A 57671-nucleotide genomic window follows, 5' to 3' on the forward strand; every position below is an offset into this window, starting at 1 on the left:
TTGGACACATCGGTGCGCGCGCTGCGGTCGGCAGCCCGAGCCCAGGGGCGGTCGCTCACGCCTGCCGACCGACGAGCAGTGGGCACGCCTGGCGCCCTGTCTTCCTCGCAACGACGGGAAGGCAGGGCGCCCGTTCGCCGACTACCGTCGCCTCACCAAAGGAGACCTTCTGGGCTCTTGCCCTACTGCGTGGCGGCCTTCGGCAAGACCTCGCGCAAGCGGTCGAAGAGTGCCCGGGCCGCAGGGCTCGCGGGTCCGGTGGCGGGCCAGGCGAGGACGATACGGGCACGCATCCGGGGTTCGACGATCTGCAGGGTGCGCAGCGGTCCGCCGAGGCCCGGTTCCTCCTCGCCGAGGGGCAGTACGGCGACGCCCAGGCCTCGGGCGGCGAGTTGCGCGAGGACGTGGGGGGATGCTGCCTCGAAGGCGACTCGGGGGCGGAATCCGGCCTGTGCGCAGGCGCGTTCGAGGGCTGCGCGGACTCCGGTTCCGCGCGGCAGGCAGATCAGCGGGCGGTCCCGCAGATCTGCAAGGGGGACGGTGGGGCGGTCGGCGGGAATGAGGAGGGGGTCGCCGGGTGCGACGGCGGCGGCGAGCGGAGCGTCGAGGACCGTGCGGTGGGAGATCCCGGGCGGGGGTACTTCCCCGGTGGGTCCCAGGAGAGCGATGTCGATCTCTCCGGACAGCAGTGCGGCCTGCATCCGCTCCGAGGTGTCCTCGGTGAGTGCGATCTCCAGTGCGGGGTGGGCGCTGTGGAAGTCCGCGAGGAACGAGGCTACGTCGAAGGCGTGGCTCGTGGCGCCGGAGACCAGCCCGAGGGTGACCCGGCCGCGCAGCAGTCCGGTGTGCTCGTCCACGGTCTGTCGCACCGCGTCCGCGGCGGCCAGTGCGGCGCGCGCGTACGGCAGGACGGCCCGGCCCACCTCGGTCGGCGCCACCGACCGGTTGGACCGGTCGAGCAGGGGTTGGCCGAGCTCTCTCTCCAGCTGGCGGATCTGGGCGCTGAGGCCAGGCTGGGCCAGATGCAGCCGGGCGGCGGCGCGGGTGAAACCGCCTTCCTCGACGACGGTGACGAAGTAGCGCAGCTGACGAAGCTCCATAACCAGTGATTCTAGATCGCAGCACATCAATCTATTGGAAGTATGTTTCGGTTGGCCCCAGGCTTGATCGCATGGAGAACGCGACATCTCACAAGGGTAAGAACGCCGAGGTCAGGGAGTGGATCGCGGCGGAACGCCACGAGCTGGCCGACCTGTTCGACGGCCTGCGGGACGATCAGTGGGACGGGCCGAGCCTCTGCACGGGATGGCGGGTCCGTGAGGTCGCGGCCCACATGTCGATGGGGTTCCGGCTCTCCCTGTCGGCGACGATGGGTGAACTGGCCAGGGCGCGGGGGAACCTGCACCGGATGACCGACCGTGTTGCGCGCCGGGACGCGGCTGTGCACTCCACCGCCGAGCTCTCCGCGTTCCTGCGGGAGGGTGCGCACCACCCCTGGACGCCACCGGTCGGCGGGCTCATGGCGGCGCTCGGCCACGACGTGGTGCACGGCCTGGACATCACCGTCGCTCTCGGCCTCGACCGGCGTGTCCCCGAGGACCGGCTGCGCGTGCTGCTCGACGGGATCCGGCCCAGCGGCCTGAGGTTCTTCGGAGTCGACATCTCCGGAGTGCGGCTGTGCGCCGAGGACCTGGACTGGTCGTACGGATCCGGCTCTCCCGTGTACGGCGCCGCCCAGGACCTCCTCCTGCTCGCCTTCGGCCGCAGGCTGCCGAGCGGTCGGCTCCGGGGGGAACCAAGCAGCCGCTTCACCACCGTCTGAACCCGATTACCGCCCACGCTCGCAAGGAGGCCCCCGTGCGCACCCGCCTTCTCCAAGGACTGTCCCTGCTCTCCACCGGGCTGCTTGCCGGCGCCTTCAGCTATGGCGCCGCGAATCTCGTCCCCACCTTCAACGCCGTCCCGCTCGACATGAGACTGGACTTCCACGCCGAGCTGATGAAGATGAACGGGATCACCGTGCAGGGAGCCATGGCGATCTCGGCCCTCAGCTCCCTCGCCCTGTCCGCCCTCACGCGCGGCCGGACACGAGTCCTCGCGGCCACGGCAGGGGCCCTGACCGTCGCGTCTTTCCTGATCACCCGGTTCGGGAACGTCCCGATCAACGGCCGTATCAAGGAGTGGGCCGCCACCGCACCGCCGGCCGACCACGCGGGCATCCTGCACCGCTGGGAACTGTTCAACGACGCTCGTACCCTCACCGCCGTGGTGGCGTTCGCCCTCCTCACCTTCCTGGCCCTGCGAGAGACCGCTCCCTCCCGAGGCTCGCTCGGACGCGACACCTGGCGCCTGCCCGTCGCGTGGTCCCGGTCGAACAGGAACCGCCGGCGCAACCTGCCCGTGCCCTGACGGGGCAGGGGCCCGCACCTTCGAGGGCCGGGCACTGCGGCCGCTCGGCTACGCCGCTACGAGTGCGCGGCTGGCTGCGCTGACCTGCTTGTAAGCCCCCTTCATGCGAGTCGGTCGATGAGGATCATCGCCACGTCGTCCGTCAAGCGGCCCTCGGTGTGGCGGATCAGTGCTTCGTGCAGTTCGTCCAGGAACTCCTGTGGGGAGGTGCCGGAGGGTATCTGCGCCATGGTCTCCGGCAGAGGGAGGAAGTCGTTGTCACGGTTACGGGCTTCGATCACGCCGTCGGTGTAGAGCAGCAGCCGGTCACCGGGCAGGAACGGGTAACTCTCGGGGTTGGCAGGAGGGCCGGTGACGAGGTCTTCGAGACCGAGCGGCGGCAGTGGCGAGGCGGGCATCAGGGCCTGCACCCTGCCCCGGTGCAGCACCAGCGGAGGCGGGTGGCCGCGGTTGACCAGGTGCACCACCTGTTCGTCCGGCACCTCGGCCACGAGCGCGGTGGTGAATCCCTCCATGAGGACTTCGGGAAGTTCTGCCTGAGAGTAGGTACCCGGTACGGCGGCCTCTCGCCGCAGCGCGGCCGCGCAATGGTTCATGACCTCCTGCACGTCGTCCTCGTAGTGAACGGCCTCCCGGAACGCGCCCAATGCCACCGCGACCGCGCGTATGGCGGACAGCCCTTTCCCCCGGACATCCCCCACGATCAGGCGGACGCCGTAGCGCGTCTGCACGGCCTCGTACAAATCGCCGCCGACCTGTGCCCCCGTCCCGGCCGCAAGGCACAGGCTGGCCGCCCGCACCGGGCCCAGGAGCTCGGGGACAGGCCGTAGGACCACTTCCTGAGCCGCCACGGCGATCCGGCGAACCTGGTCGAGCTCGTTCTGCCTGCGCGTGCGCACCGCGTTACTCAGGATGACACTGGTCACGGACACCACGATCAGCCCCAGGAAGTTGCCGATGATCAGCTGAGTCTGAGTTCCCCACGACTGGTTGTAGGTCGCGGAGGTCACGTTCACACCCACAGCGAGGGCTGCCGCCGACAGCGTGCCCATCGGGCCCATCGTCAGCGCGGCCAGCGCCGGCGTCGTGGTGAGGACGGGGCCGGTGACCAGATCGTGTGCGGGCGAGAGCTCGATGCCCAGCACGCCCAGCACGATCGCGAAGGGCGCACACTTCCCCAGCGTGAACAGGACCTCGCCGTGACCGCCCACTTCTGATCGAGAGGACGCTCCCGGCCGGACAGGTGAGCGAGGAAGTGACCTCATGGGAACAGCCTGCCTCGCGGAAGCCGGTACGGCCTCCCGGAAGCCCGTGACCGGCAGCGCTCCTGCGCTCCTACGCCCGCCAACCCAAGACCAGCCTCCGAGCCGGCCGACCGGGTCCGCACCCCTTCAGGGACATGTGCTCGACAGGGGGAGACGGTCACGCCGACTCCGGAGGCCAGGCGCCCCATTGCAGGGCCACCAAGAAGGTAATGGGGGACGCCCGGACACGGCCCGCCGGTCCCGCACCCCCGTCACGGGACCAGCAGTGCCTTGCCCGGGATCTCACGGGCCTCGATCGCCCGGTGCGCATCGGCCGCCCGGTCGAGCGGGAACGTCCGGGCAATCACCGGCCGCAGCCGCCCCGCCGCCGCCTCGCCCAGCGCGAACGCGGCCAGCCGCCGCACCTGCTCCGGCCCGAACTGCACCTCCCGGATCCCGGTGACGGTGATCCCGCGGCGCTCGGCCTCCTGCGCGTCGGGCTCGGCGAAGCCGCCGCTCGGCGCACCGTGCGCCGAGACCCGGCCGCCATCGCGGACCAGGGCGAACGCGGCCCGGCCCAGCTCCCCGCCGACCCCGTCCAGCAACAGGTCCACCGGCCCGCCGACCTGCCCGGTCCAGCCCTCCTGCGTGTAGTCGACCACCCGGTGCGCGCCCAGCCTCCGCACCAGCGCCAGCTTCTGCGCGCCCCGCGCCGCGCCGATGACCTCGGCCCCCGCCGCGACCGCGAACTGCACCAGCAGCGTCCCCATCCCGCCGGCCGCGCCCAGGACCAGCACGCGGGTGCTGGCCGTGATCCCGGCTGCCGCGGCGATGCCCGCACCCGTCACCCCGTCGTGCCCGAGCGCGGCCGCCTCTGCCGTCCCGAGCCCGTCCGGGACGGCGACCAGCCGCTCCAGCGGCACACGGACGAACTCCGCGTACGTGCCGAGCGTGCCTGCCGCTGCCAGGGCCCGGCGGCCCAGCCAGCCCTCGTCGACGCCCTCGCCGACCGCGACCACCGTTCCCGCCGCCGCACCCCCGGGCACGTACGGCGGGCGGATGCCGAACCGGTCGCCCCAGCCGCCCCGGATCTGGGTCTCCACGAAGATCGTGTCGACGGCTTCGGCCCGGACCACGACCTCGCCCGCCCCGGGGACCGGATCGGGCAGCTCCACCGGGACCAGCACCTCCGGACCGCCGTACGCGTCCACCTGCACAGCCTTCATGGCGTTCCCCCTCTTCCGCGCGTGCTCCGCGCTCCTGCAAGGCCGTCGGCAGGCCCCGATCACGTGATCACTCTCCGACCTCGAGTCCGGTTGAGGTCAAGCCGCAGCGGAGAATCCCCTTCACTCTCGCCGTCACGCGCTCCGCCGCTTCCGTCGCGCGGCGCTCGATTCCCGCGACGCGCAGCGCTACAGACCGTGACGACGACCCCCAGGGCACCGGGAAGGGATACAGGCCAGTCGAACAAACGGCGCCTGCCGGTACGATCCCCCGAACCGGCTTGTCGGTGTGGAAGGCCTTCATCTGCTCGCTGTCCCACAGCAGCGCGCTCCAGGCGGGCGAGCTGATCGGGGCGCGGTGCCCGCGGGGTGCGACTCAGGACGCCGTCACCATGGCGACCCCGCCGAGCGCCAGGAAGCCGAGCCCGCTTCCCATGAGTCCCAGGCATACGATCGAGCACCAGTTTGGTACTCCGTCCCGACCCTTGGGTATCAGGGACGCAGCGCAACCGAGCAGGCCGAACGCGGCCAGGCCCATACCGACGAGCGTGCCGCCGCCGTGGACGAGCGCCGGCCGCAGGCCGTCCGGGGGCGGGCGGCGATCGGCGCCATCGCGGCCGGGCTCGGCCCGGTGGCCGGCGGAGTGCTGGTGGAGGCCGACTGGCGCTGGGTGTTCCTGGCCAACATCCCGGTCGCTGTCTCCGGCCTGATCGCAGGAGCCCGCCTCCTGCCCGACGTACGCCTGGACGAGCGAGGACCGCTGCCGGACCTCATGGGTTCCGCGCTGCTCAGTCTGGGCATCGCGGCGCTCGCCCTCGGACTGGTCAAGGCCGAGGAGTGGGGCTGGGCATCGGCCGCCGTCATCGGCTCGCTCGCCGCCACGGCCGTGCTGCTCGCCGGCTTCCTCCTGCGCTCCGCCCGGCACCCGGCGCCGATCATCGAGCTGCCGCTGCTGCGGGTGCCCGCCTTCGGCGCCGCCACCGTCGCGGCGTTCCTGTTCACAGTCGCGTTCGCGGCGGTGCTGCTCACCTCGGTGCTGTGGTGCCAGCTGGTATGGGGCTACAGCGCGATCCGCACCTGGCTGGCCATAGCCCCCGGCCCCCTGGTCGTCCCCCCGCTGGCCATCGCGGCGGGTCCGCTGGTGCGGCGGATCGGAGCCGGCCCCGTCGCCGCGCTGGGCTGCATGCTCGTAGCAGCGGGCACGCTGTGGTGGGTACTGGCCCTGGACACGACCCCGCACTGGGCGACCGCGTTCTTCCCCGGAATGCTGATCGGCGGACTGGGTGTAGGCTCGGTCGATGGGTTTCGCCTGGCGACCAGCCTGCTGGACCACCGGCTCGCGCCCGCAGCGCAGTTGGCTCAGCCCTACCGCGAGCGCTGGGAGATCGAGAACGGCTTTGCCCACTCGGAGTCACTCGGAACCCCCAGCACCAGGCGGCCTCACCTGCGGAAACGTCCTAACTCAAACCGGCATTGCAGGTGGAAGGCGCTTTCTGCGTGCAGGATGTCGGTTCGCGTCCCAAGCTCCCTTCTCCGCGGACGGTTCGGGTGTGGCTCAGCCACCCAGCAGCCCCCCAACTGAACCGGCGAGGCTAAATCTGACTCACCGGTTATTGCCGTGCAGCTCGAACCGGAGTTCCATACCCTGCCCGGATGATGGAGAACTCCGAGAGGCTCATGCTGGTACGCGCGGGATTCGAGCTGGTCCATGTGGAGCACCATTGGTACGACGGCCCCAGGAAGGGGATCGCCGATGTCCAGGGGACACCGCACTACTTCGAGGCCATTCATGACTACTGGCATCCCGATGATCCCCACGACGACGAGTACCTTGTGTGGCCCATCGACGAAGCGTCGCTCTCCCTGGAGCGTGAGCAGTCGGCGGTAGCCGCCGACTGGTACAAGCACGTCGCCGCGGACACCGCGACGACGGGCCTGCCTGTCGACATTGTCGACGGTGGAGTTGACAGGCGCTACGACGAGCTGCAGGCGCTGCTCGGGCCTCGACGGAAGGCACCCGCCGACGCACGGCGGCTGGTGGCCGAGTGGAAGACCCCCGCAGAGGACCAGTACGAGGTGGAAGGGCCCACCTACGTGGTCAGGTGGCGCCAGGAACGTTGAGACGGTGGTGCGCGAAGTAGGCGGGTCTGTTGGCCCAGCCGAACGGAAGCGAAGGGTTCTCATGGGCGGACTTGCGTCAGCACTGCGATGAACTCTCAGGCGGACCGAAATTGACTTCTCCGGCCGAGCGAGCCGTGAAAAGTTGTGCCGCATGGCCATAGCAAAAAAGCGCACGCGGGTGATCACCGTCGATGGAGAACGCTATCGCTGGATAGTCGCGCCCAGCGATGAGGCCGGTCTGGCGATCGTCGTGGTGGGCGGCGACGGGGACGATCAGCGAATGGCTACATGGGTCGAGCACGGCGTCGTGATCGCACCAGGGCTGGTCGCTGCAGTCATCCGCCAGGCATTGCTTCACCACGGCTGGACGCCCTGGCAACGTGGCAAACAGGTCACCTTGCGGTGCCTGGACAGGGCCCCCGATCTGGCCGATCTCAGGTTGATCACTTGGTGACCTGGCCTCCGCCGCGAACCGCAGTTGTCCAGAACTTCATCGCTCTCGTCGACGACGTCCGTTTGACGGTCTTCCCGACGTCGTAGCGGGCGCCCCCCGTATGGGGGAGCCTGTCATCCTGCGCGCTGATGTGCGGGTATTTCCGCGTAAGCACGATGGAACGCATGCTGAAGATCGACGCGCTGCCCAACGTTCCACGTTGGGCTGCCCTCGCCGCCCACGCGGTGCCCCTCGTCACCCTGCCGTCCGGCCTGTGGCGGATCGCTCAGGCTGCCGGGCTCCCGGTGGCCGGACAGTTGGGCCGGACGGGTCGCGAGGTGGTGGTGGCCGTCTCGCTGACCTTGATAACCGAGGGCCTCGCCCTGCTCACCCTAGGGTTGGTACGGCCTTGGGGCGAGATCACACCCCGCTGGCTCCCGCTCATCGGCGGACGGCGAGTACACACGCTCGCGGCGGTGATACCAGCGCTGCTCGGGGCGGCGGTGCTGTGCACCATAGGGGGCTGGTTCACCTGCACCCAGGCGGCAGGCCTGATTGGGCGTGTCACGCAGACGTCAGCCCAACAAGTACTCCTCGTGGTTTGCTACTCCCCACTGCTGGCCTGGGCACCCCTCCTGGTGGCCACGACGGTTGCGTACTACCAGCGCAGAACGACTGTGCTGTGGAGTCCATCCTGAGCTTTGGTGTCTCGAACTCGCTCGCTCACCTGAGGGTTCGCCGGACCCGGGGCGGCCTTCGTCTGATCATGTGCTCCGACCAAGGCGTACGTGACCAAGACGAAGGCCGTGAGGGTAAGACTGTTGCCAGATGCTGTCCGGAGGGAGGCGTTCGCAGAAGCGTCACGCTTCCGAGGTGAGTTCTACGAGTGCCTGACCGCCCGGCGCGACGAGTTGTTCGAACTGATGGCGCTCTTTGAGCCTCCCCAGGTGTCGCTCTCCAGGTGGCCAGACCAGCAACCGGCTCAAACGCCTCCAGTACCGGCCCGACACCCTCGACGGCTTCATAGCCGGCACCGGCCTGACCCTCTACGAACCAGCGTCACCCTGACGAGCTGAAGTCAGTAACGGAGGCGTGCGCCACGGCTGGCGTCGAGGCCCTGGACGCCCCGGTCAGCGGCGGTCGGCCGGCCGCTGAAGAGCGACCCAGTCTTAGGGCCGGACAGTCAGACGGCCGGCACGTCCGGCACGTCCGGCACGTCCGGCGCGGTGTTCGTGCCGCGGAGTTCGGCTCGGGCGGCACGCAGGGCGGCGATCTCGCGGTCGACGTCGTAGTCCTTGTCGTCCAGATGCTTGAGCACCTTGCGCCGGCCGCCTGCCAGGTAGACGTATGCGATCACACGGGGTGTGAGGCCGCCGTCGGACCCACCCAGTGGTTCGGCCGCGATGTCCTGGACGTCTTCCCAGGCCACCCGTCGTGTGTGGGTGATTCCGCGGATGCGTATGCCGGTGTTGTCGATCAGGGTGGCGGACCGCGGTACGCGGACGATGAAGACGATCAGGATCAGCCCCACGAGCACGCTCAGGCCGAGCTGAAACCACAAGGGCGGGATGTCCGCGGTCCACAGCATCAACAGCAGCACGGCCGTCTTGGCAACCAGGATGGCCATGAGCCCCTTCCATCTGCCCCTGCTCATCCGGTATTCACGCGGCAGACCTCCCGTGCCCGGGGCCATCGAGCTCTCCCGGGCCGCCGGCCCGGTAGGCGGGACCGGAAGGACAGTCGGCTCGGTGAACAGGTCGTAGCCCTCCACGTCGCTGCGGAGCGCGGTGATGGCGGAGGCCACCATCGTGGCGAGGAGGATCAGTGCGAGCGGCCCCCAGATCGCCCAGATCGCCCACATGGGCCAGTTGTTGTTTGACTGCGCCCACAGCGTCAGGAGAGCGCTGATGCCCAGGGCGGCGCCGTGCCAGCGCACCATGGCTGCCGCGCGTTGGTGCCGCCGGTCGTGGCGCTTGATGATCGCCCACAGCGAGCCGGCGAGGGCGATCAGGCCGAAGGAGATGAGGGCGAGAGCGCCCCCCAGCCGGTCTGCCGGCCACCCCACCGGGCCGAACGTCGTCTGCTGTCGCCGCCCGTCGGCGTCCCGCACCTCGACGATGCCCCCGTGCCAGACCACGCCGACAACCGGGTCACCCGGCCGCATCTGCGACAACACGGGACCGGTGTTACGGAACGCCACGTTCCACGGTTTGCCGTTCGGGAGCAGCAACGTCGCCGTCGGCACCTTCTCATCGTCGTCCTCGTGGGTGTCGCTCTCGCGGACGGTGAACGCCTGCTCCCACGCACATGCCGACGCCGTCACCGGCACGGAGGCGCAGACCGGGGAGGCCAGGTACTCCCGCTCCCGCTCCAGCGCCCCGCTCACCTCTACGGCCGCCGCCACCCCCACCAGCAGCCCCGCGAGCGCGCTCACCAGCCAGGCCGCGACCTGTCCCGCTTTTCCCACGTCCCCTGCCCCCTCATTCCTCCGCGGGCCCCTATCCCGCCCGCACATTGGAGCACGGGAGATGATCAAGGAACACAGAAGGTCTGGTGCCCCATCACAACTGTTACAGAACAGTCGAGCTGCGCAGGCAGAGGAGGAGGGCCGGCAGCCGTCTGACCGGATTTCGGACACACTCACGCCCCCGGACTCCGATCGGCCAGCGACTACATGCGTCATCTGCTCGGCGGACCCGCGGGGCCGGACGGGCGAGTGCGCGGGCCCGGGATCCCCAGCAGGACGGGGCCGGGGCACGGCCCTGTCCCTCCTGGCCGGCGCCGTGGCCCTGACCGGCGCGCGGCGATCGGGGGCGCTCGATCCGTAATCGGCCGCCCGGCCCACGGCTGAGCCGCAGTGGGGGATAAGGCGGACCAGGAGCGGTCGACGAGGCCCCCGATCTCGGCGTACGACCTGAGCTCCCCAGCTGCGTACGGATGAACGTCCCCAGTTACGTTCGCGGGTCCGGCTTGGCAGGTTCGGGTTGAGACCGACACCCTGCCCCGGGGACACTCACGCGATGAGACAGAGCACGTCGGCCACCGAGGCGGTGGACAAAGGTTGGGATGGGCCCTGGTACCGGGTCCGCACGGAGGCCTTTGAGGCATCGTTCCTGCCTAGCCCGGACGAGGATTTGGACTCGGTGTGCAACGTCGATGTCTTCGTGAACCTCCAGGACGGTTCCCGGTGGACCGCGACTGTGTTCACGGTCGCGGAAGTTGAGCGCCTGATGGAGGTTTGGGCAGGGAGCGGCGAGGCTCTGGGCGGCCGCTACTTCTGGGTCTCAGACGGCCTGATCGGGACAACGAGGCCGGCGGCCGACCTCGACCTGGGTGGCCGCAGCCCGGTTCAGCAAGGCCCTCAGCGATCCCGCCTCCGAGCCGGAGGTGCGGATCGGCGGGGTGCTGGGAGGTCTCCGCCCGCTGTGACGCGGAGGCCGCTCCAGTGGCCAGGCCGTCCCAGTGCTTCTCGTCCACGACGCGGACTCCTCGGTCAGTGGCCCGCGGGTGAGTGGCCAGGAGGGTTTCGCCTTGCTGGTCGGGTGTGACCTGGGATTTCGTGGCCCTGGTCTCGACCGGCGGACGCGGGCGGACCCGCTGGGCGGGCGCCGAGTAGAGGTTCGTCTCGAAGGCGATGAGGCAGTCCTTGCCCACGTGTGGAGGTGCCGCTGGGCCACCATGCAGGGGGTGGCAGGCAGCGGGCGGAGGGCCATAGCAGCGGGCCGCCGCCAGACGGCACCGGGAGACAGCGCAGGCAGCGCAGCAGGCCCGCAAGGACGCCGAGGCAGCAACCCGGCGACTGAACGCCTCACCACCGCCACACTGACCGGCACGGAAGGCCAGCGTCACGTCCCGGCTTGGTTCTCGCTGCGCCGGCATCCGGGGGCGATCTAACATGAAAGACCAGGTCTCTTAGCCCGCACCTGCCCACAGCGAAACGGTAGGGAGGCCGACATGGAGTTCGGGAACGGATCCGGGCGAGTGGACGGCTCACGCTATCTGCCGATTTCCGAGCACGGCCTGATCGGCGATCTTCGCACTGCCGCGCTGGTCGGGACCAACGGCACGATCGACTGGTACTGCTGCCCCCGCTTCGACGCGCCGAGCGTGTTCGCCTCCATCCTCGATGCCGACCGGGGCGGATGCTTCGAACTGGCCGCGGACGTGCCGACGCGTACACGACAGTTTTACTTCCCCGACACCAACGTGCTGATCACGCGGTTCTACGCCGCCGACGGGGTGGCGGAGATCCAGGACTTCATGCCGGTCGTCGACGAGTCGCGTGAGACGGCCCGGCACCGGCTGATCCGGCGGGTGGTGTGCGTTCGGGGAACCCTTCCGTTCGCGGCGCGGATAGCTCCCCGCTTCGGCTACGGCGCCGAAGCGCACACTGTACGCGCGCAAGCCCACGAGGCCGTCTTCGAGTCTCCGTCGATCTCACTCGCGCTGACCTCCACCGCACCGCTCGAGTGCGACGGCACGGACGTGTGGTCGCACTTCAAACTCCTCGAAGGCGATTCCGTGGTGTTCGCCCTCGACCAGATCAGCGATGACGTCCGCCCGCGGGCCTGTCCGCACGCCGAGGCGGAGGAGCAGTTCGAGGCGACGGTCCGGTTCTGGGGCCACTGGCTGGCCCGCTCGCGTTACCGCGGTCGGTGGCGGGAGATGGTGCACCGCTCCGCGCTGGCGCTGAAGCTGCTCACCTACGTGCCGACCGGCGCGATCGTGGCTGCACCGACGACCAGCCTGCCCGAGCAGGTCGGTGGTGAGCGCAACTGGGACTACCGGTACGTATGGGTCCGCGATGCCGCCTTCTGCGTCTACGCCATGCTCCGCCTGGGCTTCACCTCGGAGGCCGAGGCATTCATGGGCTTCCTGTCCGACCGGGGCATCATGCGGGGCGCCGGCCCCACCGGGCCGCTGCAGATCATGTACGGCATCGACGGGCGCAGTGACCTGCCCGAGTCCGAGCTGCCTCACCTCGAGGGATACCTGGGATCCGCTCCGGTGCGGGTGGGCAACGCCGCCACCAAGCAGCTCCAACTGGACATCTACGGGGCACTGATCGATTCCGTCTACCTGTACGACAAGTGGGGGCAGCCCATCAGCAGCGATCACTGGGACGAGGTCGGCACCGTGGTGGACTGGCTCTGCGACCACTGGGACCAGCCCGACGAGGGCGTCTGGGAGACCCGAGGCGGCCGGAGGAACTTCGTCTACTCGCGGCTGATGTGCTGGGTGGCGATCGAACGCGCCATCCGGATGGCCAACCGGCGCGGCCTGCCGGCCGACCTTCTCCGCTGGCAGCAGAGCCGGGACGCGATCTACCGGCAGATCATGGGACAGGGCTGGTCGGCCACGCGCGGGGCGTTCGTCCAAGGGCTGGGGAACGACGTACTCGATGCTTCCGTGCTGATGATGCCGATGGCCAAGTTCATCTCGCCCACCGACCCCAAGTGGCTCTCGACCCTGGATGCGCTCGCCACTGATCTGGTCTCCGACTCGCTGGTTTACCGCTACGATCCGGAGGCCAGCCCGGACGGCCTGCGGGGTTCCGAGGGCACGTTCTCGATCTGTTCCTTCTGGTACGTCGAGGCGCTCACCCGCGCCGGACGCCTGGAGGAGGCCCGACTGGCGTTCGAGAAGATGCTCACCTACGCCAATCACCTCGGCCTCTACGCCGAGGAGATCGGCCGGACCGGAGAACAACTGGGCAACTTCCCACAGGCGTTCACCCACCTCTCGTTGATCAGCGCAGCCTTCAACCTCGACCGTGCCCTCGGCTGAGTCCCACCGGCGATCGGGCCGGTCGGCGCCCGTGAGCCCGGCGCAGCGGCGTTTGTCGCAGCGGGTGACCGTCCGTGGCGTGAGCATGGTCGATGTCCTCTGCCCGCCGTTTCCGTAGGTGTCTTTACCGGGGTACGCCTGCTTCCGGAATCCGTGGCGAGAAGAACGCGGGCTGACGGCCCGACAACCTGCAGGTTCGGTCTCCGGACGGCCGCGGCCGAGGCGTCGTTGCCCGGTGGCGGTGGTGGCCACATGCGGGGCCTTGGCGTCCGGGGCCGCTTGTGTGCCGGCCGGGGCGGTGAAGGAGAGGGGGTGATGGGGGAGTGGCTGGCGCTTGATCGCTTCCGCCTACGGAGCCCAGCCGATGCCGAGTTCGGCGAGGGCTGCGGGTTGGTCGGGGGCGAGCCGGTCGCGGTGCTGCTTCTGGTTGGCGATCCATACTCCGGTCCGATGCTCGGTCCGTGTGCCCGGTGTTCGACCGGTCGGTGCTGAACGGGCTGATGGCCGTGCCGACCGGCCCGCCATGGCCGGCAAGGCCGCCCCGGCCATCGACTACATCAGCACTGACCTCGTCACCCTGGGCGAGGGCGACGAGCAGATCACCCTCAAGTGGAAGGGCGCCCTGCCGGCCCCGAAGCTCGACGGGGCCCGCGCCGAGTACACCAACGCCGTGCCCGGCGGTGACGTCGTCATCGAGGCCACCCGCGGCGGCTTCGAGCAGTTCGTCGAGCTGAAGCAGCGTCCGGCCGGTGAGAACTACTCGTACACCCTGCCCCTGGTGGCCAAGGGACTGAAGGTGGAGCAGCAGGCCGACGGCAGCGTGCAGTTCACCGACCGCAAGAGCCGGCGCACCGCGGTCATGCCGGCGCCGGTGATGTGGGACGCAACGGTCGATCCCGTCTCCGGCGAGCACACCCGCAAGGTGCCCGTGGCGATGAAGGTCGTCCAGGGGAAGGGCACGGTCGACCTCGTCGTCACGCCGGACGCGAAGTTCCTCGCGGACCCGGCCACCAAGTACCCCGTGACGGTGGACCCCTCCACCTCCTCGCTGGGCAGCGTCTTCGACACCTACGTCCAGCAGGGCGAGACCGTCGACTGGTCGAACGACACCGAACTCGACCTCGGCAACCCCGGAACCAAGAACGCGAACGGCACCTTCCGCACCGCGCGTTCCTTCATCACCTGGAACACCGCACCGATCGCGGACGCCCTGGTCTCCGACGCCAAGCTGTCCCTGTGGAACTTCCACTCGGGCAACACCGACTGCGTCGCGCAGCCGTGGGAGGTCTGGGACTCCGCCGCGCCGAGCACCGCGTCGCGCGGGCCTCGTCGGAGTCGGTCATCGGGCAGTGGAAGCGCGTCAACTCCGCGAATGCCACCTCCAACCCGCCGAAGCTGACGGTGACCTACAACTACCGTCCGCAGACCGGCACGAAGCAGGAGGCCGGTCCCCCGTTCGTCCAGGACAAGACCCCCGCCTGGCGCGTCGAGACGACGACGCCGACCCTGCGCGACACGTTCGCGGACAAGGACGGCGACACGGTCAACGGCACCTTCCAGATTTTCGACGCCGCCACCAACACCCAGGTCGGCGGGAACCTGGTGTCGCCGTTCGTCCCGCAGGGCACCCCGGCCTCGGTGGTCGTACCGGCGGGCGTGCTCCAGCACGGCCGCATGTACCGCTTCCGCACCTCGCCCTACGACGGCACGCACTACAGCAACAGCTGGTCCCCCTGGTCCAACTGGACCACCTTCACCGTCAGCCCCCTTCCCGACGCCCCGCGCGACCTCCAGGCGGGCGCCCAGCAGACCCTGACGCCCGTCCTGTCCGCGGTCGTCTCCGACGCGTCCCAGGGCCGGGTGAGCGCCGAGTTCTCGCTGAGGGACTCCTCCGGCACCCCGGTGTCCGGCCTGACCCTGCAGCCCGTCTCGCAGGTGAGCGGTGGTCGTGCCGCGCTGCAGATCCCCGAGGGGAAGCTGACGGACGGCGCGACCTATCGCTGGTCCGTACGTTCGTGCACAACCGTGGGATGCTCGGCCTGGTCGGCGGAACAGAGCCTCACGGTGCGCGTCCAGCCGCTGCCCGCGATGCCGGCCGCTCAGTCCCTGGCCATCACCGGCACCGCACTCGCGACCGTGTCGGCGCCCACCGACTGCGATGCACCGGGCTGCGCCACCCTGCCGAACGACCAGCTCCGGATCGGCACGGCCGACGGCCACCTGTGGGCCACCCACCTGAAGGCAGACCTCGGTGCCCTTCCCAAGGGAGCCCGGGTCACCTCCGCCAAGCTGGCTCTGACCAGGTCCGACTGCACGACGCAGTGCGAGGCGCAGAAGCCCGACGTGTACGAGCTGTCCTCTCCGTGGACCACCGCGCAGAGCGGCAAGGACCTGCTCACCGCCGCAGGCGTGGAGAAGTACACCTCCGACACCGCGCTGTCCGAGATCGACTTCGGTGTCCTGCTGCAGTCCTGGACCGACCGCGGCGGGAACGAGGGCATGGCGCTCACCGCCCCCGGCACGGCGGCCGCCGCGGCCTACCATTCGGCTGCGGCAGCGGACGCCGCCAACCGGCCCAAGCTGACCATCGAGTACCTGCCGCCGACCGCCCCCGGGGCCGTCGGCGAGGTCGTCGCCGTTCCGGGCGACACGGGCCTCGTCGCCACGTGGAACGCTCCCCTGGACAGCGGCACGACCGGTGATCTCACTTACGTGGTGAAGGCCGAGAAGAGCGACGGCACCGTCGTGGGCACCTGGGAGGGCCCCACGCCGCGCGCCGTCTTCGGCGGACTCGACAACGCCGCCTCCTACCGGGTCGCCGTCACGGCCGAGAACGCCGTGGGCAGCGGTCCGGTGTCCCGGTCCGCCCTGGCGCACGGTGCCACGGTGGCCGGCGGAGCCACGCGTTACAAGGACTACGTCCAGGCGTACCTGAACGCGCGCAACAAGGTCATCATCGGTGCGAGCCCGACTGCCGCGGACGCGGCCGCCGAGTCCCCGTACGGCGGGGTCTTCGGGGAACTGCTCGGCACGCAGGAGGCCAGCCTCGTCGGGGCCCGTGAGGCTCTGGCCACCAGGAACCAGTCCTACGTAGGGGCCTCCTCGGCCCTGACGGAGGTGGTGGCGGGTACCGATGCCGCGACCGGGCAGACGGCGCTGCGGGCCACCGTCTCGGAGACGCTGACGGTCCGGATCGACGGCGCCGACCAGGTGTCGGAGAACCAGAACGCGAAGCGCTTCCTGTTCTCCGTTTCCGGTGACACCGTCAAGCTCCAGAGCGAGTCCGACGACGGGCAGGCGGGGCAGACCCTGTCGGCGACGGCGGCCGCCGTCACCCAGGTGATGGCCACCCCGGCCGACGCTGTCGGCGGGCCGGCCGACGAGACCGGAGCGCTGCCCCTCGGCACGGACGGCTTCCCCGCCGGCGAGGCACCCGCCGGGGGCGTCCGGACGGCCTCCTACGCCGCGTCGTACATCAACGGTCTGGGCACCGGAAGCTGGGCGTACGACAACACGGGCGTCAAGTGGGAGTACAAGTACGACTGCACGAATTTCGTCTCCAAGGCCCTCTACTACGGTGGAGGCATGAAGATGCGGTCGGGCTGGTACAAGCGCGACGACGTGTGGTTCAAGAACCCGTGGTGGAACAGCTGGCCGGTAAAGGCCAGCTACACATGGTCGGGGGCCGACAACCTGCGCCGCCATCTGGCCTGGAACCGGCCGAGCTACTTCATCACCAGCGTCTACGACGTCCGCAAGGGCGACGTACTCTTCTTCAAGTACAAGGGCGACAGCGTCTACGAGCACGCCGCTGTCGTCACCGCCAACTACAGTGGCCGAATCCACATGGCCCAACACGGCGGGCCCGCTCACACCACATTGGACGACGCCATCGCCCGCAACCAGCGCACCCCACAGCCGATCGTCGCGATCCGCCCGACAGGGGCGCGATGAGGGCGGCGGCTCCGGCGGTACGGGCCGTCGTGGCGGCCGTCCTGGCAGCGGGCGCTCTGAGTGCCTGCAGCGCCGATGAGGACGGCCTCCAGTACGCGACGGACTACGCCAACCACGAACCGCTTGGCGTGGTCGGATATCCGACGTCCGACTCCCTCCAGGTCACGCAGAAGCTGGTCTGGCGGCTGGCCGACGGCCGGACCGACGAACTGGTGTCACTCGCTGCCGATGCCGATGCCGACGGCGCGAAGGGCGAGGTCGAGAAGACCGCGCAGAACTGGATCCAGGCCTTCCAGAAGGGGGCCGGCGGGAAGGTGACCGCGGAGTTCTACGACGAGGGGTCCGTGCGGCAGTTCGTCGTCGTGTACTTCCACGACACCGCGCAGGTCAAGGGGTTCTCGGTCCGCCTCAGGGGAAACACCGGAGAGGGCGGATGGCGCGTGACCATGCGCGAGCCGGACCCGAAGGAGGCCTCGACGGCTCCCGAGTGGGTGCCGAAGACCCCCGGGGGCCTCGGCTCGAAGACACCGCGTTGAGATAGCCGGAAGTCTCCGCACGAGGGGCGTCGTCCCGTGGATCGTTCCACGGGAACGGCGCCCCTTCTCGTTGGCGAGAACAGGCTGGCCTGAGGTGGCACAGGCGCCGCAGACCTGAGCAGGAGACACCGTCTGCACCACGCGGTCGTACACCTTCGACCCGCGCAGCAACCGCACGGCGCTGGCCACCGCCTCCGCCCCGGCGGGCGCGGCCTGCCCCGCCTCGGGCTGCTGGTCTCGTCACTGGCCGGGACGGCGCTCCTCCTCGCGCGGGCGGCCACGGAGCGCCTGCGCACCCTCGCCCTGCGGCTCTCGGCCGTTCGGCTCGCCCTGCTGGTCCTCTCGGCCGCCGCCTTCGTCGCGTACGGCATCGTCACCATCGAGCTCGCCTGACGCGGCGCGCCCGACGCGGGGCACGGCGCCACGCCGCCGGCGCAAGGTCCCGGGCGGCGCCGGTCCGCTCGTACGCTGTCCCGCGCGCAGCACCGCCGCCTCGGCCAGGTCCGCCCGGCCTGCCCGCTTTCAAACGCTCACCAACTGCTCCTTCGGGTAGGTGAAGACCCACGCCCCCAGTCATCCCAGCCGTCACTCCCGCCCGGCCACCCCCATGTCCGTGCGCTCGGCCAGCGCATCAAGCGTGTCGGTCGGCACCCGCGTGTCCTTCAGCAGGCTGGACGTCCTCGGTTGTCCGTGGCCGGAAGCTCCTCAGTTCCGACTCGGCGGCCCGAGCGAGGAGTTCCGCGCGGGTGACGGCATTGGTGCGCGTCGACGGGACGGTGCAGGCATGGGCGCCGGCGATCGCTCCGTATCGGGCACAGCGTCGCGGGTCCTCGCCGTTCAGCCAGCCGAGCAGGAAACCGGAGGCGAACGCGTCGCCCGCGCCGTTGGTGTCCACCACAGGGGCGGGGGGCGTGGCCGTCGGTACGTGCATCACCTCGCCGTCCGCCAGCAGGTGGGCGCCCTCCGCGCCGGCGGTGGCCACGACGATCCGGGCCCGGCCGCGGGCCGCGATGTCGCGCATCGTGCGCTCCGGGTCGGCCAGGGCAGTGGTGGACACGAAGACGACGTCCGCCTCCAGAGCGAACGGCTCGTGGTACGGGTTCACGCCGTCCCAGTCGTGCAGGTCCGTCGAGAGGGTGACGCCGGCCTCACGGAGCACGGGCAGCGCCTGTGCGCAGGGGTGGGTGATGACGACATGCGCGTGACGGCTGGCGGCGGCGAGCTCTCGTACTGTCGCCTCTGGCAGCCGGTCCGACTCATGGGCGCGGGTGTCGTCGTAGAGGGACAGCCGCCGCCCGTCGGGTCCGACGAGATTGACCGCGCGCTTGGTGCCGGCGGGCTGCGGGATCGCCGTGAGGGGAATGCCGTGGTCACGGTGGAGGGCGCGGACCAGGTCTCCCTCGTGGTCGTCGCCGATCATGTCGAGGTGATGGGTGCGCAGGCCCAGCGCGGTCAGTCCGAGCGTGACGAAGTCGCCGCTCTGCCCCGCGCGGGTCGTGATGCCGGGCCGGATCATGTAACTGTCGGAGAAGGGGAGCGGCAGTTCGGGGACGTGGACGATCGTGTCCACGCCGGCGCCGCCCAGGACCAGGACGTCGATGGCGGTGGTCATCGGGTTCCTCTCGGGCTGTCGTCGTCAGCCGAGTCAAACAGCGGGCCGGGGGTGCGGCAACAACTTGCCGAAGGTTGCGGCAAGTTCGTTGTGGCTGGTCGCAACGGGTGCCAAGTCGGCGGGTGCAGTTCGCAGCCCGGCACGGCACGGCACGGCTCGGCGACTGCGTCCGGGCCGGGGGTGCGCGCTCCACCAGCGTGAGGGCGCGGCCGTCGTCCGGGCCGGTCACCGACAGCCGCCAGTTGCGGTACTCGTCCGGTGGCCGGGCAGGTTCTGGGTCGCAGGTCGCCGACGGTGTCCAGCAGCCGGACACCCACCAGCTTGGCGGGGATGCGGGCGAGCAAGCGGTCCATGGCCGGCGGTCTCGGGGCTCGGCACGCCGATCGGCAGGTACGGCCCGGTGATCGCCCACTCGGCATCCGTCAGTTGCACTCGCGGCACGCAACCAGATCTACCGGTACAGCTCCGCCGCCGCGGCGGATCCCGCAGATTGACCGCAACCGGATACGCGCCCTGCACGCCAAGCCAAGGCGGCTGATGGCATCAGGCCACGACACGTCCGTCGGGGGTCCCGTCGAGCTGAGCGGCAGCATGGCGGCGGGCGCGAAGGGCAGATCGGCCTGGGTCAGGGGCGGTCCAGACCCCACGTCTGCAGGGAGTAGGGCCGTCCCTTCTCCTCACCCGTGATGAGCGGCACATCGAGCAGCCTGAAGCCCGCCTTGGTGGCGACGGCGACGCTGGCCGCGTTCTCGGCCTCCAGTTCCAGGATCACCTGCTCAGCGCTCAACTGCTCGAAGGCGTACGAGGCCATCACCCGCACCGCCCGCACCGCCAGCGCCTGGCCCCGGTGCGCCGGCCCGACGGCGTAGCCGAGCTCCGTGCCTTCGGGGGCGCGCCGCAGCATCACCTCGCCGAGCGGCGCGCCGCCGTCGACGGTGATGGCGAGGAGGATGGCCGTGCCCTCCGCCCGGAGCCGTCGGCTCCGGGCCAGTCGTGCGTGGGCGGCCGCTGCGTCGAAGGGCGAGGCGATGGGCGTCCAGTAGGCGATGTCCGCGTGGTCGAACAGCTCCGGCATGGCGGCCAGGTCCGCCTCCGTCCAGTCACGCAGGACGAGACCTTCCCCCGAGAGTTCGAGCCGCTCGGAAAAGGACGACGTGGTGCCGCTCATGGTGGGGGACCTCCTTGGCCTGTACAGGACGAGGCAGGATAACCGGAGGCAGGCGAAGTCCCACCAGCGGTTTTCCCGCCCCCTCACACCCGGGCTCCACCGCGACCACCAGTGCCGGTCCCCGGAAGTAGCGGCGACCGCGGAGGCCGCGGCGTGTGTCCCGTGCCGCAGCGGGGACGGCGGAGCTGCCGCTCGTGGCGCGCCGCGCTGTGCAGCCATCTGACCGCCCTCGCTGTACCTGGCCATGACGTCTTCCGTTGTGTGCGGCCGCTGGACCGGTGCCCGGCGTGCCGAGAACAGCGCTACCGCGTTCGACCAGCCCCCCGTCACCCGCCCGAGGCCGCGAGCCCTGGAAGACAACACTCCCAATTGGCTGCACAAGCGGGCCGGACACATTGGAACACCCCTGTTTCAGGGAACTGACCAGGCCGAACGAGATTGCACCGTCCCACAGGGGGTCGCACAGCTTTGCTCCGCTGACGGGGTCGGGCTCCCGGCCTCCTCACCTCCAGGCTTGCACCCTCCGGGCCGGCGAGCGGCCGGCTGTACCCCGATGTGGCGCTTCGGTCGGCCAGTTGGGAAAGGTGGCGCACCCAGACCGTCCACCCGGCCCGCCTCGCTGTCAGCGCTTTGTGTCATTATGCGGACGCGTCCCAGGGGAGTGGGCCGCGGTCTACTGATTGCCAGGGGGTTGGGGATGGGCGCGGGTACGGAGCCGGACGGCTCGTCCAGGTCCGACGAGGAGTGGGAGCGGTTTTTGCGCGAGTCGGTGGCGGGTGCCGCCGATGCGCCCAAGGAGCCGTCGGCGCGGGCCCGCGAGGTGGCAAAGCGGCTGCGCGCGGAGCCCGGCCGCGGCCCGGAGGGCTGGCGCAGCTACACGCCCGCGCGGCCCAAGCGGCGCACGGGCTGGTACCTGGTCGGGCTGCTGGCCTCGCTGGTGCTGCTGGCGGTGGTGGCGCTCGCGCCGGCGCAGATGGTGGACCTGTTCGACGGCGCTGACTCCCCGCCGCTGGCGGCCGAGACCGCCCGCCCGACCCAGGCACCCCCGGCGGAGGCGGCCCAACGCCCCACCAGGGAGGAGCCGTTCCGCGGCTCGCCGGCGGCGAGCTGGGCGAATGGAGCGGCGGGGATCACCGTGCCGAAGGCCGAGGCTGTCGGCTGGATGAGCGCGGCCGAGGTCGAGCGGGCCCTCGCCCGCAGCCGAGACTTCCTCGTCGCGTCCGGCCTGGACCGCGAGGTGCTGCGGGGCGAGCGCCCCGAGAAGGCGATTGCACTGATCAACCCCCACCAGAAGGACGTCCAAGACCTTCTGAAAACCGCTTTCCAAACCCCGAGCGAGAAGAACGACCCCCTCCTCCTCTTCAGCCGCTTCCAGCCCTCCCGCACCCACCTGGTCGGCGACGTCGTGAAGACCCGGGGCCGGCTCACCTATCGGGAGGGCGAGCGCGGTGCGCTCCAGGTGACCGCCGACGTCACCTTCGTCTACCCGGTCACCCGCGCGGACGCGGGCGGCGACGACGAGATCGTGCGCACGATCGTCCGGCGCGAGCTGGTCCTGAGCTGGGACGACCCTGACAAGGTGATCACCGAGCCGGGCAGGTTCTCGATCGTCTCGTACAAGTACGACATGACCAACGGTGGTTGCGGCGCCCCCACGGGCTACTTCGTCCCGCCCTTCGGTACGGACCGCCGGGCGGACGAGGCCGGCACGGAGGTCGACCCGTACGACCGCAGCGCGCCGGTCGGGCGGGGCGAGTCGTCTGGGGGCGATTGCAGGAGGGCGACGCGGTCCTAGTCGAATTCCAGATGCGGTGTGTCGAACTCGATCACTCGGTTCGGTAACCGCCGTGCGTGCAAGCGGCCTTCGTCTGATTCGGTGCTCCGACCAAGGAATACACCTGACTGGTACGGCCCGATCGCCGCGGGCTGTCCGCCCGGCCGCACTACGTCGCCGAGCAGCTGCGCACACCGCCCGTACAGCAGAACCCCGTTGCCCGCCGTCAAGCCCCGTGAGAGTATCAAGGTTCGACGGTCCGTCTCTTTTCGTTTACGTTGCGCAACGCAAATGAAAGAGTGCGGGCCGTTTGTCGTGTTCACGGTTTTGGGCAATCCAGCGAGATCATATCTGCGAATGACAGGTACCGTTTGATGTACACAACAGAGCCGACAGAAGCCTGCATCGAGGATGCGAGCAACACCTTGGTCGCGCCTTCGATGTTGCAAGGTAATAACTTGATCAGGGACTTCTTCGGGTCCGTAATCACGCCCGAGGACCTTGCTTCTGGTTCGCCCGACCTCGCGCAGAAGACCGTCTACCTGTGTGGCGACATATCCGGGATCAGCAGCCCCCAACTGCATGCGGCTGCCCGGGTATTCGTTATCCGGGAGCTATCGCACGGTTACCACGAGGACGTCGCCAAACCGTGGACCCTCGTCGACCTCGGCCGAGTTCCCATCCGCGTACACGGCCTCGGTGTGTACTACCGGCGCTTTTTCGGGCTCGGCGCCGATCACTTCGGACGGATCCGTGCGGAGCACGCGTTCCAGTCCCTGACGGAGTCCACCAAGCCTGGAACAGCCCATCGCAGCGGAATCTATCTGACGCCCGTCACACGAAACGGTGACGAACTGCATTTCCGCCTGCTCCGGTGCTCCACGAATCTCTCGGGGCCGACCGAGAGCTTTCGCCCGACCGACACGCGCATCGTCGAGGCTCTGAACCGCGAGGCCGCCGCCGTCTTCCGGAACCAGGCACCGCTGAATCACGTCCTCGCTCAGATCTACCACAACACCCTTGCCACGGCCGAGCGCAAGCAGTCCAAAGCCAAGATCTCGGCCCATGCCGACAAGACCAAGGACATGCCCGTCAATGGCATCATGGCATTCTGCACCTTCTATGACCGGCTCGACAAGCTGCAGCCCCTGGCCGAAGACGCCTTCGACCATGGTGTGAAGGGTGCCAGCGGGCTGACCAAACTCCACTTTCGCCTCAAGGAGCCGACCGAAAAACGCGACGGGGTCGCGCTCCCCCCACATTTCACCCTGACTCTCTACCCCGGCTCCGTGTTCTTCATGCCGCTGTCCACCAACCGCCTGTATACGCACGAAATCCGTCCCTCATCGCTGGATGCCGAGTTGCTCCCGACCCGCCTGGGATACGTGGTGCGCTGCTCGAGTGCCGAAGCCGTTCACAAGAACGGCCGCACGTTCCTCAAAGTGGCCGGAGATTTGGCGAAGCTGGGGCCACCCACGCCGGCCAGCATGAACGAGCTGCGCAGGCTGTACGCCGAGGAGAACCGGACCTCGTCCTTCATTGATTACGGCGACAAATTTCTCTTCAGTATGAACACGGGAGACTACATTGCCCCCCGAGTCTAGGATCTTGGATGAGATCCTCTCGCGCGATTTGCGCACCGACGAGAATCTCTTTGCGGAGCTGTCCGCGTCGGTTCGTTGGGAAGACCTGGGAAAAGGCCGGCGAGGCGCCACGCTTACCAAGATCGACGAGGCGGGTGGTGTGCCTCTCGTACGTACTACCACTCGATACAGCAGTCCGACGCAGCGTTTCCGGGCGGTGCACGAACGGCTGGCGCAACAGATTCAAGAACGTGCGGCGCTCCCGATCGGCTTCAACAACGCTCTCATCGAGAGCTACACGAACGCTTACACGACCATGGGCAGCCATTCCGATCAAGCCCTCGACCTGGCCAACGAGTCGTTTATCGCCGTCTTCTCCTGTTACCAACACCCCGAAGCGACCCCGCCGAGGAAGCTGATCTTCGAATCAAAGGGGTCCGGTGGTGAGAAGTTCGAGATCCCCCTCGCCCACAACAGTATCGTCGCGTTTTCTGTCGACTCGAATCGGCGACTCAGGCATAAAATCGTATTGGACAAGTCCGTCCAGGCGGCGGCCAACGAATGGTTGGGTGTAACGTTTCGAACATCAAAGACGTTTGTTCGGTTTCGCGACGGACATGTATACCTCCCGCAGGGTGTGCGCCTCATGTCGGCCGACGATGAGCAGAGGCGCGAGTTTTACCAACTACGGCGCCGCGAGAACAAAGAAGCGGACTTCATTTACCCCCTGCTGACGTACACCATCAGCGAGAGCGATCTGATGCTGCCGGTCTGACCTTGAGGGATTTTGAATGACCCTCCGCGTTGCGGTGCATGTAGACCGGAGCGTCGAAGGCAGGTGGAGGCCTTCTGGCGCGACCTCGCGGCAGAGAGCGGCCGACTGGTCGGCGAGCTGCGGGAGGCTCCCCGGGGCAGGCGGAGCGGCACCGCGCTCTCGGCGCGGACGGCTCCGGAGCGGCCGCCACGGTGAACCGTCCGGACCGGGCGATGTCCGTCAGGGCCGGCTCGGACGGGAGGAAGTGCCAGAAGCCGCTCTGGAGCAGGCCGCGGCCGACGTCCTCGACCTCCATCGGACGGCCGTTGAACAGGTCGTCCATCGCCGACGGCCCGCGCGTTCCGCCGCCGCCAGCTGGGTCAGGGCGTCCTGCTGCGCCGTACGCCCGGTCGCGAGGTCGCAGCGCGTAAGGCTCCAGGAGGCCGGCAGGCCGTGCCAGACGGCGCGTTGGACCGGATCCTGGCCGTGTGTGATGGCGTCCCGGATGCGGTCGACGGCTGCTGCCAGGTCGCCCCGGCCGGCCGCGTCGGTGCCCGCTGCGGCAGTTCAGCCGACTTGGAGGGCGTATGTGACGTCGAGACGGAAGTCGCCCGAGGAGCCGGAGATGGCGAGGGTGTGCGAGCCGGCCGGCAGGGAGTCGAGCCGAACCCACAGGCCGCAGGCTTGCGTGCGGAGCGTGCCGGACTCGCCGGTGACGGGGTTGCCTTCGACCCCCTTGATGTGGATCGGTACCGCCGGCTGCCGAGTGACGTCCAGGGGCTTGCCGTCGAGCAGGGCCGTGCCGTTGGCTCCGGCCATCGCGTTCTTGCAGTCCTGTGCGGTGCCGGTGAAGTTCACCACGGGGAAGGCCACGGGCCGGCCCGCCGGCACGGAACACTTCCGCTCGCTCCGCCCGCCGAAGTTGCCGGCCAAGAACCACACGTCCGCGGCCTGGTTCTCGGCGCAGAAGGTCCCGTCCGGGTCCCTCACCGGGTTGGAACTCCGCGGGGTGGACGCCGCCCAGCTCCACCACCGGCCCTGCAGCACGCCCGGGTCCGCCAGGACGCCCGCTCGGCCCGACGGCGTCGCTTCGGACGACGGAGTCGACGCGGACGTGGTGGTACAGCCGGCCGCGAGCATGATCGCGGCCGTCGACAGGATCAGAGTTCTTCCCCAGTGCATCCCGGCAGGCTAGCCTTGCCGCTCACCTGCCCGGATACCGGGTCCGCCCCACGGCACGGGCCCACCCGCGTGGCAGCCTCGGCACCCGGAGCCGGCGCGACTTGGCCGGCCCACTGACTCGATCGAGGGGAGGTGTGGGGCGCTGCCGCCCGACTGCCTCTGTTCCAGCAGGTGTTGACGCCGCGAAGTGTGAGTGGTTTATTACTCACATGGGAATGGAACGGCAACGCCAACTCTCCACAGCCGAGGAACGCCGCGAGACGGTGCTCCGTACCGCGATCGGCGCCTTTGCGGCCCGGGGATACTTCGGGACCACCACCACGGAGGTCGCCAAGGCGGCCGGCATCTCCCAGGCGTACGTCTACCGGCTCTTCCCGAACAAGGAGGCCCTGTTCGCCGCGGTGGTCGATCACTGTTTCACCCAGGTCCGCGCCGCTCTGGAGCGCGGCGCCGCCGAGGCGGAGGGTGTCTCGCCGGAGCTCGTCCTGGCCTCCATGGGGGACGCGTACGCCCGGCTGATCAGCGACAACGATCTGCTGCTGGTCCAACTGCACGCCCAAGCGGCGGCCGTCTCCGAGCCGGTGATCCGGGAGGCGGTCCGCGCGGGGTACGCCCGGGTCGTGGAGTACGTCCGGGGCGCCTCCGGCGGGGACGAGCGGCAAATCCAGGAGTTCTTCGCGGTCGGCATGCTCTGCCACCTCGTCGTCTCGCTCGGCGTGGAAGCGGCGGGAGAGGTGGACGAGGCGGGTGAAGCGGGCGGGGCGGATGCGCCCTGGATGCGCACGCTGGCCGCAGGCATCAGGCACTACTGAGTCGGGCCCCGGCCCCGGCCTCCGTGGGCGGGGCGGGCGGCCTGCGTCGGTCATCCGGCCGGGCCGCCCTCTTTCAGAGCCAAAGAGTGAGTGGTTAACCACACATGCATGCGGGAAGGGAGTTTGCCGTCATGCCGCACCTCGCGGAAGGGCCGGGCGGGCAAGGCGGTGCGGGCAGCCGCGCCGGAGGCCGGGGCGTGCTCGCAGCGCTGGCCGCCGCACAGTTCCTCGTCGTTCTCAGCACATCCGTCGTCAACGTCGCGCTGCCGCACATCCGGGACGGTGTGACCCTGTCCGACACCGGTATGTCCTGGGTGGTCAACGCCTACGGTCTCGCCTTCGGGGCTCTCCTGCTCCTTGGCGGCCGCGCCGCCGATCTGGCCGGCGCCCGCCGGGCCCTCACCGCCGGACTGGGCCTGTTCGCCGCCGCATCGGAGGCAGCCGCACTGGCCGGCACTCCCTGGCCGCTCATCGGTGCCCGAGTCGCCCAGGGCGTCGGCGCCGCCGTGGCCGCCCCCGCCGCGCTGGCCCTCGTCGTCCGGCTCTTCCCGCCCGGTGGCGCACGCGCCCGTGCCCTCGGGGTGTGGGGCGCGGTCTCCGGAGCCGGCGGCGCAGCCGGGGTACTGCTCGGCGGCGTGCTGACCGAGGCCTTCGGCTGGCCCTGGATCTTCCACGCCTGCGGACTCGGCGCCGCCCTCGCCCTCGCCGCGGCACTCCGCCTGGTCCCTGCCGATCCCGTCCGCCCCCGCGCAGCCGCCGACCGGACACGCGTCGACCTCACCGGCGCGCTGTCCGTCACCGCCGCGGTCGCCGCCTTGGTCTACGGGCTCACCGCCATCCGCAGCTCCGGCCCGGCCGACCCGTACGTCCTCGGGCCGCTCGCCGCCGCCGGACTCCTGCTGCTCCTCTTCCTGAGGGCCGAGCGCCGCCACCCGGCGCCGCTGCTGCCGCCCGGGCTGCTCCGCCAGGGGCTCGTCGCCCCGGCCAACCTCCTGATGGCCCTGCTCGGCGCCGTCTGGGTCGGACTGTTCTTCTACCTCCCGCTGCTCCAGCAACAGGTTCTCGGCGCCGGCCCCATGGCCGCCGGCCTGGCCCAAGTCCCGCTCGCCGCCGCGAACATGCTCGGCTCCTCACTGGCCCCGCGCCTGGCCCGCCTGCTGGGCCCGTACCGCACCCTGGCCGCCGGTCTCCTCGCCCAGGCCGCCGGACTCGTCTGGCTGGCCCTCCTCAGCACGCCGGGCGCCACCCTGGCCGGGCTTGCCGGCCCGACCGCCCTCATCGGCCTCGGCCTCGGCATCGCCTTCGTCCAGCTCACCGGTGCCGCGGTGAACGGCGTCCGCCCGGCGGACGCCGGAGTGGCCGGCGGGCTGGTCAACACCACCCGCCAGCTCGGCGGCGCCGTGGGCCTGGCCTTGCTCGGAACCCTCGCCGCCGTCACCACCGCCGCCGCCGGCGGTGGCCCCGCCGAAGACCCGGCTGCCCTTGCCGACGGCTACCGGGCGGCCTTCCTCCTGGCCGCCGCCACTGCCGCCGCAGCCGCAGCCCTCACCCCGCTGCTACCCCGCCGAGCCACCGCCGGACCCACTTCGGGGGCCACCCCGGACCCGGCCGCCGACGGCAAAACCACCGACAACCAGACCACCGACAACCAGACCACCGACAACCAGACCACCGACAACCAGACCACCGACAACCAGACCACCGACAACCAGACCACCGACGACGAGAACACCACCGCCGACGACAACACCACCGAAGGAGCCCACCAATGAACCCCAAGACCCCTGCCCCTTGCACCATTGACGAGTCCGCCCCCGCCGTCGTACGGCTCGCCACCACCGTCCGCGCCCCGCTCGCCCGCCTCTGGAGCCTGCACACCGACATCGCAGCCTGGCCCACCTGGAACCCCGACATCACCCGCGCCGAGCCCACCGGCCCGCTCGCGGTCGGGGCCGTATTCCACTGGCACACCCACGGGCTCGACATCACCTCCACGGTCCTGGAGGTCGTCCCCGGCCACCGCATCGTCTGGGGCGGCCCTGCGCACGGCATCGAGGGCATCCACGTCTGGACCTTCCACGAGACGGCCGACGGCACGGTGACCGTCCGCACCGAGGAGTCCTGGAGCGGAGCTCCCGTCGACGCCGACCCCGAGGTACTCGGCCAGGCCCTCCGGCAGTCCCTGGAGCGCTGGCTGGCAGCCCTGAAGACCACGGCGGAACGCGCCTGACCGCCCCCGCACCCACACCCGACACGCACCCAGCACGCGCCCATACGCACCCCGATACGCACCCGATACGCCCCACCCCACCCCGAAAGGACCACTCACCATGACCACCAAGCCGCCCTACCTCACCGGCCACTACACCCCGGTCGCCGACGAGATCACCGCCACCGGACTCACCGTCGAGGGCACCCTCCCGCCCGAGCTGACCGGCCGTCTGATCCGCAACAGCCACAACCCCAAGCCGGGCATCACCCCCACCCACTGGTTCAAGGGCAGCGGCATGGTCCACGGCATCCGCCTGCGCGACGGCCGCGCCGAGTGGTACCGAAACCGCTGGGTCCACACCCCCGCCCTCGACGGCGCCCCCTACATGACCGAGAACGGCCCCGACCTGACCGCCAGCACCGCGGGCACCCACGTCATCGAACACGCCGGACGCCTCCTGGCCCTGTGCGAGTCGAACCTCCCCTTCGAGATCACCCCCGACCTGGAGACCGTCGGCGCCTTCGACTGGAACGGCAAGCTCACCTCCGCGATGACCGCGCACCCCAAGGAGGACCCGGCCACCGGCGAACTCCACTTCTTCGCCTCCTCCCCCCTCCCGCCCTTCCTCGTCCACCACGTCTCATCACCCGACGGCACGGTGCTGCGCAGCCAGGAGGTCCCGGGCGCGACCGCCGCCCTCAAGCACGACTTCGCCCTCACCGAACACCACGTCGTCTTCCTGGAGGGATCGGTCACCTTCGACCCGTCCGACCACTCCGGGATCCCGTACACCTGGAGCGACGCCCAGCCCACCCGGATCGGTGTGATGCCCCGCGGCGAGGGCGGAGCCCGGCAGGTCCGCTGGTTCGACACGGCACCCGGCTACGCCATGCACCTCGCCAACGCCTACGAGGACGCCCTCGGCCGCATCGTCATCGAAGGGCCGGCCGTCGGGCGCGAGGGCTGGCAACGCTCCTGGAACTGGTGGGTCGGCGCCCCCGACCGCGGTGCCGAACCCAACTCCGGCTCCCGCGCCACCCGCTGGACCGTGGACCTCATCACCGGCCGGGTCGCGCAGGAGCACACCGACGACCTGACGGTCGAGTTCCCCACCATCAACGACGCGTTCACCGGACGCGAGCACCGCTACCAGTACGCCCTGTCCTTCCCCGACGACCTCGGCACCGGCACCCACGCCCTGGTCAAGTACGACCGCGCCACCGGCGCCCGCCAGATCAAGCAGTTCGGCACCGGCCGACTCCCCAGCGAGGCCGTCTTCGTCCCCGCCGACCGGGCCGCCGAGGAGGACGGCGGCTATCTCCTCACCGTCGTCAGCGACCTCAACTCCGACGGCTCCCGGCTCCTGGTCCTCGACGCCTCGGACCTCGGCCTGCCCCCGGTCGCCACGGTCCATCTCCCGCGCCGCGTCCCGGCCATGATCCACGGCTCCTGGATCCCCGACCCCGCCCTGTGACGGCCACGGTTCCCCCTCACGGCGCCGGCACGCAACGAGCGTCCCGGCGCCCTGCGGAGGACCCGCATCACGTTCGACGAGTCCACCGCCAGTCAGGTCAGCAAGCGCTCGACGGCCTCGCGGGCGCGGGCGTTCGATGCCGCAGCGTCGGCCAGGAACCGGGCCAGGGCATCGATCCACTCAACGTCTGCGCTTGACCCGTACAACACCGGACGGCAGCGAATCCGCCAGGTTCGCCGACAGCACTCCGACGTACAGGCAGGTCCAGGGTCCGCGCTGCCCCGGCGCAGCACCGCGGCGAGCAGTTCCACTTCCTGGTCACGCATCGAGGCTCAGCACCGTGCGCGGTCGGCTGGTCGATGGCGTGGTCGTCGCGCAGCGGGCGCACCGCCGTGCCGACCGCGATGAACTCGGCGATGTCCGAGCCGAACTCCTTGAACTCGATGTCCAGCCACACCCCTACGATCCCGTCCGCCCCAGAGCGCTCGCCTCCGCCTCCATCCGGCTCATCGCCGGCTCGCGCGCGTGGTACATGGCCTGTGACAGCTTGGTGAGCTCCTGGTTCTTGGACCACCGGCCGAGCTGGATCCCGACGTGGTAGACCGAGGAGCCGAGGACCAGGCCGAACGGGCGGAAGCCGGCCTCGCGTCCCTCCGCCCACCTGAGCAGCAAGGCCATACCGCCGGCCACCCGGACCCGGAGACGGCCGCCGGACCGTACGGACGCCGGCCCACCGCCGAATCGCGGTGTGCTGCTGCCGATCGACGAAAACGGTAGGCGAGAGCCAGGGCGGCTCCACGGGCTCCACGGCCCGCGGGCCCGGCCGTGAGGCGGCAGCCCGGCTCGCTGCTGCCCTTGCCCGGACCGGTTAAGCGCGGATCAAGTGAACCTTAAAGGTGCCTGTGGTTTCCTCTCGCCCCGCCTTGGTCAACGCCCTGGGTGGGGCGCCGTGCACCCGTCGACTTCCGTGGGCGTCGAGGTCGTGACCTGCTTCTTTGAACGCAGTGCATGAGTCACGAGCCTCGCGGTGCGCCCGCGCAGTGCCCAGGGCCCGTGCGCGGATGGATTCGTGAGGGCGGTGACAGGACTGAACCGGCGTGTGGCGAGGCTCGTATGCAGGGCGTGGGGTGGGAGCGTCCATCGAATCGAGGAGTGTCAATGTCCAGGAAACGGACTATGAGTCTTGGGAAGAAGCTCGTGCTCTCTGTGGTCGCGGGAGCCCTGGTGACCGGAGGCGTCGCCGTGACGGTGGCGACCGGCAATGCCGCCGTCCCGGATGTCGTGTGCCCGGGTGCGACGGTGACGTTGTCGGGCGAGGCGGGTGCGCCGGCGGCGAGCAGCGGTACGTTCCCGGTGGGGACGAAGCTGAAGGTGACGAACCTGGACAACGGTCGTGCGACGACGGTGACGGTGACCGGTCCGTCGGGCAGTTGTGCGCTGCTGAACAACGCGGCTTTCGAGCAGGTGCGGGAGCCCGGCAAGAACCTGATCCGTCGGGCGCGCATCGAACGGGTGGCTGGTGGCGGTAACGCGCCGGCTGCCGGAGCGTCCGGTGCCGCGGGTGCCGGGGGTGCGCAGGCGGCTCCGGCGGCCGGGGAGGTGGTGTGTCCGGGTGCGACGGTGACGTTGTCGGGTGAGGCGGGTGCGCCGGCGGCGAGCAGCGGTACGTTCCCGGTGGGGACGAAGCTGAAGGTGACGAACCTGGACAACGGTCGTGCGACGACGGTGACGGTGACCGGTCCGTCGGGCAGTTGTGCGCTGCTGAACAACGCGGCTTTCGAGCAGGTGCGGGAGCCCGGCAAGAACCTGATCCGTCGGGCGCGCATCGAACGCGTGAGCTGAGCGGCCGGGACCGATTCGGGACACCGAGAGAAGCCACGGCGGGGCACGGGGCAGGTCGTCCCCGCCGTGGCATCGGTACCCCCGGGCGCTGCCGCAGGCTGTGGCCGGGCGGCCTGCGAGTGGAGCCGTACCGATCGGCCTGTCTGCGTACGGCACCGAGCTCGAAGTCGCCGTCACCGGTGTCGTGCGCGACGATCGTGGGAGATGGCCGTACCGGCCAAACCGACGGTCGGCCAGGGCTGGGGCTTCGCCATCGCCGAGGTCAGGGAGACCCCGGCGATGGAGAAGCCCTGACGGCCTGCCCCGCCCTGACAGCGATCAGTGCTCGCAGAGGGAGAATTCCCGTTCGTAGAGCTGTTCGTTGTGCTCGGCCACGAAGAACTTGCGTTCCTGCATGAGTTGTTCGCGGTACTCCTTGGCCTGCTCAAGCGTCATCGTGGAGGTAGCGGACCACGGTTGCTGCGGCGGGACGTCGGAGGTCGAGACGATCGTCGTCGAGGGGTCGACCAGGAAGAACGCAAGGATCTTGCGGTGCCCCGGGCGGGTGGGGTCCTCGAGGCGGAACGAGCCGACGCGGTGTTGCAGGACGTTCGGGAACGCCAGGCAGCGACCCGCCGGCGTCGCTGCCGATCCCAGCACCTGGTTGAGCGCGTCTTCGTTCTCCAGGCCGTAGACCTCACGCACCCCGTCGTCGTCGTTCTGTTCGTAGTCCGGGTCGTCGAGCGCCGCGCGGAAACCCAGCCGGCTCTCGGTGATGTTCTCGCTGTCCCAGTAGTAGATGCCGGTCGAGACGATCCGCTCGTTCAGCATCCCCTCGACGTGCCAGGAACCGCCCGCGTACTCGGGCTTGTCCGGGGTGAGATGAATGGTGGCGAGCTTGACGATGACCTGGAGGCGGCGGCCGCGCAGGTCGACCCGGGCGGCTTCATCGGGCAGCTCGGGCGGGGTGAAGTCCGGCGCGTCCGGGACGACCGGGCGGCGGGTCTCCCACCAGGCGTCGTGAGCCTCCCCCCATGCACTGCGGGCGTCCGCGTAGGCCGCGTCATCACTGAAGGAGGACTTGACCGGATACTCCGGCTCCGAGTCATACCACCCGTAGGGATCGGCCTCGATCCGCAGCGGCCGCGGATGGCGCAGATCGGTGAGCACGTTCTCCCACAGCGGCCGCATGCGCGCGAAGACGTCCGGCAGGACGGCGGCGAGTTCGTGATGGGTCTCGGGGTGGACGTTGTTGACGTACGAACGGAAGGCGACGTCGCCCTCGTCACTGACGTCGACGTCCGTGGGCAGCCACTGGAACTTCTCCGAGAACTCGTGCTTCGAGTAGCGGTCGGTCGGGTTCCGCCAAGCCCCCTCGGGCCCTCCGCTCACCTCTCGCACCAGGCAGAACAGCGAGGGATGCACCAGATCCAGCACCTGCCCGTCCGATCCCGGATGCCAGTCCCGTTCCGCCTCGGGGACCTCTTCCAGGGCCCGGACCGCCTCGCGCAACCGGGATGCGAGCTTGTCGTCGACCAGCGTGTCCGACTGCCACACCCCGTCGACGGCGGACACCTCGATGCCGGTCCGTCCGTCCCGCAGCGCGGCGTAGTGCCCGAGTTCCGCGAGCACGTACCGGACCTGCGCTTCGGTGAGCCCTTGGGCGACCGCCTCCTGCGTCCACCGCGCGACGACGCCGGCATCGTTCATCTTGTCGAACCACCCCGGCTTCGCCCGGATGTGCGCGCTGCACTCCATCATCTCCAACTCCCGCAGGGTCCGGGGCTGCGCGAAGGCTATGGAACGCGACGCTTGAAAGGGCAGCGGAAAGGCAGACAGGCCGGTCAACTCTGATGATCCCTACGGTCGGCGAGCGGTGCCGGAAGGATAGCCCAGCGCACTGACACCACAGCCGCGGCCCGGGGTCCGTCATCTGGTGAGAGTGGTGCACGCCATGCACGGCGCGTGTAGGCCCAGGGTTTCCTCGGCCGCCGCAGCCCGGTGCCCAAGGTCGGCAGCCGGCCGCAGCTACTGCGCCCAGCCGATGCCGAGCTGGGCGAGGGTTCAAATTGGTCGGAACGTCGGCCTGTCAGATCCCGCGCCTAGGCTGTCGCAGAGATTCGATCAAGGAGCAGGGCAATGCGGATAGAGCGTCACCAGGTGGGCGAGGCCGTTGTGTCGGCAGCACGCGAGGACTTCACGAACCGCATCGGGGGTCAGGTGCGGTCCATGTCGCGGGCCGGCCGGATGGCCACCTACGAATGGCAGTCGATCGCCGACGAGTTCCTCGACTATCTGGGCGCCCTCTCCGTCGAGACACCCGACCTCGACACCCCGGAAGCCAAGGCCGCCCTCAAGGACGCCTCCGAAGCCGCGGCCGGCGCCGTCGCCTACGCCGCGTACCACCCGCACTGCAGCTTCCAGGTATTCCTGGAGTACGTGAACTTCGGCATGAGCTACGACCCGGGCGAGGACGCCCCCGAGGAGAGCGTCACGCCCGGGGGGTGGATCGACGCTCTCTGCCTGACGGTCCTCCGAGACAAGGCGAAGTGGCACGGCGAGGCCTTCCACTTCGCTCGGCAGAAGTTCGCCGAGAAGGCGCAGGGAACGCCGATCGGCGAGCTCGCCACCGGACTGATGGCCGTGGTCCTGGACGACACAGGCGACGACGAGGAGTATCCGCCGAGCGCGCAGGCCAAGCTCGCCGCCGTCGACGCGGCCCTGGACCGGATCCGCGTCCGCGCCGAGGAGACCGGCGAGCCGCACCTGGACCGGCTGGACAGCGCGGCGCTGCGCACGCTGCGCGGCCTGGCCGCCGAGGACCGGGATGCCTTCGACACCGCGCTGGCCGACCTCCTGGTCAGGCACAGGGCCCTGCACAGCTCCTCGGCCTCCCCGAGCACCCTCCTCCCGCTGGTCCCCCTCGCCCTCGCCGCGCTCGCGTACCGGACCCTGGGCTGGGCGCCGGCCGTCCACACCGACTACCTCCCGCACGCACTGGTCACCGGCTTCGAAACCCGAGGCCCGCGGGTCGCGGGATTCGGCCGGGACAGGCGCCCGGACGCGGTCGCCGCGCTCGCCGCCGGGCCCCTGACGGTGGAGCGGCCAGCCTGCGAGCGGACGGTGGACCCGCAGATCGAGACCATGTACGAGGACTACGTCCGGGAGGCGTTCACTTCCGTCGACGGAAAGCCCCTTGCCGTCTGGCGGCTTGAGAGCGTGATGGGCGACCAGGAGCGCCTCTTCAAATGGCGCGCGGGGGGCTCCGGCGGTGTCACGGACGGCCAGCTCGCGACCCTCAGACTGGCCTCGCAGATGGGGGCGGCGCTGTTCCGCATTGCCTTGGCGGAGCCGGGCACCGGGGTCGAGGTCACCGTCGACGGCCGGAAGCTGCGCTACCCGGCCGAGCGGGATACCGAGGTCCACGCCGGCAACTGGCAGAAGGCCACTGCCTTCGCCCTGATCACCGGCGCACGCGAGGACCTCGCCCCGCTGGTCCTCACCGGTCCTGCCTTCGCCCGACCGGACGGCTCCGCCTTCAGTGCGTACCGCGAAGCCCTCCACGCCTACCTGAAGGGCGCCGACCCCGAGCCGGCCGCGCAGCGGGCACTGGAGCAGGCCGAGAAGGCCAAGGACTGGGGTTTCGCCATGCCGCCGGCCGTGCTGCTGTCGCAGCTCGTGGAGGGGGACGAGGAGAGCTTCAACCTGGCCCTGGCCGACGCGCTGGAAGCCCACCGCGACTACTACCAGGTCGCCGACCGCGCCGACGATCCGGACGCCGCCGTCGACTTCGACGTCCTCGCCCTGGCCTGCCACGCCCGCCGTCGCGGCTGGGCCATACGCGTCGAATCCCCCTACCTTCCGCAGGCGCTCCTGCGGGCCGCTGAACCTTTCTAGAAGGCGGGGTCCGCAGCAGAACGCCCCTGGAGGCAACAAATCCGTTCCGGCTCCGGTACTCCGGCACCCCGGAGGTAGAGCCGTCGGCCTGACGGCCACAGGACGATACGAAAGGAGACGCACGGCCACCGATCCGCTCCTGGACTTCGACACGCGCCGCGACGCCGTTGCCGCGCAGGCGCGGAGCGAGTGGACGGCATGGCACGGATTCGCCAGGGCCTTCCCGCCCGCCCGCACCGGGGGCTTCCACCAACGAACAGGTCAGGACGGCAGGAGATAAGGGTCGTACATCCATCCACGCAACGCGCCGTCCTTGCTCGGGACGGCGATCTCCCACGCGTTCAGCGGATGTGCGCCTGGACCTCGCGGTAGACCTCGGCGTCGAGGGGGAAGGCCGTGTGCCCGAGGCAGGCGGTCTGGTGGTTTACCGCTCCTGCCAAGGCGACGGTCGTGTCCGGGTTGATGATGGTGTCGCAGGACGACATCCAGGTGGCGTAGCGCGGGGAACCGGGGGTTTCGTCGCCGGTGTTGAGCTCCGTGAGGAACGCGGAGCCGGGCCGCATCTCGGTGCAGGCCGCTCCGCCGCACCAGTAGGCCGTGTTGGTGCCGTGGTTGGGGCCGGCCAAGGAGACCCACGCGTCGACCTTGGAGTCTCCGCCAAGGTTCCTGAGGTAGTAGCGGGACGAGAGCGAGCCCATGGAGTGGGACACGACATCGACCTTGGCGGCACCGGTGGCGGCCAGCACGCGGTCGATCTCGGCGGCGAGCTGCGTGGCGGTCGTGGCATTGGATTGGCTGGTCGGGTACGTCCATTGGCGGAGCCGGTCGGCCGGCCAGCCGTCGGACCGGAAGCGTGCGGCCATGCTGTCCCACGTCGAGCCGTCGGTGTTCCAGCCGTGGACGAAGACGACGGGATCGGGCGGTCCGTCCTCCACGCCGCCGGACGGTGCTGCCGGCTCGGCCGAGGCGGCTTGGGGGAGGAACGTCGCCGCGAGGGCGAGGGCAAGGGCGGGTACGACGCGCAGGATGACGGTGCTCACGGGTAAGGGTGTAGTGAACCGCCGTGCGGGCGGCAGGCCGGGAGCGGCCCCGGTCACCCGCTCGGATGTCCGTTTTCACTCCAGGAACGTTTCGGCGCCGTCGTGAGTGGCCCTCACGTGTTCCGGTGGCGCGCCAGGGCGACGTGCGGATCACGGCAAGGCGGGGAAGACGGACTTGGAGCTCCGGGCCGCGGAGGAGGCGGCCTCCGCCGGACTCCTGAAGTACCTGCGCGGCCACGGTGTTCCGCCTGTGGAACGGGCTGCCCGAGCCATGGGAGTCCGTCCGGTCATGCACACCGCGGGGCTCGGTGCGATTCGCTGCCGAGGGCTCCCCGTGCAATCAACTCGCATGCCATCATGGCAAGTCGTGGCTAAGGGGGAGGCTATGGCGAACACCGCTGTCCGCGTGCGCCTGACGCAGGGCGCGAGCGAGACCGACGTCGGGGCGCTGAAGGCGTGGCTGGAGCGGGAGCACAAGCTCGAAGCACTGAGGGAAGCCGGCGGCCTGGAGATCCGGGAGCGGGCGGGGACGGCGGACGGGACCGCCAGCCCGATGGGGGTCGGGCTGGACATCGTGCTGGTGCTGATCGGAGCGACCGCACCCAAGCTGTTCGACGAGGTGTACGAGCAGGTGAAGAGCGGGGTGCGCGCGTGGCGGGAGAACCGCCGTTCCGTGGAACGCGGCGAGCCCCCGGAGGTCGAGGTCGCGCCTGACGGCGACGGGAGATAGCGGGTGGCGCGCTTCGACCCCCGGGGGAAGGTGAACCGTGCGCTGCTCGTCGGAGTACCCGAATACGCCTTCAAACAGCCCGAGCACTCCACCGGCGTGCCCGGCGACCTCAAGGCGGTGGAGCACAACCTGGCCGGGCTGGAGAGGTCGCTGCGCGAGGGCGGGGTGTTCGCCGAGGACGGGATCACCGTCGCCCGGCCGCGTACCGTGGACGAGTTCGACCGTCGGCTGGGCGCCGCGGTCGACGCGGCCGAAGGACTGCTCCTGCTCTACTTCTCCGGGCACGGAGCGGTGCCCAGCACGGGTGACGAGCTCTGGCTGCTGATGCGGCGGGCGACCATCGTCCCGGGTGCCGAGTCCGTGTTCCTCGGTGCGGTGCCCTGGAAGAGCGTCCTCACCGTGCTCTCCCGTACGAGGGCGGAGCACGTGGTCGTCATCCTCGACTGCTGCTACGCGGGCAACGCCTCGGCGGCATGGGACGCGCTCGACACCGCGCAGCGGCAGCGGACCTCCCTGCTGATGAGCGTGCAGGCCAACAACCGCATCGACGCCGGCGACGACGACACGCCCACACCGTTCACCGGGCAGCTCGTCCGCTTCCTGCGCGACGGCCTGCACGGGCAGGGCGGCGAAGTCGGCTTCGACGAACTCGCCGACCGGCTCAGGGCCCACATGTCCGCGCACCACAGGACGCTGCGCGAGCCTCCCGAGCCGTGGGAGCCGCAGAGCCGCTCGGCCCCGGGCGCGGGCGTACTGCTCGCTGCCCCTTCTCTGCCCGGGCCGGACGCGCCCACGCCGAGTCCCCTCGGCGGCCCGGACGGGTCCGGCGACGGGAGGGCCTCCCCGCAGCCGGCCGGGACAGCCGGCGGCCCGCGGTCTTCCGAAGGCCGGGCCCCCGGCCGCATGCCCGGCCGACTCGGCCGACTCGGCGGGCTCGGCCGACTCGGCGGGCTCGCTCGACGCGGCATGGGCATCCAGTCGGGCCGCGGCCTGCCCGGGCCCCTTACCGGGCGGCGGCTGGCGGCCGTCGTCGGCGTGCCCGCGGCGGTCGCCGGCCTGGTCATCGGCGGCCTCGCCGTCCTCGACGGCGGCAACGGGGCCCCCTGCAGGCCGCCGCTCGAACTGCGGCTGCTTACCGACCCCGACCTCGAACCGACCGTCCGCAGGGCGGCGGAGGCGTACCTGACGTCGCAGGAAAACCTGACGGACGGCACGTGCAGGCGCAGCGGCATCACCGTCTACAGCGCCGGAGCCGCCGCGGCCGTCGCCGCGTTCAACCGGCAGTCCGACCCCTGGCAGCGGCCGGCGGGCGACGACAACAATCCACAGCGCGACATCGGCCCCCAGCCGGACATCTGGATCCCGGCGGCGTCCGCAGACGTGGACCGGGCCCGCTCCGCCACCACCGAGCGGACGTACGTCGAGCTGGGGCCCGACCCCGAGCCGTTCGCGTATTCGCCGCTCGTGCTCGCGGTTCCGCAGAACCTGGCGGCGGAGGCGGTCTCCGAGCGGGTGGGGAGCCTCGCGGCCCTGACCGCCGCGCTGAAGAACCGCGCCGGCATGCGGCGTACGGACCCGGAGTACACCGACGCGGGCCTGCTCGCGACCGTCGGCCTGTACGGCACGGGACAGCCGGACCCGGCCGCTGCCGAACGCAGCGTGGCCCAGACCGGACCCCCCTCCCGTACGGGCGCGGACCTGCTGTGCACCCTGCCCGACGACGACGCGGACGGTCGGACCGCCGCCCTGGTGCCGGAGTTCCTGCTCCACACCGGAACCGGCTGCGACAGCATGACCCGGGCGCGGCGGACGGCCGCGTACCCCACCGATGTCCCGGGCCTGAGCCCGACATTCGTACGCGTGCGCTGGCGGGGGGCGGACCGGGACAAGGAGGCGCGCAGCGATGCCGTGGAACGCTTCCACGGCTGGCTGACCGGCAAGGCGGCCCGGAACAACGCGGCCGGGAAGAACGGGGAGCAGGCGTCCGCGCCGGGGACCCGGGGCGGACTCGCCGTATTCGGAAGGGACGGGTTCCGGAGCGCGTCGGGCATCCACCGGCCCCTGGCCACCGGCATCGTCTTCAGCGACTTCGGTGCCCTGGAGAACCCCGGGCCGCTCACCGACACCGTCCTCCCGTCCGCGATGACCAAGGCGCTGAAGGACTACCGGGAAGCCAACGGGCCCGGACGGGTCCTTTTCCTGCTGGACTCGTCCGGATCCATGGGAGCCCTGTGGGAGGGGCCCGGCGGGGCGCCCGGCATCATCGGGCAGTCCCTCGCCGGGCTCGGCGAACGCGACGAGTACGGCGTCTGGGGCGTGGCGACCGAGCCGGGCGGCGGGCGGGCGTACAGCGAGGTGCTGCCGTTCGGTACGCACGAGCGCGAGCAGGCCCGGCGCACCATCGACGCCATGGCCAAGGTCAAGGACCTGGAGGCCGACCCCTACCGGGCGCTGGTCGCAGCCCTGGACGACATGGCGCGGCGCGGCACCGACGACCGCCACCCGCAGCTGATCGTCTACATCACGGACGACGAGGACAACCACCGGCTGACGGAGGACGGCCGCCTGGACACGCTGCTGGCGTCCGCACGGGAGAAGAAGATCCCGGTGGTCATGGCCTCGCTGGACAGCGGCGGGTGCGACAAGGGCAAACCGGATGCGGCCGTCTCGGAGGCGAGCGGCGGCCGCTGTCTGGACACCAAGGTCGATCTCGTCGCCCGGCTGCGGGACGAGGTCGCCAGGACCGGAACGGGGGGCGAAGGATGAGGCACGGCCTGCGACGGTGCGGCGCGTCCACTTCGGTGCTCCTCGCCCTCCTGCTCGCCGCCGGATGCGACGGCGGGGACGACCGACCCGGCGGACCGGCCGGCGGGCAGGCCGGCGGGCAGGTCGGACCGGGGGGCGCGGCCGACTCTCCGGGCGAGATCGTGCTGGCCAGCGGCCGGGACGTGACCGGCAAGGGAGGCATCCGCCAGCAGCTGATCGAGGCGTGGAACGCAGAGCAGGAGCGCAAGGGCTCCGGCTACCGGGCCCGGCTGGTCGAGCTGCCCGGCTCGGCGGACCAGCAGCGCAGCCAACTGCTCGGCGCGCTGCAGTCCGGCAGCGCCGAGTACGACGTGGTCAACCTCGACGTGACCTGGGTGCCGGAGTTCGCCGCCGCGGGTCTGGTCCAGCCGCTCCCCGACGAGCTGGTCGATGCCGACGTCGTCAAGTCCGTCGCGGCCACCGCCCGTTGGAAGGACAAGGTGTACGCAGTCCCCTTCAACAGCGACGTCGGGCTGCTCTTCTACCGCCGCGACTACCTGAAGAGCGCGGGAATCACGGACCCCGACCTCGGCAAGGGCACCCGCTGGCCCATGGTCCAGCAGCTGATCGGCGCCCTCGACGGCGCGGGCAGGAAGCTGCCCGACGCCTACCGCAAGGGCTGGACCGCGCAACTCGACGCGTCCTACGAAGGCCTCACCGTCAACGGCGTCGAGGCCTTCGCCTCCGCCACCGACGACTTCGCCCTCACCGACGGGGACGGCCGCTACACCGGTTCCGTGGACGGCCTGGCGGCGGGGCTGGACGAGCTGCGCAACCGCACGCAGGCCGCCTACACCCTGCCGGACGCCGTCCACTCCGACGAGGCGGACACCCTCACCGACTTCGCGGCCGGCCGCACCGCCTTCCTCCGCCACTGGCCGTACGCCTACCGCACCCTCCACCAGTCCTTGTCCGAGGAGCAGCTCGGCGTGGCCCCGCTGCCCGGCCGAGCGGTGCTGGGCGGCCAGAACCTGGCCGTGGCCCGGGGGTCGCAGCGGAGCACCGCAGCCCGGCAGCTCGTCGAGTTCCTGACCGGCAGGGAGAGCGAACGCTGCCTGCTCGACGCGGGTTTCGCGGCCACCCGGCTCTCCGCGTACGAGGACGACAAGCTGACGTGCAAGGCGGCGAAGCCGCCGGGCCAGGCCACCGCGGCCCCGACGAGCGAGCGCACGGACCGGATGCCACGGGACACCCACGGCCGCCCCGGCTACGCGCGCGACACCCTGCTGCCCGCACTGGAGAACGCCGTCCAGCGGCCGCGCACCCCTCTCTACGGTGCCTTCACCCGGACCTTCGCGGCCGAACTGGCACGACTCCAGGGCGACGACCCACCGTCCGATGCACAGCTCGCCAAGGAGCTCGACACAAGGCTGCGCAGAGCGCTGCCGCCGGGATGACCGTCCGCCGCCCATGGTGCGATCCTCCAAGGGGAGCGCAGGTGCGGGGGAGTGCGGGTCCGGACCGCGCGCGCACCGCCGGGTGGCCTGCCGGCGGACAGCTGCTCCAAGCCCTGGATGTCGACCCTCCGACGACCGTCCCGGCCGTCACCCGAGTGCTGACCGCTCTGGAAGACGGCCCTCCCTGACACTCGGAACGAGCGGCCCGGGCCGGTCGCCGTGATATCTGCGGCTGCCGGCCTTGGCGCGAAGCCGCGTGGGCTACGGCCGAGCAGTACACATCCGGCAGCCAGGCGGTGCGGGCGGTGCACCCGAAACGGCAGTTGCAGGCAGATGTCAGACGGTGCCGCGCCAGGCGCCGGTTTCGGCACCGCGTTCTTCGATGAAGTGCTTGAACCGCTTCAGGTCACCCTTCACCTGGCGGTCGACGAAGCCGAGCTTGTCACCGATGTTCTCGGCCATGCCCTCGGGGTCGAAGTCCATCATCAGCGTGACCTCGGTATGGGTGGGGTCGACGGGGCGGAAGGTGACGAGACCGGATTGCTCGGTCTGTCCTCCGAGGGTGACCCAGGCGACCTTCTCGTCGGGGATCTGTTCGGTGATCTCGGCGTCGAACTCCCGCTGAACGCCACCGATCTTGGTGACCCAGTGGGTGAGGGTGTCGGTACGCTGGTCAATGCGTTCGACGCCATCCATGAACTGGGGGAACGACTCGAACTGGGTCCACTGGTTGTAAGCGGTGGTCACGGGAACGTCGACCTCAATGGATTCCTTCACCTGTGACATGACACGTCCTGTCGATAGGCAGCGGGACCACCCGTCGGCGCTTGACGCGCCGACCGCGGTGGGGGGAAGGACGGTCCCTCCCACACCCCCGCCTGCCCGGATACGGGGCCCACACACACCAGCCGCCGGGGGCCTGACCGCAGCGGTGCAGCCGATGCGCGGCCGGCACGGGCACCGCCGGCCCTGCCGCTGCCGTCCGTGGAGCCCGCCGGCGTCTGGTCAAGGGCCGGCGCCACCACAAGGCCCTGGTCGCCGTCGCCCGCCGCAACAGCCCTTCCCGTCGCCGGCGACTGGGATTCCGTTCAAGCGTGCACCTTCCCTGACGACGAAATGGCCCTAGACAAGTCCCATCGTCCCAGGTCAGCGGCGCTCCTCGCTTCCTGGTCCCGGCCTGGAGAGCCCAGCCCGGCCCATGAAAGCGCGAGGCGGGCGTCCCCGTTCCGTGCAGTACACCGTGCCGCCGTCTGGGTGTCGCACACGGTGGCGTAGGGGAGCGTTCGGCCCGCCCTCCCCGTGGCGTGGGCGCGCACCGGTGCAGGTGCGCGCCCACGCCACGGTGCAGGTGACCGCCTCAGAAGGACGTGAGGTTGAGCAGACGCTCCTGGGTGGCGTCGCCGTCCTCGGAAGGCCAGGTCCAGTCGAGGCTGCCGGCGTTCTGCAGAGCCGTCTTGACGTCCTCGGGCTTTGCGTCGGGGTGGGTGGCCCGGTACAGCGCTGCGCCGCCTGCGACGTGGGGTGCGGCCATCGAGGTGCCGGACAGCGTGGTGTAGCCGCCGCTGTTGGAGGTGGAGAGGATGCACACGCCGGGCGCGATCAGGTCGATGTCGGCGCCGTAGTTGGAGAAGTCGGCGAAGGTGTCGTCCACGTCGCTGCGGCACGTCGGCTTGCCGAGGGCTCCCGGCTTGCCGTCGAAGTCGGCCAGGGCGCTGACGGTGATCACTTCGTCGTACGCGGCGGGGACCATGCCCTTGGCGTCGGCGTGGTCGTTGCCGGCCGCCACGGTGTAAGTGACGCCCTTGGCAACGGAATTGCAGATCGCCTTGTGCATGGCGTCGTTGTTGGTGTCGCCGCACTTGCCGTCGTCGGTGCCCGAGCCGCCCAGGCTCATGTTGGCGACCTCGATCTCGTCGGCGTGCTGGGTGACGTGGTCGATGCCGCAGATGACCGCCGCGGTGGTGCCGACGCCCAAGGGGTCGAGCACCTGAACCGGCCAGAGTCGGGCACCCGGTGCCGTACCGACCACCCCGGTGCTGTTGTCCAGGGCGCCGATGGTTCCGGCGACATGCGTACCGTGGCCGTGCCAGTCGTTGGGCGGCAGGATGGGCAGCCAGCAGTTCTTGCCGCCGGCCGTGTGCACATTGAGGTCGGGGTGGTTCGCCCTGATCCCGGTGTCGATGACGGCGACATCGACGTCCACCCGGGTGTCGACACCGTCGATGGCCGCTGTGGGGCTCTTGTCGGCCTCGGCGCGGTTCACACCGGTCGGGACCGTCTGAGCGGTGGCCTTTACCTGCCGGTCGGGCTCCACCGAACTCACCTGCGGGTCGGCGGCGAGGGTGGCTGCGACGCTCGCGCTCATGGACGCGGCGTAGCCGTGGAGAGCGTAGCGGTACACGTGCTGCACATGGGCGCCCAGGGTGGTGGCCTGCTTGACAGCCGCGTCCACGGCCGCGTCCATGCTGGCACCGTCGGGAGCGGCTGTGTCCTTGAGGGTCACGATGTACCGGCCGGGGATCACGTCGGCCTGCTGGGGTGCCTTGGCCACCGCCGGGGTCAGTGGTGCGGCCCCGAGAGCGAGCGCGAGGAGGGCAAGGGGGAAGATTTTGCGCATCCCATACCTTTCTTCAGGACATTGATAAATTTCGTAGCATGTCCGCTTCGCTACCGCGTTCACTGCTAGCAGGTTCGCGGCAGCAGCGGCAGGCCGACATCCGGCATTCACCGGATTCCCTGATCCCCTGTCAGCCTGGTGGTCCCCGTACGGCCTCGCTCCCGGTCGCAGCCGGCACCCCGCGGGCCCTGTTGCCAGGGCGCTCCGCCCACCATGGCACCCACGGCGCAAATCCGGGGCCCGAGCAGCGGTCACTGAATGGCGTGACGGCCGGGTGCCGACCGGTGGGGCTGCTGTGCTGACAGCGCAGCAGCCCCACCTGATCGCCGTCCACGGCCGGCCGGCGCCGACGGGGCCGGGTCTGACGTGGCCGGCGGTACCTGGAGCGCCAGGAGGAGTGTGTGCGGGACGCCGGCGGTCCGGACGAGCAGGGCCGGCGCACACCGGAGCAGCCAGGGTCAAGCCGCCGCGCCACCTGCGACCACCTGCGGGTGAACCCCGTTCGACGACCGCCTCCGGGACACGGCGGACGGCCACAATGGCGCCGTCGCCGGCACCCGGGTTCGCGCCGGCGGCCACCCACCACCACGCCCCGCCTCCAGGGGCGGGTATCCGCGACGGAAGGCGGACGGACCCCATGGCGAACGGCACGGTGCTGCTGGCACTGCGCGAAGACCCACTCGGCGGCGGAGTCAGCGCCGGACAACTGCGAAGGATCGGCAAGGAGTTGGAGAACCGCGGCCTGGAGCTGCGCTGGGCGGCCGACTCCCGCGACGCCCGGGCCGTCCTCCAGACCGAGGCAGGCCTCGCCGCCGCCGTGGTGGCCTGGGACCTGCCGCGCCCTTCCACAGGTCGGACCGGGGCCCACACCACACGAGCCGGAGCGGGCGCCGGAGCCGGTGCGGGAGCCGGCGTCGGAGAAGCGGACGACCGGTCCGGAGCAGCGCCCGAACGCGGTCGACGGTCCGGTGACGCAGCAGTGTCCACGGGCGGGGCCGAGGTCCTGGACCGCATCCGGCACCGCTTCAAGGACCTCCCGGTCTTCCTCCTCATGACCGACGGGTCCGACCACGACCTGGAGGGCCTGCCGCTGTGGGTGTCCGAGACCGTCGTCGGCTACATCTGGCCCCTGGAGGACACCCCTGCCTTCATCGCCGGCCGTGTCGCGGCGGCCGCCCACACCTACCGCAAGGACGCCCTGCCTCCGTTCTTCCGCGCCCTGCGCCGCTTCGACGACGCCCACGAGTACTCCTGGCACACACCCGCCCACTCCGGCGGCGTCGCCTTCCTGAAGTCCCCGGCGGGGCGCGCCTTCTTCGACTACTACGGCGAGCGCCTGTTCCGCACGGACCTGTCCATCTCCGTCGGTGAACTCGGCTCGCTGTTCGAGCATTCCGGCCCCATCGGCGACGCCGAGCGCAACGCCGCCCGCGTCTTCGGCGCGGAGCGCACGTACTTCGTCCTCCACGGCGACTCCACCTGCAACCGCATGGTCGGCCACTACAGCGTCACCGCCGACGAGATCGCCCTCGTCGACCGCAACTGCCACAAGTCCGTCCTCCACGGCCTGGTCGTCTCCGGAGCCCGCCCCGTCTACCTGGTCCCCACCCGCAACGGCTACGGGCTCGCCGGACCGCTGCCGCCCACCGCCACCGACTCGGCCGCGGTCGCCGCCCGCATCGCCGCCAACCCCCTGAGTGCCGACGCGGTCACACCCCGGCCCCAGTACGCCGTCGTCACCAACTCCACGTACGACGGCCTGTGCTACGACACCCTCGCCACGGCCCGCGCCCTCGCTCCGAGCACCCCGCGGCTCCACTTCGACGAGGCCTGGTTCGCCTACGCCCGCTTCCATCCCCTCTACAAGGGGCGGTACGGGATGGCCGTCGACCCGGACACCTTCGAGGACGCCGACCGGCCCACCGTGTTCGCCACCCACTCCACGCACAAGCTGCTCGCCGCGCTCTCCCAGTGCGCCATGGTGCACGTGCGGCCCGCACCCCGGGCCCCCGTGGAACACGACCGCTTCAACGAGGCGTTCATGATGCACGGAACCACTTCGGCCTTCTATCCCGGCATCGCCTCCCTCGACGTGGCGACCGCCATGATGGACGGGCCGCAGGGCCGGTGGCTGATCGACGAGGCCGTCACCGAGGCCGTCCGGTTCCGGCAGGCCGTCGTCCGCACGGGCCGCCGTATCGCTGCCGCCGGAGACCGGCCGGACTGGTTCTTCGACGTCTGGCAGCCCGAGCAGGTCACCGACCCGGCAACCGGTACACGCATGCCGTTCGCCGACGCGCCGGTGGCGCTGCTCGCCGAAGAGCCTTCCTGCTGGCAGCTCGAACCGGGCGCCGCCTGGCACGGATTCCGCGACCTGACCGACGGCTACTGCATGCTCGACCCCATCAAGGTCACCCTCACCTGCCCCGGCGTCACCGCCGCCGGCGAGACCCAGCCGTGGGGCATCCCCGCCCGCGTGCTCACCGAGTACCTGTCCACCCGCGGCATCGTGGTCGAGAAGACCGACAGCTACACCACGCTGGTCCTCTTCTCCATGGGCATCACCAAGGGCAAGTGGGGCACTCTCATGGACGCCCTGATGGACTTCAAGGCCCTCTACGACGGCGACGCCCCGCTGGACCGGGTCCTGCCGGCACTCACCGACCGCTTCCGGCGCCGCTACCGGAACACCAGCCTGCGCGACCTGTGCGCCCGGATGCACGAACACCTCACCCGCGGCGCCTTCATCGAAGCCCTGGACGAGGCCTTCCAGGAACTGCCCCGCCCGGTCCACCCGCCCCGGCACTGCTACCAGCAGCTCATCCGAGGCGGCACCGAACGCGTACGGCTCGCCGATGCCGCCGACCGGGTGGCCGCCGCCATGGTGACGGTCACCCCGCCCGGCATCCCCGTGCTGATGCCCGGTGAATCGCTCGGCAGCCCCGCCGGACCGCTGTTGCGCTACCTCGGCGCCCTGGAGGCTTTCGACCGTGCCTTCCCCGGCTTCGGCAGCGAGGCACACGGAGTCACGGTCGACCCCGAGACGGGCGACTACCTGATCGAGTGCCTCCGCACCCCGCAACCGTGAGCCGACCCGTCGAAACGTAGCCGGTCGAAGAGGAGGGCGACGCGGGTGAGTGACGGCGGGCGTACACATGGCTCCGAGGACCACGACGGCTGCGGTCCGCCCCGCCACCCACGCCGGGCGATCGGCCGCGCACCAGGACTACCGCGCGGACAGGATCATGACTGGCCTTCGGCCTCAGATCCCCGTCCTCGCCCGCCGGCTGCCCTGCAGGGGTCGGACCGCCCCCTGCAGGGCAGCAGCGGCATGTCCGCCGGACACTGCTACGTCGCAGTCTTCGGCCTCCTCGCCGCCCGCATCACCCGGCCGGCCCCGCCAGAGGCCGTCTGCGCCGCTTCACGGACGGCACCCGCGCCCGGCATCACCTGTACCTCTCGGGGGTGGAGCCGAGCAGCCGCTTACCTGAGCGGCCGGACGGCCCCCCGCACCGTGCTGCTCGTCGTCCGTCAGGCGCACAGCACGCCGTTACAGGTCCAGACATAGCCGCAGCCGCACCCCGACCAAGTCGAACTGCAGCCCAAGCACCAGCAGTCAACCTGGCAGCTGCTTCCGCGGTTGCAGTTGCACGTCGCGGCTGGCGCAGATTCTCCATCACCGCCGGAGACGGCGCCGCGGCTCGGTGTGCGCGCCGGCGTCGAGGAGGCGTTGCGGCCTGCACGCGACGCCCGCCTGCGGGCAGCGGGGTTTGCTCGACGTCGCCGGTTCCCTGGCCGCACCTGCTTTCCGCCACCGCATGTGGCGGAAAGCAGTGCTGGCACCCGGCTGAAGGGTGCGTACGAGGCGAGCGCCTGTCGATCTACCGCCGCCAGCCCGCCTGGGTGGGACGACTGGCTGACGGGGACCGCGAGGCACTCGATGCAGTCACTGACGCTCTGGCCGCCTATTACGAGATCGCCATAACACCTTTCACCGACCGCATGGGGGCCACACTGGACGCAGACCGCGCCTTGCGTGTGCGCACCATGGCACGCGCCGGGGTCGGCGCAATGCTGGCCGGTCTCCACCCGCGGGTGCGCTGGCGCGAACCGGTACCGGAACTCCCCGGTGCCCCCGGACAGGGCGATGCGTACGTCTTCCAGGCCGGCCCCTTACCGCGTCTACTTCAGTGCGGTGACCTGCAGGAGCCGGGAAACCTCCGCAACGGGCGCGCGGTGGCTCCCACGACCCCGACACGATCCGCCGCCGTCGAGCACCCCGTGATGGCGCCGGGCGGACCAGGGCAATGGACGTCGCCACCTGGGTTGAGTCTCCTGTAGGGGGAGACTCCAAGCTTGAGGCATGGAACGCGACACGCTCTATTCCATCGGGGACCTGTCTCGCCTGACGGGCCTGACAGTGAAGGCCATCCGGTACTACTCCGACCAGGACATCGTTCCCCCGACCGAACGAAGTCCAGCGGGCTACCGGCTCTACAGCGTCGACGCGCTGGCACGCCTGAACCTGGTCCGCACGCTGCGCGACCTCGGACTGGACCTGACGGCCGTACGGAAGGTGTTGGACCGGAAGGCATCCCTCGCGGACGTCGCGGAAGCACACGCCGATGCCCTCGACGTGGAAATTCAGTCCCTGCGCCTGCGCCGGACCGTACTGCGCGCAGTCGCTCGACGCGGACCCACCCCCATGGAGATGAACCTCATGCACCGACTCGCCACGCTCTCCCGCACCGAACGACAGCAACTGATCGTCGACTTCGTCGACGCCACTTTCGCCGAGCCCCACGCCCACCCCGAACTCGAGGCCCTCCTGCGCACAACCCTGCCGGACCTCCCCGACGACCCCACGCCCGAGCAGGTCGAAGCCTGGGTGGAGCTGGCCGAACTCTGCCAGAGCGCGCCGTTTCGGACGGCTGTACGCCGTGCGGCCGAGGCGCAGGCAGCAGACTTCTCCACCAGCGACATGGAAGGCCTGCACGAAGGCCTCAATCGGGCACTGCTCGAACGCATCGACGAAGCCGTAACCGCGGGCCTCCTCCCAGCCTCCGCCGAGGCCATTCCTCACACCCAAGCGATGAGCGACCTCTACGGCCACGCGTTCGCGAACGTCGGCGACGGTGACCTGCGCCGCTGGCTCCTCACCCGCCTGCAGACCAGCCCCGAGCCACTCGCTGCGTCGTACTGGAACCTCGTGGCAGCGGTGAATGGCTGGCCGGCATCACCCACCCTCACCCCCGTGCACAACTGGTTCACCAACGCCCTCTCGCGTCAGGCGTGAGCGGGCCGGAGGTTGGATGTTTCCGCCGAAAGGCTGATGATCGGTAGGTTGCGCCATCACGAAGACGCGAATTCTGAGGTTCGGCTTATACGCGGACGAGCAGGGGCTTGCATGGGTCAGGGAACTCGTCGGCCAGGCGGTTGGTCGTCGGATCGCCCGGATCGTCCAGGTGGACGTCGCACGCACCCATGCTCATAGCAGCCTGACGACCGCTCTTGCGGCGCAGCTCGCGGTCCTCACGCGCCTCCTGAACAGACCGGCTCAATGCCAGCTCGCGCTGCTTGGTCCGGTCGGCGCCGCGCTGAGTGAGCAGCGCAGCCCCAAGAGTTCCTGCAACGCCGACTACCGCAATCAGTGCCGCCCCCGTGTCCATGAGCAGCGCTTTAGGCTCCGAACAGTACGGCTGGAACCGGACTTGTCCCAGTCCTCGCCGCAGTTGCTCCGTACATCGACCAAGCGGTCCTCCGCGATCGGATCGCGGAGGAAGAACGGCAAGGGCGACACATCAGGGCCTTCGCCGAGGGTGGCCCCTGAATTGACCCGCCGGGCCGTGAGCGACTCCCGAACTCATCAACATCGATCAAGGGGCCGACTCACGCGGTGACTCCCGAAGCCGTCGACGAACGACTCCCGTTCTCGGGTACAGAGCCGGAGGACGATTCCGGCCTCAGTGATGCGGTTCCCGTAATAGCGGCGCCACAGCTTTTTCCAGTTCAGGTGGGGATGTTTGTAGCGAATCCAGAGAAGAATCTTCACCACGCCTACCAGCCGAGGTAGGAGAAGGTTTTCTTGGATGCGCCGTAGCGGATGACGGTCCGCAGCACCTCGTCCAACGAGAGCGAGGTCGTGCTTCGCCCCGTCAATTGGCCGGGTGCGAGGTGCCTGAGCGGATCTGCTGGCGAAGGCCGGTGGCCGTCTCCTGGGAGGGCGGCAGAGACGGGTGGCACGACGGGGGATGTGCTGTCGTGGCCCATTGCGGGTCGCTGGGTGCGGGCCGATCGGTTACCCGGTGCTGGCCTGGGTCGGCAGCTACCTGCTGGCCTGCACCGCCCCGGCGCGCGGTGACCACGGGGCGACCCGCGAGCTGACCGACCGGATGCAGCAGTGGGCTGACCCCCGCCGCGCCTCCACCGTACGGGTCTACGCCGCCCACGCCAGAGCACTCTCCGCCCTGGGACAAGGGGACTTCGAAACGCGGCCTGCCAGGAGACGATGCTCATCACGCCGTCGGGGACCCTGGCACGGTACGCTGCGCACGCCCTGTGGACCCTCATGGACCTGGTCGACGCGGCTGTCCGAACCCGGCCGCCACCGCCAGGCCCGGGACCACGCCGAAGCGGCCGGCGACGCCGGGCTGGACACGGTGGCCCGCATCCACCTGTACCACGGCGAGCGGCTCCGGCGCGGCGGAGCCCGCACGGAGGCACGCCACCACCTCACCGCAGCCGCGGAACCCTTCCGCTGGCTCAGCGCCACCTCGTGGACCGAACGGGCGAACCAGGAGCTCCGCGCCTGCGGTGTCCCCGGGCTCACAGCCTCGCCCGCAAGGCAGGCCGTGCTGACACCGCAGCAACGCGAAATCGCCAACCTCGACGCCGCCAGCCTGGCCAACAGGCGGCGCCGAGAAGCTGTCCCTCTCCCCGCGTACTGTCTCCACCCACCTCTACCAGCTCTTCCCCAAGGTCGGCGTGAGAGGATGCGTACGCCACCAGGGGTACCTGCCTGACCGGGGGTAGGACGAGCGCCGAAGCGGCCCGTACCGCTCATGCCTCCCAGTCGTCGCCGCCGCGCATGGTGCGCCATCCCGCAAGGTTTTTCAACGCCTCCTGCGCCAACTGGGCGTACTGCACAGGGCACTCCCACAGCTCGCGGGCCGAGAACTCGGAGGGCACGGGGGTATCGGGGTGGTCGTCCGGCGCGTACAGGTGGAGCACCGCACGGTACCGGGACTGCACGGTGGAATCGGCGGTGGACCAGGGGTGCTGCGGATGCTCGCAGGAGACGTCCAGGTCGATGGTGGCGACCGCGGCGGCCAGGTCGCGCGCGTACGAGGGCGGCAGACCCCCGTACGTCTGGGCGATGGCCATCCACAGGCACAGGAACACGCCGATCCGCTCCTCGTTCCGCACCTGCCCGGTGAGCCAACGGCGGGCGGACCACAGGGCGACCGGGCCAGTGTTGTCCTCCCAGCTACGGCGGATCGCCTCCTGCATGGCGACGACGTCGATGCGGCCGTCGTCCCGGACGAACTGCGCGTCCAGATGGGAGACGTCGATGCCGCCGAAGAGCCCCCGGTGCGCCTCGTGCAATCGGCCCAGGGCCTCATCGACGAGGTCCGCGAGGAACCCTTCGCAGTCGAACGCGGCCAGCTCCTCCTCATCAAGACCGTAGTCCTCAGCGAAAACGGCCCGTCCGGCCTCGGTCAGCATGCTCACCCCGGCCTCAACCTCGTACTCCGAGTCCAGGTCCGCAGGGTGGGCACCGGCCGGGCAGGCGCAGGAGCCCCGGTCCAACTGCGCACGGAACCCGTCCAGGGCCCGTATGTACGACGCGAACAGGGCCTTGCTGAAGATACGTGCGGAGACGTACCAGCAGGTGGCATGCAGGAGGATCGTGTACCCGGTCCGCTCCCGGCGGCCCTCCGGGGTGGCATCGCGGCCGAGCGCCCCCGCCGCGTCGTCGGCGAGGACGGCGAGGGTCGATTGAGGATCTGCATAGGGGTAGTCGCTGACAATCCCGGACAGGTCGGAGATCAGTTCGCGGTGGCCGGCAGGCAGCGTGGGCGTCACTTCAGTCACATCCGTAACCGACGATCACGCAGGTCGGACGGTTCCCCTGGCGTACGTGGCCGATGAATCCGGTCGGCCCCGTCCTGAGTCCGGAGGGCGGGGAATCGGGAGCGCGGCCTGTAGACGGACATCTCGTGCCGTGCGTGGCTCTCTGCGGCCTCACTGGGGCGTTCCGCTCGGCGCGCTGCAGATGACCACGGCCTCCCCGGTGAGGACGGCGGCCGCCGAAACGGCGAGTGAGGCGGCGAGCACCAGCACCGAGCGCCGCGAAGGCGCGGCGAGGGCGACCGCATAGAGCGCAGTCCCGCGAGGCCGACCGGATGCTCGCAGCAGATCGGGCCGGCGAACGGGTCTCGGACTACCGCCCGGTCAAGGCCGAGACGGCGCGGCAGGTCGGGCTCGCCGACCAGGCCGCCAAGCAGGCGCAGGTGGCCGCCCTCCAGGCCAAGGCGCAGGCCGACGTGCTGGTGGAGACCGGGCTGACGCACGGGGTGAAGGGGTCCGAGGTCGCCACCGGTATCGCGGCGGCGGCGCAGGCCGCGGTCAAAGGCCGCGCAGACGGCGCAGCACGCGGTCGACGCCACTGCCGCGAAACGCCGCCGGACTGAACGCGTCGCGGTTGGCTGCTCGGGCGGCGTCGAGTTCGCCTCGTCGTTCCTCCAATGACCGGGTCAGTTCGACGTTGCGTTGTTCGAGCTGGGTGATACGGCTGCTGAGTTCGGCGATGTCGACGGGTGCCCCGAGGCCGGAGGCTCTCCAAATCTTGTTTCCGGGCGCTTTCGACAGGCGTTGTTCGAGCTGCTGCACGCGGGCGGCCAGACGGGCGCTGCGCGCGCTTGCATCGGAAGTGCTCGCAGCCCAAGCAGCGGAACCGCAGCGGGCACGCGTGGCCACCCGCGGCGACGTTGACGGTTCACGGCAGACCCCGTACGGGGTGGCGACCTCCCCGATCGCCCGGCGGACGTGCTCGGAGTCCAGCAGGCTCTGCGCGGCGCGCCAGACCCGGTTGCCGTGCCGGTCGAACTGGAGAGCTGTGACCCGGTCGACGGCTTCGCGGCGCCGCTCGTCGCCGATGCGGTAGTAGCCCTGGGTGGTGGTGATGAGCCGGTGGTCCGTCAACTCCTTGAGGACGTCCCGCGGTACCCCGGCATCGGCGTGCCGCTGGGCATAGCAGTGCCGGTAGGCGTAGGTGAAGATGCGGGCCTTGTCGAACGACACCATGTGCGTCACCCGGGTGCCGGCATCCGTAGTGATGACCGGAACGGTGAGGTCTGGAAGCGAGTCCACCCACTTCCGGTGAGCGCTGGCGATGTCGCTGATCGGCTTGGCGCCCTCGGGATCGGTCTTCGGCCGCGGCAACAGCTTCAAGCGGGCCCGTGCGACGTCGGGGAAGCGGGTGCGGACGGCGTCCCCAGCCGGCTGCGCAACGCAATCTGTGATCGCTATGTCTCGCTGGGTTGCCGTGTTGGGCGTCGGGGACTGACTTGCGCAGACTGGAGGTGTGCGCGAGATGAACGTCGGTGGGACGGCGGAGCGCGAGCATCTACTCGCCGCAGCCGTCGTCGAGGCCGTCGCCGCAACCGGCGCGTATGCGGCGAGCGTCTTTCTTCGCTCCCGCGACCGCCGGTCCATCGTGCTGGCTGCGACGTACGGGACAACGCCCTCCCTGCTCGGTGGCTGGCGTCTCATTCCGGTGAGCAGTCCCATTCCCGTCGCCGTGGCGTACAGCACCGGGCGCACCGTCCACCTGGCCGACGCAGACGAGACGATGCGCCGGTTTCCCCAGCTCGCCGTGGCGCTGCCGTACGCCTTCGGCTCTTGCTCCGTGCCAGTGGCCGCAGGTGGGGAGACTTTCGGATCGCTGGCGATCGTCTGGGCGACCTCCCCCGGCAGCGAGGGCCTTTCCAAGACCCAGCGCCGCAAGTTGCGCTCCATCGCCGGCCGGCTCGGTGACTCCCTGGTCGCCCTGCGTGTTCGGACCGGCGATCCGGTGGAATGCGATCCGGGCACGGCTCCGGTCGAGATCCCGGCTCCCGTGGCCAGGGCCGTGCGGGTGGGCTTGTTCGACTGGGACCTGGCCTCCGGCACCTTCACCGTGGACGACGGGTTCTGCGAGGCCTTCGGTCTCGATCCCGGTGCATTCGACGGCCGAGCCGAAACGCTGGCCGCCTGCCTGCATCCCGGCGATCTTGCCGCGCTCCGGGCCCTTGCCCGGGAAGCAGCCGGCGAAGGCCGGACCACCTCGCGACGCCTTCGGATACCAGAGCGCGGGGCCGGCGGCGATGGCTGCCGCACGGTGGAGCTGTGGGCGCGCCCACTGGAGACCGACGACGCGCGGGCGCGCATCCACCTGGTCGGTTCGGTCGTGGACGCCCGGGCCGGCCATGAGGCTCTCGTCGCGGTCGAGCGGTTGCAGGACGGGGTGTTCTCGCTCGCCCCTGACGGGCGGGTGACCTACGCCAACCACAGCGCCCTGCGGCTGTTGGGCGTTTCCGGTGAGGAGGTGCTGGGCCGGGTTCTGTGGGAGGGGGTGCCCTGGCTGTCGGACCCGGACGTCGAGTACCGGCACCGGTCCGCGATGATCTCCCAGACGCCCTCGTCCTTCCTGACCCGCCGCTCGCCCGACCAGTGGCTCGCCTTCTCCCTCCACCCCCAGCCGGACGGGGTCACCGGGCGGGTGGTCGCCGACACCCGTCCCCCAGCGGCGTCAGCAGTCGGCGTCGCCGCGACCGCAGGGGCGCCGGCGAGGATGGGCGTCATGTACCACGTCCTGCAGTTGGGCAGCGCGCTGACTGAGGCGGTCACGGCACGGGAAGTCTGCGAAGTTCTGGCCGACCAGCTGCTGCCGGCGTTCGGGGGGCAGCAGCTGGCGATCTACGTGGTCCGCGACAAGACGATGCACCGGCTCTTTCACACCGGTCCCCATGAAGACTTCCTCGACTGGCTGGAGGGCGTTCCGCTGCACGCCCGCCTGCCCGGTACGGAAACGCTCACCTCCGGTGCGCCGCTCTTCATCGAGTCGCAGCAGGACCTCGCCCGGGGCTACCCGGGCATCCCTGTCGGAGAGGTGAGCTCCTGGGCGTATCTGCCCCTGATAGCCTCCAGCCGCCCTGTCGGCACCTGTGTCCTGGGCTTCGACGAGACCCACCGGTTCACGGAGAAGGACCGCGGCGTCCTCACCGCACTGGCCGGGCTGATCGCCCAGGCTCTGGAACGAGCGCGGCTCTACGACTCGGAGTTCGCCGTCGCCCGGGGCCTGCAGCAGACACTCCTTCCGCACCGGCTGCCTGTGATCCCAGGCATCCGTACCGTCGCGCGCTATCTGCCCGGTACCAGCGGAATGGACATCGGCGGCGACTGGTACGACGTCATCCCCATCGAGAACGGGGTCGCTCTCGTCATCGGAGACGTACAGGGGCACAGCATCGCCGCCGCAGCCACCATGGCCCAGCTGCGCAGCGCAGTACGGGCTTTCACTGCTGTGGGCAGCACACCCGGCGACGTGATGGCGGGCGTCAACCGGACCCTCATCGACCTCGACCCCGGGCTACTGGCCAGCTGCTGCTACATCCGCCTCGAACCCCACAGCCACCAAGCTCACGCCGTCACCGCCGGGCATCTTCCACCCCTGCTCCGCCGTCCCGACGGCCCGACCAGCGCCCTTGACCTCGACATCGGCCCACTCCTCGGTGTGGAGCCCACAAGCGCCTATCCCCGGACCCGGATCGCCCTGCCACCGGGATCCCTCCTCGCCCTCTACACCGACGGCCTGGTCGAGGAACCGGGAGCCGACATCGACGTGGGGATCGACCGCCTGCGGACATCCCTGGCCCACGCCTACGCCGAATCCCTGGACGAACTCGCCGACCGGCTACTGCACAACGCCCGGCGCTCCTCCTACCGCGCCGACGACATCGCTCTGCTCCTCACCGAGTACGGCTCCCGTCACGACGCCCGGTGACACGTCGGACCGGCGTCCCACACGGCACACGGTGCGGCGCCGAGGATCACGAGTGTGAGCTCGAGCCCGTCGACCATCCCCTCGCCATCGAACAGTGCACGGGGATCACCCAGGACCGCGTGCGGGAGACCGCGGCGGCCGTGCTCCACTCCCGCAGCAGCGAGGAGCGGTGATCGCTGGAACCTCCGCGTCGCCGATCCCAATCGCGCCGGCCTGGGCCGTAGAGCCCGCAGTGCGTCGAGGCGGACGGCATCCGCGTCCATCAGGGGTACAACCAGCAGCACCGCGACGTGTGGATCGGGCACGGGATCCCCGCTGCCGAGACCGACCGAGCCCGAGGGCTTTCAGGACTGCCGGGGCGGGCCTCGCCCTGCCGCCGGCCCTGTTCTGCGAGGGTGCCCTGCGGGTCCTGACCGCCGACTGTCCCGAGGGGGTTCGGCCGCGGAAGGCCGGTGGTTCCCGGCAGGTATCTGCCGGGTGTCCATCGCCTACGGAGCCGATCGCCCACACCCTCCGACTCCTCCTCGCCCCGCCCGACGACTGGGAAGACCGAGCTGCCTGGTCCGAGGGCCATCGCGGGGACGTCACACGTCCCGACTGGCGGACCGTTCCGGGCCACTCTGTCCGGCACGAGGACTTGACCGGCGCCCGAGTACCCGCCCCACGACCCCAACCCGCCTCGCTCATCGCGGCGCGGGACCCGGACGTGCCACGTCCGGGAGAGATCCGTTCCCTGACCGTCCTGCCGGACGGGGACATCCTACTCACCGCGGACCACGTCCTGTTGGAGCGTTGGTCGGCGGCGGGCGACCGTCGCTGGCCGGTGCCCGCCGATCCGGATCGACGAAGCCTCCAACGGCATCCCCTCGTGGACGTTCCCCATCGACCGCACGCCAACCGCGCTCGACATCGACCCGTCGACCGATACCGTCCTCGTTGCCCTGAGCAGCGGCGAACTGATCGCCCTGCGTAGCACCCGAGAGCTACACGGCATGTTGGCTCCTGCGGGGGACGCGGAGCACCGGCTCGGGAAGACAGTC

General features: G+C 70.4%; 41 protein-coding genes and 4 pseudogenes (1 of these 45 running past the window's edge). 29 read left to right on the forward strand and 16 right to left on the reverse strand.

From position 1 onward, the window contains the following. Window positions 1-54 (forward strand): annotated as a pseudogene (locus tag AC068A_RS06970) (putative RNA methyltransferase) (its annotated part extends 372 nt beyond the left edge of the window); the annotation flags it as partial. Window positions 55-182: 128 nt separating this feature from the next. Here the strand turns inward: AC068A_RS06970 and AC068A_RS06975 are convergent. Further along, entirely contained in the window at window positions 183-1100 is a 918-nt protein-coding gene (locus AC068A_RS06975) for a LysR family transcriptional regulator (protein WP_478581798.1), read from the reverse strand. A gap of 71 nt (window positions 1101-1171) precedes the next feature. Between AC068A_RS06975 and AC068A_RS06980 the strand changes: the two genes are divergently transcribed. Continuing rightward, on the forward strand, window positions 1172-1822 hold the full coding sequence (locus AC068A_RS06980; protein ID WP_478581801.1) for a maleylpyruvate isomerase family mycothiol-dependent enzyme: 651 nt from the start codon (window positions 1172-1174) through the stop codon (window positions 1820-1822). A gap of 35 nt (window positions 1823-1857) precedes the next feature. After that, on the forward strand, window positions 1858-2409 hold the full coding sequence (locus AC068A_RS06985; RefSeq protein ID WP_478581804.1) for an anthrone oxygenase family protein: 552 nt from the start codon (window positions 1858-1860) through the stop codon (window positions 2407-2409). Window positions 2410-2510: 101 nt separating this feature from the next. Here the strand turns inward: AC068A_RS06985 and AC068A_RS06990 are convergent, their stop codons facing one another. Then, window positions 2511-3554 (reverse strand): PP2C family protein-serine/threonine phosphatase, encoded by a 1044-nt coding sequence (locus tag AC068A_RS06990; RefSeq protein WP_478581807.1) that lies wholly within the window; start codon window positions 3552-3554, stop codon window positions 2511-2513. A 371-nt stretch (window positions 3555-3925) separates the two neighbouring features. Then, window positions 3926-4879 carry a zinc-binding dehydrogenase gene (locus AC068A_RS06995; protein WP_478581810.1) on the reverse strand — a complete coding sequence of 318 codons (954 nt, stop codon included), beginning with the start codon at window positions 4877-4879 and terminating at the stop codon, window positions 3926-3928. A gap of 556 nt (window positions 4880-5435) precedes the next feature. On the opposite strand from AC068A_RS06995, the gene AC068A_RS07000 reads away from it, so the two are divergent. From AC068A_RS07000 to AC068A_RS07020, 5 genes and pseudogenes are all read left to right on the forward strand, one after another. After that, the gene (locus tag AC068A_RS07000) at window positions 5436-6458 is read left to right on the forward strand and encodes an MFS transporter (RefSeq protein ID WP_478581813.1); all 1023 of its coding nucleotides are present in this window, start codon (window positions 5436-5438) and stop codon (window positions 6456-6458) included. A 71-nt stretch (window positions 6459-6529) separates the two neighbouring features. Next, window positions 6530-6997, forward strand: a complete 468-nt coding sequence (locus AC068A_RS07005) for a hypothetical protein (RefSeq protein ID WP_478581814.1) — start codon at window positions 6530-6532, stop codon at window positions 6995-6997. 151 nt (window positions 6998-7148) lie between these two features. Next, entirely contained in the window at window positions 7149-7451 is a 303-nt protein-coding gene (locus AC068A_RS07010) for a hypothetical protein (RefSeq protein ID WP_478581817.1), read from the forward strand. A 164-nt stretch (window positions 7452-7615) separates the two neighbouring features. Continuing rightward, window positions 7616-8128, forward strand: coding sequence for a hypothetical protein (locus AC068A_RS07015; protein ID WP_478581819.1), 513 nt, complete (start codon window positions 7616-7618; stop codon window positions 8126-8128). A gap of 277 nt (window positions 8129-8405) precedes the next feature. Further along, window positions 8406-8498: pseudogene (locus AC068A_RS07020) on the forward strand (transposase); the annotation flags it as partial. Between the two features lie 115 nt (window positions 8499-8613). Here AC068A_RS07020 and AC068A_RS07025 read toward each other — a convergent pair. Then, complete coding sequence (locus tag AC068A_RS07025; protein WP_478581822.1) at window positions 8614-9897, reverse strand: hypothetical protein; 1284 nt, start codon at window positions 9895-9897, stop codon at window positions 8614-8616. 553 nt (window positions 9898-10450) lie between these two features. Between AC068A_RS07025 and AC068A_RS07030 the strand changes: the two are divergent. Continuing rightward, window positions 10451-10729, forward strand: a pseudogene (locus tag AC068A_RS07030) (hypothetical protein); the annotation flags it as partial. Here AC068A_RS07030 and AC068A_RS07035 read toward each other — a convergent pair. Then, window positions 10635-11327 carry a Mu transposase domain-containing protein gene (locus tag AC068A_RS07035; RefSeq protein ID WP_478582118.1) on the reverse strand — a complete coding sequence of 231 codons (693 nt, stop codon included), beginning with the start codon at window positions 11325-11327 and terminating at the stop codon, window positions 10635-10637. The pseudogene AC068A_RS07030 and the gene AC068A_RS07035 sit on opposite strands and share 95 nt — an antisense overlap. A gap of 57 nt (window positions 11328-11384) precedes the next feature. Between AC068A_RS07035 and AC068A_RS07040 the strand changes: the two genes are divergently transcribed. From AC068A_RS07040 to AC068A_RS07055, 4 genes and pseudogenes are all read left to right on the forward strand, one after another. After that, window positions 11385-13217, forward strand: a complete 1833-nt coding sequence (locus AC068A_RS07040) for a glycoside hydrolase family 15 protein (protein ID WP_478581825.1) — start codon at window positions 11385-11387, stop codon at window positions 13215-13217. A gap of 463 nt (window positions 13218-13680) precedes the next feature. Then, window positions 13681-14984, forward strand: a pseudogene (locus AC068A_RS07045) (sugar-binding protein); the annotation flags it as partial. A 321-nt stretch (window positions 14985-15305) separates the two neighbouring features. After that, window positions 15306-17171: an amidase domain-containing protein gene (locus AC068A_RS07050; RefSeq protein WP_478582121.1), complete on the forward strand. Its 1866-nt coding sequence runs from the start codon at window positions 15306-15308 to the stop codon at window positions 17169-17171. Next, window positions 17168-17707, forward strand: coding sequence for a hypothetical protein (locus AC068A_RS07055; RefSeq protein WP_478581828.1), 540 nt, complete (start codon window positions 17168-17170; stop codon window positions 17705-17707). The genes AC068A_RS07050 and AC068A_RS07055 overlap by 4 nt, the downstream gene beginning before the upstream one ends. Window positions 17708-18338: 631 nt before the next feature. On the opposite strand, the gene AC068A_RS07060 is transcribed toward AC068A_RS07055, so the two are convergent. Together AC068A_RS07060 and AC068A_RS07065 are read right to left on the reverse strand one after the other, a co-directional pair. After that, window positions 18339-19319 (reverse strand): adenosine kinase, encoded by a 981-nt coding sequence (locus AC068A_RS07060; RefSeq protein ID WP_478581831.1) that lies wholly within the window; start codon window positions 19317-19319, stop codon window positions 18339-18341. A gap of 625 nt (window positions 19320-19944) precedes the next feature. Beyond that, window positions 19945-20487, reverse strand: coding sequence for a GNAT family N-acetyltransferase (locus AC068A_RS07065; RefSeq protein WP_478581834.1), 543 nt, complete (start codon window positions 20485-20487; stop codon window positions 19945-19947). 697 nt (window positions 20488-21184) lie between these two features. Here AC068A_RS07065 and AC068A_RS07070 point away from each other — a divergent pair. The 3 genes from AC068A_RS07070 to AC068A_RS07080 all read left to right on the forward strand — a co-directional run bounded on the left by AC068A_RS07070 (window position 21185) and on the right by AC068A_RS07080 (window position 24619). Beyond that, the gene (locus tag AC068A_RS07070; protein WP_478581837.1) at window positions 21185-22282 is read left to right on the forward strand and encodes a hypothetical protein; all 1098 of its coding nucleotides are present in this window, start codon (window positions 21185-21187) and stop codon (window positions 22280-22282) included. A 353-nt stretch (window positions 22283-22635) separates the two neighbouring features. Continuing rightward, window positions 22636-23865 carry a hypothetical protein gene (locus tag AC068A_RS07075; RefSeq protein WP_478581839.1) on the forward strand — a complete coding sequence of 410 codons (1230 nt, stop codon included), beginning with the start codon at window positions 22636-22638 and terminating at the stop codon, window positions 23863-23865. Next, window positions 23849-24619 carry a hypothetical protein gene (locus AC068A_RS07080; RefSeq protein ID WP_478581842.1) on the forward strand — a complete coding sequence of 257 codons (771 nt, stop codon included), beginning with the start codon at window positions 23849-23851 and terminating at the stop codon, window positions 24617-24619. The genes AC068A_RS07075 and AC068A_RS07080 overlap by 17 nt, the downstream gene beginning before the upstream one ends. A gap of 546 nt (window positions 24620-25165) precedes the next feature. Here the strand turns inward: AC068A_RS07080 and AC068A_RS07085 are convergent. Then, window positions 25166-25780 carry a signal protein gene (locus AC068A_RS07085; protein ID WP_478581845.1) on the reverse strand — a complete coding sequence of 205 codons (615 nt, stop codon included), beginning with the start codon at window positions 25778-25780 and terminating at the stop codon, window positions 25166-25168. 209 nt (window positions 25781-25989) lie between these two features. Here AC068A_RS07085 and AC068A_RS07090 point away from each other — a divergent pair, with 209 nt between their 5' ends. The 4 genes from AC068A_RS07090 to AC068A_RS07105 all read left to right on the forward strand — a co-directional run bounded on the left by AC068A_RS07090 (window position 25990) and on the right by AC068A_RS07105 (window position 30278). Then, complete coding sequence (locus AC068A_RS07090; protein ID WP_478581848.1) at window positions 25990-26592, forward strand: TetR/AcrR family transcriptional regulator; 603 nt, start codon at window positions 25990-25992, stop codon at window positions 26590-26592. A 131-nt stretch (window positions 26593-26723) separates the two neighbouring features. Continuing rightward, window positions 26724-28364 carry an MFS transporter gene (locus AC068A_RS07095; protein WP_478581851.1) on the forward strand — a complete coding sequence of 547 codons (1641 nt, stop codon included), beginning with the start codon at window positions 26724-26726 and terminating at the stop codon, window positions 28362-28364. Continuing rightward, on the forward strand, window positions 28361-28822 hold the full coding sequence (locus tag AC068A_RS07100; RefSeq protein WP_478581853.1) for an SRPBCC family protein: 462 nt from the start codon (window positions 28361-28363) through the stop codon (window positions 28820-28822). Before AC068A_RS07095 ends, AC068A_RS07100 begins: the two co-directional genes overlap by 4 nt. A gap of 100 nt (window positions 28823-28922) precedes the next feature. After that, window positions 28923-30278 (forward strand): carotenoid oxygenase family protein, encoded by a 1356-nt coding sequence (locus AC068A_RS07105; protein WP_478581856.1) that lies wholly within the window; start codon window positions 28923-28925, stop codon window positions 30276-30278. Window positions 30279-30737: 459 nt separating this feature from the next. Here AC068A_RS07105 and AC068A_RS07110 read toward each other — a convergent pair whose 3' ends face one another. Beyond that, window positions 30738-30956 (reverse strand): YbjQ family protein, encoded by a 219-nt coding sequence (locus AC068A_RS07110; protein WP_478581859.1) that lies wholly within the window; start codon window positions 30954-30956, stop codon window positions 30738-30740. Window positions 30957-31454: 498 nt separating this feature from the next. Between AC068A_RS07110 and AC068A_RS07115 the strand changes: the two genes are divergently transcribed. Next, window positions 31455-32120 (forward strand): RlpA-like double-psi beta-barrel domain-containing protein, encoded by a 666-nt coding sequence (locus AC068A_RS07115; protein WP_478581860.1) that lies wholly within the window; start codon window positions 31455-31457, stop codon window positions 32118-32120. Window positions 32121-32438: 318 nt separating this feature from the next. On the opposite strand, the gene AC068A_RS07120 is transcribed toward AC068A_RS07115, so the two are convergent. Next, window positions 32439-33947: a DUF4246 domain-containing protein gene (locus AC068A_RS07120; protein WP_478581862.1), complete on the reverse strand. Its 1509-nt coding sequence runs from the start codon at window positions 33945-33947 to the stop codon at window positions 32439-32441. A gap of 291 nt (window positions 33948-34238) precedes the next feature. Here AC068A_RS07120 and AC068A_RS07125 point away from each other — a divergent pair, with 291 nt between their 5' ends. After that, the gene (locus tag AC068A_RS07125; RefSeq protein WP_478581864.1) at window positions 34239-35996 is read left to right on the forward strand and encodes an immunity 49 family protein; all 1758 of its coding nucleotides are present in this window, start codon (window positions 34239-34241) and stop codon (window positions 35994-35996) included. Between the two features lie 341 nt (window positions 35997-36337). Here the strand turns inward: AC068A_RS07125 and AC068A_RS07130 are convergent, their stop codons facing one another. Further along, window positions 36338-37036: an esterase/lipase family protein gene (locus AC068A_RS07130; protein WP_478581866.1), complete on the reverse strand. Its 699-nt coding sequence runs from the start codon at window positions 37034-37036 to the stop codon at window positions 36338-36340. 385 nt (window positions 37037-37421) lie between these two features. On the opposite strand from AC068A_RS07130, the gene AC068A_RS07135 reads away from it, so the two are divergent. Genes AC068A_RS07135 through AC068A_RS07145 form a run of 3 tightly spaced genes read left to right on the forward strand, consistent with a single transcriptional unit; the run spans window position 37422 to window position 41968 of the window. After that, on the forward strand, window positions 37422-37766 hold the full coding sequence (locus AC068A_RS07135; protein WP_478581868.1) for a hypothetical protein: 345 nt from the start codon (window positions 37422-37424) through the stop codon (window positions 37764-37766). Window positions 37767-37769: 3 nt separating this feature from the next. Continuing rightward, window positions 37770-40532 carry a substrate-binding domain-containing protein gene (locus AC068A_RS07140; RefSeq protein WP_478581871.1) on the forward strand — a complete coding sequence of 921 codons (2763 nt, stop codon included), beginning with the start codon at window positions 37770-37772 and terminating at the stop codon, window positions 40530-40532. Further along, window positions 40529-41968: an extracellular solute-binding protein gene (locus AC068A_RS07145; protein ID WP_478581873.1), complete on the forward strand. Its 1440-nt coding sequence runs from the start codon at window positions 40529-40531 to the stop codon at window positions 41966-41968. Before AC068A_RS07140 ends, AC068A_RS07145 begins: the two co-directional genes overlap by 4 nt. 336 nt (window positions 41969-42304) lie before the next feature. Here the strand turns inward: AC068A_RS07145 and AC068A_RS07150 are convergent, their stop codons facing one another. Both AC068A_RS07150 and AC068A_RS07155 read right to left on the reverse strand, forming a co-directional pair. Continuing rightward, the gene (locus tag AC068A_RS07150) at window positions 42305-42754 is read right to left on the reverse strand and encodes an SRPBCC family protein (protein WP_478581875.1); all 450 of its coding nucleotides are present in this window, start codon (window positions 42752-42754) and stop codon (window positions 42305-42307) included. Between the two features lie 571 nt (window positions 42755-43325). After that, window positions 43326-44585: a S8 family serine peptidase gene (locus AC068A_RS07155; protein ID WP_478581878.1), complete on the reverse strand. Its 1260-nt coding sequence runs from the start codon at window positions 44583-44585 to the stop codon at window positions 43326-43328. 637 nt (window positions 44586-45222) lie between these two features. On the opposite strand from AC068A_RS07155, the gene AC068A_RS07160 reads away from it, so the two are divergent. After that, entirely contained in the window at window positions 45223-47673 is a 2451-nt protein-coding gene (locus AC068A_RS07160) for an Orn/Lys/Arg family decarboxylase (protein WP_478581881.1), read from the forward strand. 1275 nt (window positions 47674-48948) lie between these two features. After that, the gene (locus AC068A_RS07165; RefSeq protein ID WP_478581884.1) at window positions 48949-49881 is read left to right on the forward strand and encodes a MerR family transcriptional regulator; all 933 of its coding nucleotides are present in this window, start codon (window positions 48949-48951) and stop codon (window positions 49879-49881) included. Between the two features lie 85 nt (window positions 49882-49966). On the opposite strand, the gene AC068A_RS07170 is transcribed toward AC068A_RS07165, so the two are convergent. Continuing rightward, window positions 49967-50254, reverse strand: coding sequence for a hypothetical protein (locus AC068A_RS07170; RefSeq protein ID WP_478581887.1), 288 nt, complete (start codon window positions 50252-50254; stop codon window positions 49967-49969). 1390 nt (window positions 50255-51644) lie between these two features. After that, window positions 51645-52670 carry a hypothetical protein gene (locus AC068A_RS07175; protein ID WP_478581890.1) on the reverse strand — a complete coding sequence of 342 codons (1026 nt, stop codon included), beginning with the start codon at window positions 52668-52670 and terminating at the stop codon, window positions 51645-51647. 320 nt (window positions 52671-52990) lie between these two features. Between AC068A_RS07175 and AC068A_RS07180 the strand changes: the two genes are divergently transcribed. Next, window positions 52991-53278: a hypothetical protein gene (locus tag AC068A_RS07180; RefSeq protein ID WP_478581893.1), complete on the forward strand. Its 288-nt coding sequence runs from the start codon at window positions 52991-52993 to the stop codon at window positions 53276-53278. Here AC068A_RS07180 and AC068A_RS07185 read toward each other — a convergent pair. Next, the gene (locus tag AC068A_RS07185) at window positions 53214-54038 is read right to left on the reverse strand and encodes a site-specific integrase (RefSeq protein WP_478581896.1); all 825 of its coding nucleotides are present in this window, start codon (window positions 54036-54038) and stop codon (window positions 53214-53216) included. The two genes, AC068A_RS07180 and AC068A_RS07185, sit on opposite strands and share 65 nt — an antisense overlap. 142 nt (window positions 54039-54180) lie before the next feature. On the opposite strand from AC068A_RS07185, the gene AC068A_RS07190 reads away from it, so the two are divergent. Then, window positions 54181-56631 (forward strand): SpoIIE family protein phosphatase, encoded by a 2451-nt coding sequence (locus AC068A_RS07190; protein WP_478582124.1) that lies wholly within the window; start codon window positions 54181-54183, stop codon window positions 56629-56631. Window positions 56632-57671: the final 1040 nt, after the last annotated feature.

Source organism: Streptomyces sp. NPDC043854, from assembly GCF_056436005.1.

What these genes read in the sequence shown, in the direction of transcription:
- AC068A_RS07090 (WP_478581848.1), top strand. Translation starts at nt 25,990, where the DNA reads ATGGGAATGGAACGGCAACGCCAACTCTCCACAGCCGAGGAACGCCGC.
- AC068A_RS07085 (WP_478581845.1), bottom strand. Translation starts at nt 25,780, where the DNA reads ATGCACTGGGGAAGAACTCTGATCCTGTCGACGGCCGCGATCATGCTC.
- AC068A_RS07180 (WP_478581893.1), top strand. Translation starts at nt 52,991, where the DNA reads ATGCTCGCAGCAGATCGGGCCGGCGAACGGGTCTCGGACTACCGCCCG.
- AC068A_RS06975 (WP_478581798.1), bottom strand. Translation starts at nt 1,100, where the DNA reads ATGGAGCTTCGTCAGCTGCGCTACTTCGTCACCGTCGTCGAGGAAGGC.
- AC068A_RS07105 (WP_478581856.1), top strand. Translation starts at nt 28,923, where the DNA reads ATGACCACCAAGCCGCCCTACCTCACCGGCCACTACACCCCGGTCGCC.
- AC068A_RS07170 (WP_478581887.1), bottom strand. Translation starts at nt 50,254, where the DNA reads ATGGACACGGGGGCGGCACTGATTGCGGTAGTCGGCGTTGCAGGAACT.
- AC068A_RS07160 (WP_478581881.1), top strand. Translation starts at nt 45,223, where the DNA reads ATGGCGAACGGCACGGTGCTGCTGGCACTGCGCGAAGACCCACTCGGC.
- AC068A_RS07040 (WP_478581825.1), top strand. Translation starts at nt 11,385, where the DNA reads ATGGAGTTCGGGAACGGATCCGGGCGAGTGGACGGCTCACGCTATCTG.
- AC068A_RS07145 (WP_478581873.1), top strand. Translation starts at nt 40,529, where the DNA reads ATGAGGCACGGCCTGCGACGGTGCGGCGCGTCCACTTCGGTGCTCCTC.
- AC068A_RS07050 (WP_478582121.1), top strand. Translation starts at nt 15,306, where the DNA reads ATGCCGGCCGCTCAGTCCCTGGCCATCACCGGCACCGCACTCGCGACC.
- AC068A_RS07035 (WP_478582118.1), bottom strand. Translation starts at nt 11,327, where the DNA reads ATGTTAGATCGCCCCCGGATGCCGGCGCAGCGAGAACCAAGCCGGGAC.
- AC068A_RS07060 (WP_478581831.1), bottom strand. Translation starts at nt 19,319, where the DNA reads ATGACCACCGCCATCGACGTCCTGGTCCTGGGCGGCGCCGGCGTGGAC.
- AC068A_RS07015 (WP_478581819.1), top strand. Translation starts at nt 7,616, where the DNA reads ATGCTGAAGATCGACGCGCTGCCCAACGTTCCACGTTGGGCTGCCCTC.
- AC068A_RS06995 (WP_478581810.1), bottom strand. Translation starts at nt 4,879, where the DNA reads ATGAAGGCTGTGCAGGTGGACGCGTACGGCGGTCCGGAGGTGCTGGTC.
- AC068A_RS07065 (WP_478581834.1), bottom strand. Translation starts at nt 20,487, where the DNA reads ATGAGCGGCACCACGTCGTCCTTTTCCGAGCGGCTCGAACTCTCGGGG.
- AC068A_RS07165 (WP_478581884.1), top strand. Translation starts at nt 48,949, where the DNA reads ATGGAACGCGACACGCTCTATTCCATCGGGGACCTGTCTCGCCTGACG.
- AC068A_RS07150 (WP_478581875.1), bottom strand. Translation starts at nt 42,754, where the DNA reads ATGTCACAGGTGAAGGAATCCATTGAGGTCGACGTTCCCGTGACCACC.
- AC068A_RS07190 (WP_478582124.1), top strand. Translation starts at nt 54,181, where the DNA reads ATGAACGTCGGTGGGACGGCGGAGCGCGAGCATCTACTCGCCGCAGCC.
- AC068A_RS07125 (WP_478581864.1), top strand. Translation starts at nt 34,239, where the DNA reads ATGCGGATAGAGCGTCACCAGGTGGGCGAGGCCGTTGTGTCGGCAGCA.
- AC068A_RS07010 (WP_478581817.1), top strand. Translation starts at nt 7,149, where the DNA reads ATGGCCATAGCAAAAAAGCGCACGCGGGTGATCACCGTCGATGGAGAA.
- AC068A_RS07135 (WP_478581868.1), top strand. Translation starts at nt 37,422, where the DNA reads ATGGCGAACACCGCTGTCCGCGTGCGCCTGACGCAGGGCGCGAGCGAG.
- AC068A_RS07100 (WP_478581853.1), top strand. Translation starts at nt 28,361, where the DNA reads ATGAACCCCAAGACCCCTGCCCCTTGCACCATTGACGAGTCCGCCCCC.
- AC068A_RS07055 (WP_478581828.1), top strand. Translation starts at nt 17,168, where the DNA reads ATGAGGGCGGCGGCTCCGGCGGTACGGGCCGTCGTGGCGGCCGTCCTG.
- AC068A_RS07155 (WP_478581878.1), bottom strand. Translation starts at nt 44,585, where the DNA reads ATGCGCAAAATCTTCCCCCTTGCCCTCCTCGCGCTCGCTCTCGGGGCC.
- AC068A_RS07075 (WP_478581839.1), top strand. Translation starts at nt 22,636, where the DNA reads ATGTACACAACAGAGCCGACAGAAGCCTGCATCGAGGATGCGAGCAAC.
- AC068A_RS07005 (WP_478581814.1), top strand. Translation starts at nt 6,530, where the DNA reads ATGATGGAGAACTCCGAGAGGCTCATGCTGGTACGCGCGGGATTCGAG.
- AC068A_RS06980 (WP_478581801.1), top strand. Translation starts at nt 1,172, where the DNA reads ATGGAGAACGCGACATCTCACAAGGGTAAGAACGCCGAGGTCAGGGAG.
- AC068A_RS07095 (WP_478581851.1), top strand. Translation starts at nt 26,724, where the DNA reads ATGCCGCACCTCGCGGAAGGGCCGGGCGGGCAAGGCGGTGCGGGCAGC.
- AC068A_RS07115 (WP_478581860.1), top strand. Translation starts at nt 31,455, where the DNA reads ATGAGTCTTGGGAAGAAGCTCGTGCTCTCTGTGGTCGCGGGAGCCCTG.
- AC068A_RS07070 (WP_478581837.1), top strand. Translation starts at nt 21,185, where the DNA reads ATGGGCGCGGGTACGGAGCCGGACGGCTCGTCCAGGTCCGACGAGGAG.
- AC068A_RS07110 (WP_478581859.1), bottom strand. Translation starts at nt 30,956, where the DNA reads ATGGCCTTGCTGCTCAGGTGGGCGGAGGGACGCGAGGCCGGCTTCCGC.